General features: G+C 67.9%; 36 protein-coding genes (1 of these 36 running past the window's edge). 22 read left to right on the forward strand and 14 right to left on the reverse strand.

Going from position 1 to position 49,691, the window contains the following annotated elements:
• Positions 1–1,017, forward strand: partial view of a BCCT family transporter gene (locus AC1DR7_RS06355; protein ID WP_478051184.1) — the 3' portion only. 552 nt of this gene lie to the left of the window's left edge; 1,017 of the gene's 1,569 nt are visible here — the last part of the coding sequence; its start codon lies beyond the left edge, outside the window; the stop codon is at positions 1,015–1,017.
• Positions 1,018–1,266: 249 nt separating this feature from the next.
• Here the strand turns inward: AC1DR7_RS06355 and ggt are convergent, their stop codons facing one another.
• The gene (gene ggt, locus AC1DR7_RS06360) at positions 1,267–2,985 is read right to left on the reverse strand and encodes a gamma-glutamyltransferase (protein WP_457318145.1); all 1,719 of its coding nucleotides are present in this window, start codon (positions 2,983–2,985) and stop codon (positions 1,267–1,269) included.
• Positions 2,986–3,630: 645 nt separating this feature from the next.
• On the opposite strand from ggt, the gene ilvC reads away from it, so the two are divergent.
• From ilvC to leuB, 8 genes are all read left to right on the forward strand, one after another.
• The gene (gene ilvC / locus AC1DR7_RS06365; protein WP_457318144.1) at positions 3,631–4,605 is read left to right on the forward strand and encodes a ketol-acid reductoisomerase; all 975 of its coding nucleotides are present in this window, start codon (positions 3,631–3,633) and stop codon (positions 4,603–4,605) included.
• 40 nt (positions 4,606–4,645) lie between these two features.
• Positions 4,646–6,379, forward strand: a complete 1,734-nt coding sequence (gene ilvG / locus AC1DR7_RS06370; RefSeq protein ID WP_457318143.1) for an acetolactate synthase 2 catalytic subunit — start codon at positions 4,646–4,648, stop codon at positions 6,377–6,379.
• Positions 6,363–6,617, forward strand: a complete 255-nt coding sequence (locus tag AC1DR7_RS06375; protein ID WP_312237757.1) for an ACT domain-containing protein — start codon at positions 6,363–6,365, stop codon at positions 6,615–6,617. The genes ilvG and AC1DR7_RS06375 overlap by 17 nt, the downstream gene beginning before the upstream one ends.
• Positions 6,618–6,749: 132 nt before the next feature.
• Positions 6,750–7,847 (forward strand): threonine dehydratase, encoded by a 1,098-nt coding sequence (locus tag AC1DR7_RS06380; protein WP_256776491.1) that lies wholly within the window; start codon positions 6,750–6,752, stop codon positions 7,845–7,847.
• Positions 7,848–7,849: 2 nt separating this feature from the next.
• On the forward strand, positions 7,850–9,397 hold the full coding sequence (locus AC1DR7_RS06385; protein WP_457318141.1) for a 2-isopropylmalate synthase: 1,548 nt from the start codon (positions 7,850–7,852) through the stop codon (positions 9,395–9,397).
• A gap of 41 nt (positions 9,398–9,438) precedes the next feature.
• A complete protein-coding gene (gene leuC, locus AC1DR7_RS06390) occupies positions 9,439–10,860 on the forward strand; it encodes a 3-isopropylmalate dehydratase large subunit (protein ID WP_256776493.1) in 1,422 nt (473 codons plus the stop codon).
• Entirely contained in the window at positions 10,860–11,438 is a 579-nt protein-coding gene (gene leuD, locus AC1DR7_RS06395; protein ID WP_457318139.1) for a 3-isopropylmalate dehydratase small subunit, read from the forward strand. The genes leuC and leuD overlap by 1 nt, the downstream gene beginning before the upstream one ends.
• Positions 11,428–12,492 carry a 3-isopropylmalate dehydrogenase gene (gene leuB, locus AC1DR7_RS06400; protein WP_457318138.1) on the forward strand — a complete coding sequence of 355 codons (1,065 nt, stop codon included), beginning with the start codon at positions 11,428–11,430 and terminating at the stop codon, positions 12,490–12,492. The genes leuD and leuB overlap by 11 nt, the downstream gene beginning before the upstream one ends.
• Before the next feature lie 177 nt (positions 12,493–12,669).
• Here the strand turns inward: leuB and AC1DR7_RS06405 are convergent, their stop codons facing one another.
• Both AC1DR7_RS06405 and AC1DR7_RS06410 read right to left on the reverse strand, forming a co-directional pair.
• Entirely contained in the window at positions 12,670–15,840 is a 3,171-nt protein-coding gene (locus tag AC1DR7_RS06405; protein WP_457317939.1) for an efflux RND transporter permease subunit, read from the reverse strand.
• 3 nt (positions 15,841–15,843) lie between these two features.
• Positions 15,844–16,986, reverse strand: a complete 1,143-nt coding sequence (locus AC1DR7_RS06410; protein ID WP_457317940.1) for an efflux RND transporter periplasmic adaptor subunit — start codon at positions 16,984–16,986, stop codon at positions 15,844–15,846.
• Positions 16,987–17,108: 122 nt separating this feature from the next.
• On the opposite strand from AC1DR7_RS06410, the gene AC1DR7_RS06415 reads away from it, so the two are divergent.
• The 5 genes from AC1DR7_RS06415 to mgtE all read left to right on the forward strand — a co-directional run bounded on the left by AC1DR7_RS06415 (position 17,109) and on the right by mgtE (position 22,802).
• Entirely contained in the window at positions 17,109–17,780 is a 672-nt protein-coding gene (locus AC1DR7_RS06415) for a TetR/AcrR family transcriptional regulator (protein ID WP_256776498.1), read from the forward strand.
• A 137-nt stretch (positions 17,781–17,917) separates the two neighbouring features.
• Positions 17,918–18,565, forward strand: a complete 648-nt coding sequence (locus AC1DR7_RS06420; protein WP_457317941.1) for a protein-L-isoaspartate O-methyltransferase family protein — start codon at positions 17,918–17,920, stop codon at positions 18,563–18,565.
• Positions 18,566–18,581: 16 nt separating this feature from the next.
• A complete protein-coding gene (locus AC1DR7_RS06425) occupies positions 18,582–19,943 on the forward strand; it encodes a TolC family outer membrane protein (protein ID WP_256776500.1) in 1,362 nt (453 codons plus the stop codon).
• Positions 19,944–20,597: 654 nt separating this feature from the next.
• Entirely contained in the window at positions 20,598–21,266 is a 669-nt protein-coding gene (locus AC1DR7_RS06430; RefSeq protein ID WP_478051442.1) for a hypothetical protein, read from the forward strand.
• 150 nt (positions 21,267–21,416) lie between these two features.
• Positions 21,417–22,802 (forward strand): magnesium transporter, encoded by a 1,386-nt coding sequence (mgtE, locus tag AC1DR7_RS06435; RefSeq protein WP_457317943.1) that lies wholly within the window; start codon positions 21,417–21,419, stop codon positions 22,800–22,802.
• A 16-nt stretch (positions 22,803–22,818) separates the two neighbouring features.
• On the opposite strand, the gene waaA is transcribed toward mgtE, so the two are convergent.
• Complete coding sequence (gene waaA / locus AC1DR7_RS06440) at positions 22,819–24,117, reverse strand: lipid IV(A) 3-deoxy-D-manno-octulosonic acid transferase (RefSeq protein ID WP_457317944.1); 1,299 nt, start codon at positions 24,115–24,117, stop codon at positions 22,819–22,821.
• A gap of 86 nt (positions 24,118–24,203) precedes the next feature.
• Between waaA and AC1DR7_RS06445 the strand changes: the two genes are divergently transcribed.
• Entirely contained in the window at positions 24,204–25,124 is a 921-nt protein-coding gene (locus tag AC1DR7_RS06445; RefSeq protein WP_256776504.1) for an LpxL/LpxP family Kdo(2)-lipid IV(A) lauroyl/palmitoleoyl acyltransferase, read from the forward strand.
• Positions 25,125–25,241: 117 nt separating this feature from the next.
• On the opposite strand, the gene AC1DR7_RS06450 is transcribed toward AC1DR7_RS06445, so the two are convergent.
• The 4 genes from AC1DR7_RS06450 to AC1DR7_RS06465 all read right to left on the reverse strand — a co-directional run bounded on the left by AC1DR7_RS06450 (position 25,242) and on the right by AC1DR7_RS06465 (position 28,518).
• The gene (locus AC1DR7_RS06450) at positions 25,242–25,697 is read right to left on the reverse strand and encodes an REP-associated tyrosine transposase (RefSeq protein WP_256776505.1); all 456 of its coding nucleotides are present in this window, start codon (positions 25,695–25,697) and stop codon (positions 25,242–25,244) included.
• A 192-nt stretch (positions 25,698–25,889) separates the two neighbouring features.
• On the reverse strand, positions 25,890–27,230 hold the full coding sequence (locus AC1DR7_RS06455; protein WP_457317945.1) for an O-antigen ligase family protein: 1,341 nt from the start codon (positions 27,228–27,230) through the stop codon (positions 25,890–25,892).
• A complete protein-coding gene (locus AC1DR7_RS06460; protein WP_457317946.1) occupies positions 27,193–28,305 on the reverse strand; it encodes a glycosyltransferase in 1,113 nt (370 codons plus the stop codon). The genes AC1DR7_RS06455 and AC1DR7_RS06460 overlap by 38 nt, the downstream gene beginning before the upstream one ends.
• A 15-nt stretch (positions 28,306–28,320) precedes the next feature.
• A complete protein-coding gene (locus AC1DR7_RS06465; RefSeq protein ID WP_256776508.1) occupies positions 28,321–28,518 on the reverse strand; it encodes a zinc-finger domain-containing protein in 198 nt (65 codons plus the stop codon).
• Positions 28,519–28,904: 386 nt separating this feature from the next.
• Here AC1DR7_RS06465 and AC1DR7_RS06470 point away from each other — a divergent pair, with 386 nt between their 5' ends.
• Together AC1DR7_RS06470 and AC1DR7_RS06475 are read left to right on the forward strand one after the other, a co-directional pair.
• Positions 28,905–32,255, forward strand: a complete 3,351-nt coding sequence (locus AC1DR7_RS06470; protein ID WP_457317947.1) for a GH92 family glycosyl hydrolase — start codon at positions 28,905–28,907, stop codon at positions 32,253–32,255.
• A gap of 44 nt (positions 32,256–32,299) precedes the next feature.
• Entirely contained in the window at positions 32,300–32,992 is a 693-nt protein-coding gene (locus AC1DR7_RS06475) for a basic secretory protein-like protein (protein WP_457317951.1), read from the forward strand.
• A gap of 651 nt (positions 32,993–33,643) precedes the next feature.
• Here AC1DR7_RS06475 and AC1DR7_RS06480 read toward each other — a convergent pair.
• Complete coding sequence (locus AC1DR7_RS06480; RefSeq protein ID WP_457317948.1) at positions 33,644–35,938, reverse strand: NADP-dependent malic enzyme; 2,295 nt, start codon at positions 35,936–35,938, stop codon at positions 33,644–33,646.
• Between the two features lie 247 nt (positions 35,939–36,185).
• Complete coding sequence (locus AC1DR7_RS06485; RefSeq protein ID WP_457317949.1) at positions 36,186–37,535, reverse strand: dicarboxylate/amino acid:cation symporter; 1,350 nt, start codon at positions 37,533–37,535, stop codon at positions 36,186–36,188.
• A 318-nt stretch (positions 37,536–37,853) separates the two neighbouring features.
• Between AC1DR7_RS06485 and AC1DR7_RS06490 the strand changes: the two genes are divergently transcribed.
• Complete coding sequence (locus AC1DR7_RS06490) at positions 37,854–39,020, forward strand: OprO/OprP family phosphate-selective porin (RefSeq protein ID WP_457317950.1); 1,167 nt, start codon at positions 37,854–37,856, stop codon at positions 39,018–39,020.
• Positions 39,021–39,079: 59 nt separating this feature from the next.
• Positions 39,080–41,725 carry a hybrid sensor histidine kinase/response regulator gene (locus AC1DR7_RS06495; RefSeq protein WP_478052730.1) on the forward strand — a complete coding sequence of 882 codons (2,646 nt, stop codon included), beginning with the start codon at positions 39,080–39,082 and terminating at the stop codon, positions 41,723–41,725.
• 257 nt (positions 41,726–41,982) lie between these two features.
• On the opposite strand, the gene AC1DR7_RS06500 is transcribed toward AC1DR7_RS06495, so the two are convergent.
• From AC1DR7_RS06500 to AC1DR7_RS06515, 4 genes are all read right to left on the reverse strand, one after another.
• A complete protein-coding gene (locus AC1DR7_RS06500; RefSeq protein ID WP_457321110.1) occupies positions 41,983–42,639 on the reverse strand; it encodes a LuxR C-terminal-related transcriptional regulator in 657 nt (218 codons plus the stop codon).
• A gap of 234 nt (positions 42,640–42,873) precedes the next feature.
• On the reverse strand, positions 42,874–43,932 hold the full coding sequence (locus tag AC1DR7_RS06505; RefSeq protein ID WP_457320198.1) for an ABC transporter substrate-binding protein: 1,059 nt from the start codon (positions 43,930–43,932) through the stop codon (positions 42,874–42,876).
• Positions 43,929–45,311 carry a sensor histidine kinase N-terminal domain-containing protein gene (locus AC1DR7_RS06510; protein ID WP_457320196.1) on the reverse strand — a complete coding sequence of 461 codons (1,383 nt, stop codon included), beginning with the start codon at positions 45,309–45,311 and terminating at the stop codon, positions 43,929–43,931. Before AC1DR7_RS06510 ends, AC1DR7_RS06505 begins: the two co-directional genes overlap by 4 nt.
• Positions 45,301–45,999 carry a response regulator gene (locus AC1DR7_RS06515; RefSeq protein WP_457320194.1) on the reverse strand — a complete coding sequence of 233 codons (699 nt, stop codon included), beginning with the start codon at positions 45,997–45,999 and terminating at the stop codon, positions 45,301–45,303. Before AC1DR7_RS06515 ends, AC1DR7_RS06510 begins: the two co-directional genes overlap by 11 nt.
• 236 nt (positions 46,000–46,235) lie before the next feature.
• On the opposite strand from AC1DR7_RS06515, the gene AC1DR7_RS06520 reads away from it, so the two are divergent.
• Genes AC1DR7_RS06520 through phbB form a run of 3 tightly spaced genes read left to right on the forward strand, consistent with a single transcriptional unit; the run spans position 46,236 to position 49,519 of the window.
• Positions 46,236–47,369, forward strand: a complete 1,134-nt coding sequence (locus AC1DR7_RS06520; RefSeq protein WP_457320200.1) for an OprO/OprP family phosphate-selective porin — start codon at positions 46,236–46,238, stop codon at positions 47,367–47,369.
• A gap of 40 nt (positions 47,370–47,409) precedes the next feature.
• A complete protein-coding gene (locus tag AC1DR7_RS06525) occupies positions 47,410–48,738 on the forward strand; it encodes a CitMHS family transporter (RefSeq protein ID WP_256776530.1) in 1,329 nt (442 codons plus the stop codon).
• Positions 48,739–48,778: 40 nt separating this feature from the next.
• The gene (gene phbB / locus AC1DR7_RS06530; RefSeq protein WP_256776519.1) at positions 48,779–49,519 is read left to right on the forward strand and encodes an acetoacetyl-CoA reductase; all 741 of its coding nucleotides are present in this window, start codon (positions 48,779–48,781) and stop codon (positions 49,517–49,519) included.
• Positions 49,520–49,691 lie beyond the last annotated feature (172 nt).

Here is a 49,691-nt window from a genome sequence, read left to right on the forward strand (position 1 = left end):
GTGGTGGCCACCGCAATCGGGGTGGCCACCACGTTGGGCTTCGGCACGATCCAGATCGCGGCGGGCCTGCACCGGGTATTCGGCATCCAGGATTCGATTCCGGTGCAGTTGACCATCATCGCCGTGGCGTTCGTGCTGTACATGGTCTCCACCACCAGCGGGGTGAATCGCGGCATCAAGTGGTTGTCCAACTTCAACCTGGGCCTGGCCGCTGTGCTGCTGGCGCTGGTGCTGGTGCTGGGGCCGACCGGTTTCATCTTCGATACGTTCACCACCACGATCGGGTCGTACCTCAACTCGCTGGTGACGATGAGCCTGCGCATGTCGCCGTTCTCGGGCAGCACCTGGGTGGCGGACTGGACGATCTTCTACTGGGCGTGGTGGATTGCCTGGGCCCCGTTCGTGGGCTCGTTCATCGCGCGCGTCTCGCGTGGGCGCAGCATCCGCGAGTTCGTGCTGGGCGTGGTGATCGCGCCGAGCGTGCTGGGCTTCCTGTGGTTCTCGGTGTTTGGCGGGACGGCATTGTGGTCGCAGATCTTCGGCCATGTGGATCTGGCGCAGGCGCTGGGCAATGGCTATGAGACGGTGCTGTTCACGATGTTCGACAGCCTGCCGATGCCGATGGTGTTGTCGGTGATCGCGCTGGTGCTGCTGATGATCTTCTTCGTGACCTCGGCCGATTCGGCGGTACTGGTGCTGGCCACGATGTCCACCGAGGAAGCCGGCGATCCGCCGCTGGCGCGGCGCATGGTGTGGGGCGTGGCGATCGCGCTGATCGCCGGGGCGCTGTTGCTGGCCGGCGGCCTGAACGCGCTGCAGGGCATGATCACGATCGCGGCACTTCCGTTTGCGTTGCTGATGTTGGCGGTGATGTGGTCGCTGTACCGGGTGCTGGACATGGAGTACGCGCTGCAGCGGCGCCGCGCGCAGCGGGCGCGCCGGATGATGGATGCGTGGATCGAGCGTGAGATCGCCGCACAGGAAGAAACGCGGGATGAGGCCGCGCGGGCGCCGTAGCCTTGTGTTGCGCGTGGGTCGGTGGTTTGGGGAGAGCAGCCGAGCGTGGCTCGGCTCTACCTTGGGTGGGTCGCGAGTGTTGAAGGCGTCGTTTGCATCGGTAGTGCCGAGCCATGCTCGGCAGCAACATTCCCCAGCCATCAGCCCCCATGACAATGATCGCGGCAGCGCAGCCACGCATGGCGCGGCTCTACCGCGGAGATCATCAGCTGCGCGTTACCGGGCAGCCGACCAACGGTCGGCTCTACCTCAATACCCGGCGGCCTGCCCATCCTTGCGGCTTTCCGATGCGCCGTAATACACGCCGGTGTCCGGATCGCGCAGGATCGCCTGATAGCCACCGTAGGGGCCATCGGCAAACACTACCCGGTGGCCCTTGCGCATCAGCGCGCGCACCGTCTCGTACGGGAAGCCGGTTTCCAGGTTCACCTCGCCCCCATCGCTCATCGCCGTAGCCTGGCCGGTCGGCTCGGTCGAGCCTTCGTGCTGGATGCGGGGTGCGTCGCCGGCCTCCTGCAGGTTCATCCCGAAGTCGACCATGTTCATCACGATCTGCGCGTGACCCTGCGGCTGCATTGCCCCGCCCATGACCCCGAAGCTCATCCACGGCTTGCCGTCCTTGGTGACAAAGCCCGGGATGATGGTCTGGAACGGACGCTTGCCCGGCGCATAGCCGTTGGGATGGTCCTTGCGCAGTACGAACATCTCGCCGCGATCCTGCAGGATGAAGCCCAATCCCGGGGGCGCCATGCCGCTGCCCATGCCGCGGTAGTTGGACTGGATCAGCGACACCATCATCCCGTCCGCATCGGCGACGGTCATGTAAATCGTGTCGCCTTCTTCCAGCTGCTTCGGCGTGCCCGGCTGCACCTCGTTCAGGGCCTTGTCCATCGAGATCAGCGTGCGACGCTCGGCGGCATATGCCTTGGACACCAGCTTCGCCACCGGCGCCGGCTGGAATGCCGGGTCGGTGTAGAACCGCGCGCGATCGGCGAAGGCCAGCTTTTTGGCCTCCACGAACAGATGGACATGCTCGGGTGAGCCGAAGGCGATCTTCGAGAAATCGTAGCCTTCCAGCACGTTGAGGATCTGCAGCGCGGCGATGCCCTGGCTGTTGGGCGGCAGTTCCCACACGTCGTAGCCGCGGTAGTTGCTGCTTACCGGCTCGACCCACTCGCCGTGGTGGCTGGCCATGTCCTCATAGCTCAGGTAGCCGCCATTGGCCTTGAAGTAGCTGCCGATGGTCTGCGCGATATCGCCCTTGTAGAACGCATCGCGGCCACCGCGCGCGATCTGCTCCAGGGTGTTGGCCAGGTTCGGGTTCTTCCAGAGCTCGCCCTTGCGAGGGGCATGTCCATTGACGGTGAACTGCTCGGTGAAGCCGGGGTACCGGGACAGCTTGGGCACCGAGCGGTCCCAGTAATAGGCGATCACTTCGGCCACCGGGTGGCCCTCACGCGCGTAGCGGATCGCCGGGGCCAGGTTGTCGGCCATCGGTTTGCGGCCGAAGCGCTCGTGCAGCGCGAACCAGCCATCCACCGCGCCCGGTACCGACACCGGCAGCGGGCCGGTGGCCGGGATCTCCTTCAGCCCGCGTCGCTGGAACTCGGCCAGGGTCAGCGACTTCGGCGAGCGGCCCGAGCCGTTGTATCCGTAAAGCTTCTGGGTCTTTGGGTCCCACACGATCGCGAACAGATCGCCGCCGACGCCATTGCCGGTCGGCTCCATCAGGCCGAGCGCGGCATTGGCCGCGATCGCCGCATCCACCGCCGAGCCGCCGCCCTTCATCACATCCAGCGCGATCTGGGTGGCCAACGGCTGCGAGGTGGCGGCCATCGCGTGCGGGGCGATCACCTCCGAGCGGGTGGCGAAGGTGTGGCCGGTGATCCTGTCGGCGGCCATCGAGACAACCGGGAGAGCACACAGGACGGCAGCGGCCAGCAGGCCGCGGGCAAGACGTGAGGACACGGGGTGGTTCCTGAAGGTGGTAGCCCCGCGATAGTGGCGGCGAAATGCCCGCGACGACATCCCACAATGGTCATGGGCGGCCTCCGATCGACGCCGGATTCCGCGCAGAACCCACCTGCAAAATAGTGAATTCGGGTTCACCGGATCGATTTCAGCGGAAACCATCGTTGCGTGGCGGGCCTCTACGCTGGATGCAGGCGAAACCGTTGGAAATGTGCGCGCAAAGGTTGACAGCATCAAAACCGCTGTGGTTTTCTCGATCTCATGTTGCAGCGCACAGCCATCCGCGAATCCATCGAACACGCCGACACCGGCGGGGCGTCGATCCGTTCGCTTCTTGTCCTCGTACTTATTACCCAACCAACAGGTGCGGGACGGACCGGCGTGTAAGCAAGACTGCCAGGTATCCATCGAAACCCGCACCCACCCAGGTGCGGGTTTTTTCGTTTCAGAGCCCCTCGATTCCGCCTCCCCCTTTCCGAGTTGCCTTCCGCCATGACCCGCCAGCCCGCCCCCGCCGCCACACCCACCGCCCCCACGGCGGCGTGCGGCCGTGGCGCTGCGCACGCCACCCCTTCCCCTGACTGGCCGACGCGTCGCTGAGACCGTCGGCCTTTTTTTTCTTTTCGCCAAAGGACTTCCCCCATGAGCACCAACGACCTGCCCCAGATCAAGATCGCTGTTGTCGGCTACGGCAGCCAGGGCCGCGCGCACGCGCTGAATCTGCGTGAATCCGGTTTCGATGTCGTCGTCGGGCTGCGCCCGGGCGGTCCCACCGAGGTGAAGGCACAGGCCGACGGCTTCACCGTCAAGGCACCGGCCGAGGCGGTCAAGGACGCCGACCTGGTCGCCGTGCTGACCCCGGACATGGTGCAGAAGAAGCTCTACGAAGACGTACTTGCCCCCAACATGAAACAGGGCGCGGTGCTGTTGTTCGCGCACGGTTTGAACGTGCACTTCGACATGATCACCCCGCGCGACGACCTGGACGTGGTGCTGGTCGCGCCGAAGGGCCCGGGTGCGCTGGTGCGCCGTGAGTACGAGATCGGCCGGGGCGTGCCGTGCATCTGGGCGGTCTACCAGGACAGGAGCGGCAAGGCGGCCGAGTACGCGCTGGCCTACGCCGCCGGCCTGGGCGGCGCACGCGCCAACCTGATCCAGACCACCTTCAAGGAAGAGACCGAGACCGATCTGTTCGGCGAGCAGGCGGTGCTGTGCGGTGGTGCGTCGGCGCTGGTGCAGGCCGGTTTCGAAACGCTGGTGGAAGCCGGGTACCAGCCGGAAATCGCCTACTACGAAGTGCTGCACGAACTGAAGCTGATCGTGGACCTGTTCTACGAAGGCGGCATCACCCGCATGCTGGAATTCATCTCCGAAACCGCGCAGTACGGCGACTACGTCAGCGGCCCGCGGGTGATCGATGCCGGCACCAAGGCGCGCATGAAAGACGTGCTGACCGACATCCAGAACGGCACCTTCACCAAGAACTGGGTGGCCGAGTACGAAGCGGGCCTGCCGAACTACAACAAGTTCAAGCAGGCCGACCTGGAGCATCCGATCGAAAAGGTAGGCAAGGAACTGCGCGCCAAGATGGTCTGGTTGCAAATTCAAGCCGCGTAACCCGCGCGGCTCCCCCACCCGCTTTCGTAAAGGTCACCGCATGAACACCTCCGCACACAGCACCGCGCCCTGCAACGGCGCCCGCTGGTTGACGCAGGCCCTGGAAGCCGAGGGCGTGCATACGCTGTTCGGCTACCCCGGCGGCACCATCATGCCGTTCTACGACGCCCTGGTGGATTCGGGGCTGAAGCACATCCTGGTGCGCCACGAACAGGGCGCGGCGCTGGCCGCCAATGGCTATGCCCGCGCCAGCGGCCAGGTTGGCGTCTGTGTCGCCACCTCCGGCCCGGGGGCATCCAACCTGGTTACCGGCATCGCCGATGCGATGCTCGATTCGGTGCCGATGGTCTGCATCACCGGCCAGGTCGCCACCCCACTGCTGGGCACCGACGCGTTCCAGGAACTGGACGTGTTCGGGCTGACCATGCCGATCGTCAAGCACAGCTGGCTGGTGCGCAGCGTCGATGACCTGCCGCGCGTGGTCCGCGAGGCCTTCCGCATTGCGCGCGAAGGTCGTCCCGGGCCGGTGCTGATCGACCTGCCCAAGGACGTGCAGATCGCCGATGCCTCGCACCTGCCCGTGCATGTGCCGGCAGCGGTCAATCCCCCGTCCGCGCCGCAGGACGACGCGATCGCACAGGCCATTGCGGCGATTGCCACCGCTGAAAAGCCGGTGATCTACGCCGGTGGTGGTGTTGCCCTGGGCGATGCGGTCGAAGATTTCCGCGCCTTCGTCGAGGCCAGTGCCATCCCCACCGTGCTGACCCTGCGCGGCCTGGGCGCGCTGCCGCCGCAGCATGCGCACTACCTGGGCATGCTGGGCATGCACGGCACCCGCGCGGCCAACATGGCCGTGCAGGAGAGCGACCTGCTGGTGGTGATCGGCGCGCGTTTCGACGACCGCGCCACCGGCAAGTTGAACGAGTTCGCCCCGTTCGCGCGGGTCATCCACATCGATGCCGATGCGTATGAGATCTCCAAGCTGCGCAGTGCCGACATCGCCGTGCCCGGCAACGTCGGCAGCGCCCTGCGCGCCCTGACCGCCGCGGCGTCCATCCCGGCCAGCCAGGACGCGTGGCGCAAGCGCTGCGCCGGCCATCGCGAACGTTTCGCCGCGCGCTACGACGCGCCCGGCACGCACATCTACGCCCCGGCGCTGCTGAAGCGACTGAGCGAGCTTGCCCCGCGCGATGCGATCATCGCCTGTGACGTGGGCCAGCATCAGATGTGGGTGGCCCAGCACTGCCGCTTCAACCACCCGCGCAACCACCTGACCAGCGGCGCGCTGGGCACCATGGGCTTCGGCCTGCCGGCGGCGATGGGCGCGCAGTTCGCCTGCCCCGACCGCACCGTGGTGCTGGTCTCCGGCGATGGCAGTTTCATGATGAACGTGCAGGAGCTGGCAACCATCGCGCGGTGCCGCCTGCCGGTGAAGATCGTGCTGCTGGACAACAGTTCGCTGGGCATGGTGCGCCAGTGGCAGGAGCTGTTCTTCGCCGAGCGTTACAGCGAGATCGACCTGTCCGACAACCCGGATTTCGCCGCACTGGCGCAGGTGTTCGGCATTCCCGCTACCCGCATCGAGGCGCGTGATGACGTTGAAGGCGGCCTGGCCGCGCTGCTGGCCCAGCCGGGTCCGGCGCTGCTGCACGTGGCCATCGATGCACGGGCCAACGTGTGGCCGCTGGTGCCCCCCAACAATGCCAACAGCACCATGCTGGACGCCAACCCTGCCCATCAGCCCCAGGAGTTCCCCAATGCAATACCGGCTTGACCTGGTGCTGGTCCCCGCCGAGGGCGCGCTGCTGCGCGTGATCGGCATGGCCGAACGCCGCGGCTTCGCGCCGCGCGCGATCGCCGGCGCGCCCAATGCCGCCGACAACGGCCGCTGGCACCTGCAGATGGTGGTGGACAGCACCCGTCCGCCGGAAACGCTGTGCCGGCAGATCGAGAAAATCTACGACTGTGTGTCGGTGCGCATCAGCGCGCTGGAACCTGGAGTATCGGCATGAACGCCCGCACCGTTGCATCGGTGCCGGTACGGAGGTGCCTTCTTGGGCGTGCAGGGCGCACGAGGTGGCACCATCAAGGGACGCCGCCGCAGCGCGCACCGCACTGCGACGATCACCCTGGCCGGGTGCGCGATGCCGGCTAGCCGTACCCCGCAGGAACCGGAGGTAGGCGACGTAAGCGTCGCCGACGTGCTGGCCGCGCAGGCGCGGTTGCGTCGCTTCCTGCCGCCCACGCCCCTGCATTACGCCGAGCGGTTCGGGGTGTGGCTGAAACTGGAAAACCTGCAGCGCACCGGTTCCTACAAGGTGCGCGGCGCACTGAACGCGCTGCTGGCCGGGCGCGAACGCGGCGATGACCGGCCGGTGATCTGTGCCTCGGCCGGCAACCACGCCCAGGGCGTGGCATGGGCCGCCTACCGGTTGAACATCCCGGCGATCACGGTGATGCCGCATGGCGCACCCGCCACCAAGATCGCCGGCGTCGCCCACTGGGGCGCCACCGTGCGCCAGCACGGCAGCAGCTACGACGAGGCCTACGCGTTCGCCCGCGCCCTGGCCGACCAGCACGGCTATCGCTTCCTGTCGGCATTCGACGATCCGGACGTGATCGCCGGGCAAGGTACCCTGGGCATCGAACTGGCCCCGCACGCACCGGACGTGGTGATCGTGCCGATCGGCGGCGGCGGCCTGGCATCGGGCGTCGCGCTGGCGCTGAAATCGCAGGGCGTGCGTATCGTCGGCGCACAGGTCGAAGGTGTCGATTCGATGGCACGCGCGATCCGCGGCGATCTGCGCGAGATTACGCCGGTGGCGACCCTGGCTGACGGCGTGAAGGTCAAGATTCCCGGCTTCCTGACCCGCAAGCTGTGCAGCGCACTGCTGGACGATGTGGTGATCGTGCGCGAAGCCGAGCTGCGCGAGACCCTGGTGCGACTGGCACTGGAAGAACACGTCATCGCCGAAGGCGCCGGCGCATTGGCCCTGGCCGCCGGTCGTCGCGTCGCCGGCAAGCGCAAGTGCGCGGTGGTGTCCGGCGGCAACATCGACGCGATGGTGCTGGCCCAGCTGCTGGCCGACATCCGCCCGCGCCCCCCGCGCAAACCCCGCCGCCGCGCCAGCGAGCGCATGCGACCACCGCTACCGACCGTGCTCGCGACCCTCCCGAATACCGCTCCGAATCCTACCTCCGCCATCCCATCCGACATTGCCGTCGAGGAGACCTCCTGGTGACCATGCCCAACTCCCCCCGAATCAGAATTTTCGACACCACCCTGCGCGACGGCGAGCAATCGCCCGGCTGCAGCATGACCCCGCCGCAGAAGCTGGTGATGGCCCGTGCGCTGGCCGAGCTGGGCGTGGACATCATCGAGACCGGCTTCCCGGCCAGCTCGCAGTCCGACCGCGAAGCGATGACGCTGATCGGCCGCGAGCTGCGCCAGACCACCCTGGCGGTGCTGTCGCGCTGCCTGACCACCGATATCGAGACCTCGGCCAAGGCGCTGGAGGCGGCCGCCAACCCGCGCCTGCACCTGTTCCTGTCCACCAGTCCGTTGCATCGCGAACACAAACTGCGGATGAGCCGCGAGCAGGTGCTGGAATCGGTGCACAAGCACGTGAGCCTGGCACGGGGCTACGTGGATGACGTGGAATTCTCCGCCGAAGACGCCACGCGTACCGAAGAAGACTTCCTGATCGAGGTCGCCCGCGTGGCCGTGGCCGCCGGTGCCACCACCATCAACCTGCCCGACACCGTGGGCTTCACCACGCCCGAGGAAATCCGCGGCATGTTCCAGCGCGTGATCGCCGGGGTTCCCGACAGCGACCGCATCGTCTTCAGCGCGCACTGCCACAACGACCTGGGCCTGGCCGTGGCCAACTCGCTGGCGGCCATCGAAGGCGGTGCGCGGCAGGTGGAGTGCACCATCAACGGCATCGGCGAGCGTGCCGGCAACTGCTCGCTGGAAGAGATCGCGATGGTGCTGAAGGTCCGCAATGCCTTCTACGAGGAAGACACCCGCATCAACACCCCGCGCATCGTCGCCACCTCGCAGCTGCTGCAGCGCCTGGTCGGCATGCCTGTCCAGCGCAACAAGGCGATCGTCGGCGCCAACGCGTTCGCGCATGAGTCGGGCATCCACCAGCACGGCATGCTGCGCCACCGCGGTACCTACGAAATCATGCGCCCCGAAGACGTGGGCTGGGAGTCCTCGCAGATGGTGCTGGGCCGCCACAGCGGCCGCGCGGCAGTCGAACAGCGCCTGCGTGCGCTGGGTTTCTGCCTGTACGAAGAAGAACTGAAGCATGTCTTTGAACAGTTCAAGGCGCTGTGCGAACAGCAACGCGTGGTCACCGACGCCGATCTGCAGACCCTGATGCAGGGCAGCGCCACCCAGAACGGCTACCGCCTGGCCTCGATGACGATCAGCGACGTCGGCAGCCGCGCCAATGCGCTGGTGGAGCTGTCCGATCCGGACGGCAACCGCGTGGCCGAAACCGCGCAGGGCGATGGCCCCGTGGATGCGCTGTTCGGTGCGTTGTCGGCCGCCACCGGCGTACAGCTGATGCTGGACAGCTATCACGTGCACAGCGTGGGCATCGGCGCCGATGCGCGCGGCGAGGCCAACCTGAGCGTGCGCCACGACGGCGTGGAGTACGAAGGCACCGGTACCAGCCGCGACATCATCGAAGCCTCCGCACTGGCCTGGCTGGACGTGGCCAACCGACTGCTGCGCCAGCGCAACGCGACGACCGAGCAGCCCGCTGCGACCGCCGCAGCCTGAGCACCCCCATGACGCATCCCGAACCGCAGCAAGGCCAGTCCATGACCCCAGCTCCCCGCACCCTGTACGACAAACTGTGGGATGCCCACGTCGTCGTGCCCGAATCGGACAGCGCGCCCGCCGTGCTGTACATCGACCTGCACCTGATCCACGAAGTGACCTCGCCGCAGGCCTTCACCGAACTGCGCGAGCGCGGCCTGTCGCCGCGACGCCCGGACCGGACCAAGGCCACCATGGACCACTCCACCCCGACCCTGCCGGCCGGCGCCGACGGTAAGCTGCCGTACGCCAGCGCGGCGTCCGAAGCGCAGGTGGACATGCTCGCGCGCAACTGCGCCGCGTACGGCGTGGAACTGTTCGACCTGCAGTCGGCCAGCCGCGGCATCGTGCACGTGATCGCTCCCGAGCAGGGCTTCACCCAGCCGGGCATGACCATCGTCTGCGGCGACAGCCACACCTCCACGCATGGGGCGTTTGGCGCCCTGGCCTTCGGCATCGGCACCAGTGAAGTCGGCCACGTGTTGGCCACCCAGTGCCTGTTGCAGCGCAAGGCCAAGACGATGGCGATCACCGTCGACGGCGCCCTGCCGCTGGGCGTGGGCGCCAAGGACGTGGTGCTGCACATCATCGGCGTGATCGGCGTCAACGGCGGCACCGGCCACGTGCTGGAGTTCCGCGGCAGCGCGATCGAGGCGATGGACATGGAGCAGCGCATGACCTTGTGCAACATGTCCATCGAGGCCGGTGCGCGCGCCGGCATGGTCGCCCCCGACCAGACCACCTACGACTGGGTGGCCAACACCCCGCGCGGGCCGAAGGGCGCCGACTTCGATGCCGCTGTCGCCGCGTGGTCGCAGCTGCGCAGCGATGCCGGTGCGCGTTTCGACGTGGAAGTGCACATCGAGGCGGCCGACATCCGCCCCACGCTCACCTGGGGCACCCACCCCGGCACGGCCATCGCCGTGGATCAGCCGATCCCGGCCGCCAACGATGCTGCCGCGCAGAAGGGCCTGGATTACATGCACTTCCACGCCGGGCAGACCCTGGCCGGCACACCGGTGGACGTCGTGTTCGTCGGCTCGTGCACCAACGGCCGCCTGAGCGACATGCGCGAAGTGGCGCAGGTGCTGCAGGGCCGGCGCGTCGCCGACGGCGTGCGCATGCTGGTGGTGCCGGGCTCGGAGATCGTCAAGCGGCAGGCCGAGGCCGAAGGCATCCACGCCATCGTGCGTGCGGCGGGCGCGGAGTGGCGCGAGCCGGGCTGCTCGATGTGCATCGCCATGAACGGTGACCTGGTCGCCCCCGGGCAACTGGCGGTGAGCACCAGCAACCGCAACTTCGAAGGCCGCCAAGGCCCCGGCTCGCGCACGCTGCTGGCCTCGCCGATGACGGCGGCGTGGGCGGCGGTGAACGGCCGCGTGGCCGATCCACGTGAACTGTATGCCGCCCGGGAGGTGGCCTGATGAGCGGCTTCCGCACCCTGACCTCCACCAGCGTTGTGCTGGCCGAGACCAATATCGACACCGACCAGATCATTCCGGCGCGGTTCCTGTCCACCACCGAACGCGCCGGGCTGGGCAAGCACGCCTTCAACGACTGGCGCTGGCAGGCCGACGGCACGCCCAATCCGGGCTTTGCCTTCAACCAGCCGCACAACGCCGGGCGCAGCATCCTGCTGGCGGGCCGCAACTTCGGCTGCGGTTCCTCGCGCGAACACGCGCCGTGGGCGCTGACCGACCTGGGCCTGCGCGCCATCGTCAGCAGCGAGATCGCCGATATCTTCCGCGGCAATTCGCTGAAGAACGGCCTGCTGCCGATCGTGCTGGACGAAGCCGACGTGCAGACCCTCATGCAGCGGCCGAACGACGTACTGACCATCGACGTGGCCGCGCGCGAACTGCGCACGCCCGACGGGCGCGTCTACGCCTTCCCGCTGGACGGTTTCTCGCAGACCTGCCTGCTGGAAGGCGTAGACCAATTGGGGTATCTGTTGGGCCGTACCCCTGACATCGAACGTTACGAGAGTGAACATGCACGCTGAAATTGTGGTCTTGCCTGGTGATGGGATTGGTCCGGAAGTCGCCGCAGCGGCCGTGGCGGTGCTGGACGTGGTGGCCGAGCGCTTTGGCCACACCTTCGGTTTCCAGGAGCACGACATCGGGGGCATCGCCATCGACCGCCACGGCGAACCGTTGCCGGCCAGCACCCTGGACGCCTGCCGCAAGGCCGACGCGATCCTGCTCGGCGCAGTGGGCGGGCCGAAGTGGTCCGACCCCAACGCCAAGGTGCGCCCCGAACAGGGCCTGCTGGCGATCCGCAAGGCGCTCGGCCTGTACGCCAACCTGCGCCCGGTGCGTACCCACCCGGCCGCGCTGGGCGCCTCGCCGATCAAGGCCGAGCTGCTGGAAGGCGTGGACTTCGTGGTGGTGCGCGAACTGACCGGCGGCATCTACTTCGGCGTAAAGACCCGCACCGCCGACACCGCCAGCGATCTGTGCAGCTACAGCGTGGGCGAGATCGAGCGCGTGCTGCGCACCGCCTTCCGCCTGGCGCAGACCCGGCGCGGCAAGGTCACCTCGGTGGACAAGGCCAACGTGCTGGAGACCTCGCGCCTGTGGCGTGACGTGGCCGCGCGGATCGGCCGCGAGGAGTTCCCGGAGATCGCGCTGGAACACCAGCTGGTCGATTCGATGGCGATGCATCTGCTGGCCAAGCCGCGCGAGTATGACGTGATCGTCACCGAGAACATGTTCGGCGACATCCTCACCGACGAGGCCTCGATGCTGGCAGGCTCCTTGGGCCTGTTGCCGTCGGCGTCGCTGGGCGAACCCGGCGCGGTGGGTATCTACGAGCCCATCCACGGCTCGGCCCCGGACATCGCCGGCAAGGGCATCGCCAATCCCTACGCCACGATCTTCAGCGCGGCGATGCTGCTGCGGCATTCGCTGAGGTTGGAGGAAGAAGCCGCTGCGGTGGAAGCGGCCGTGCATGCGGCGCTGGATGCCGGTGTGTTCACTGCAGACCTGGCGGCCAAGGGTGCGGCGGTAAGCACCACCCAGGCCACCGACGCGGTGCTGGCGCGCCTGCGCGGCTGAAGACCAGCAACGCATGTAGAGCCGACCGTTGGTCGGCTGCCCGATGCGTCCCGTAGAGCCGACCGTTGGTCGGCTGCCCCGATGAATCCCGTAGAGCCGACCGTTGGTCCCGACCAACGGTCGGCTCTACGGGATGCATCGGGGTAGCCGACCAACGGTCGGCTACCCCGCCATTGGTCACCCCTCGGCGGTCTTCCCCTCATCCGGCTTCACCCGGAACCACGCCGCGTACAGCGCCGGCAGGAACACCAGGGTCAGCACGGTGCCGACGATCAAGCCGCCCATGATCGAGATCGCCATCGAACCGTAGAACGCACTGCGCGACAGCGGGATCATCGCCAGCACCGCCGCCAGCGCGGTCAGCACGATCGGACGGAAGCGGCGTACGGTCGCATCGATGATGGCGTGCCAGCGATCATGCCCGGCGTCGATGTCCTGCTGGATCTGGTCGATCAGGATCACCGAGTTACGCATGATCATGCCGGCCAGCGCGATGGTGCCCAACAGCGCCACGAAACCGAACGGCGCGCGGAACAGCAGCAGGAACAGGGTCGCACCGATGATGCCCAGCGGTGCGGTGACCAACACCATCGCCGCACGCGAGAAGCTGCGCAGCTGCAGCATCAGCAGCGTGGCCACCACGATCAGGAACAGCGGCATGCCGGCCTTGATCGAGTTCTGACCGCGCGCCGAATCCTCGACGGTGCCGCCGGTCTCCAACAGGTAGCCCGACGGCAGTTGCGCGCGGATGCCGTCCAGGGTGGGCAGGATCTGCTGCACCACGTCCAGCGGCTGCATGCCATCGCCGATGTCGGCGCGCACGGTCACCGTGGGCAGGCGGTTGCGGTGCCAAATGATGCCGTCTTCGAAGGCGTATTCGAGCCGGGCCACCTGCGACAGCGTCACCGACGTACCGCTGGCGGTGGGGATGGCCAGGCTGCCGAGCAGGCCCAGTTGCGCGCGCTCGTTGTCCGGCCCGCGCAGCAGCATCTCGATCTGGCGGTTGCCTTCGCGATAGGTGCTCACGCTCATGCCCGACAGCGAGCTGCTCAGGAACTGGCTGACCTGTGCGCTGCTTACGCCCAGCGCGCGTGCGCGGTCCTGGTCGATCACCAGCCGCACCACCTTGCTCGGCTCGCTCCAGTCCAGGTTGACGTTGATCACGTGCGGGTTCTCGCGGACCTTGGCTTCCACCTGGCGCGCGATGGCCTGCACCTGCGCCACGTGCTCGCCGGAGATGCGCATCTGCACCGGGTAGCCCACCGGCGGCCCGTTCTCCAGCCGGGTCACGCGCATCTGCACGTCCGGGAACTGCTTGATCACGTCCTTGATCAACCAGTCGCGCGTGGCTTCACGTGCCTCGGCATCGGCGGTAAGCACCACGAACTGCGAGAAGTTGGTGGCCGGCAGCTGCTGGTCCAACGGCAGGTAGAAACGCGGCGAGCCGGTGCCGACGTAGGCCACGTAATTGCTGATGCCCTCGCGGCCCTTCAGCAGCGTCTCCAGCTTGCTGGCCTGGGCCTGGGTGGCCGCCAGCGACGCGCCTTCGGCCAGTTCGATGTCCACCATCAGTTCGGGCCGGGTCGAATCGGGGAAGAACTGCTGCGGCACGAAGCGGAAGATCACCAGCGAGAACACGAACAGCGCCGCGGTCGCGCCGATCACCCACCAGCGATGGCGCAGGCAGGTATCCAGGAAGCCACGGAAACGGGTGTAGAACGGGCGCTGGTAGGGATCGTGGTCGTGCGCATGTTCCTTCGGCGCGATCCAGCGCGCGAACGCCGGATGACGGTCGGCCCACTGCAGGCGCGTGGCGTGCCAGCGCCCGGCCAGGCTGGTCGGCTTGGGCGGCTGCCGGTTGAACAGATCCGGCAGCATCTTGTCGCCCAGGTACGGGATGAACAGCACCGCGGCGATCCAGGACACCACCAGCGCGATGGTCACCACCTGGAACAGCGAGCGGGTGTACTCACCGGTACTGGAGGCGGCCGTGGCGATGGGCAGGAAGCCGGCGGCGGTGATCAGCGTACCGGTCAGCATCGGGAAGGCGGTGGATTCCCAAGCGAAGCTGGCCGCGCGCAGGCGGTCGTAGCCCTGCTCCATCTTGGTGGCCATCATCTCCACCGCAATGATCGCATCGTCTACCAGCAGGCCCAGCGCCAGTACCAGCGCGCCGAGCGAAATCTTGTGCAGGCCGATCCCGAAGTAATGCATGACGAAGAACGTCATCGCCAGCACCAGCGGAATGGTCACGCCCACCACCAGTCCGGTGCGCAGGCCCAACGAGAAGAAGCTGACCAGCAGCACGATCACCACCGCCTCGGTCAGCACCTGCACGAACTCGCCCACCGACTCCTCCACCGCGTGCGGCTGGTCGGACACCTTGCGCAGCTGCATGCCGGCCGGCAGAGTCTTCTGCAGGCGTTCGAACTCGGCATCCAGGGTCGCGCCGAGCTTGAGGATGTCACCGCCATCCTTCATCGCCACGGCCAGGCCAATGGCGTCCTCGCCCATGAACCGCATCTTCGGCGAGGCCGGGTCGGCGAAACCGCGCTTGACCTCGGCGATGTCGCCCAGGTGCACGGTGCGCTCGCCGGCCTGGATCGGGAACTTGCGGATGTCCTCGACCGAATCGAACTGGCCGGTGACGCGCAGCTGCACGCGGTCGCTCGGGGTTTCGAAGAAGCTGGTGGCGGTCACCGCGTTCTGGTCGGCGAGTGCCTGCTGCACCTGCTGCAGCGACACGCCCAGCGTGGCCAGCTTGGTGTTGGACAGCTCGATCCAGACCTTTTCGTCCTGCAGCCCGACCAGATCGATCTTGCCCACATCGGGCACGCGCTGCAGTTCCAGCTGGATGCGGTCGGCGTAGTCACGCATCACCGCGTAATCGAAGCCCTTGCCGGTCAACGCGTAGATATTGCCGAAGGTGTCGCCGAACTCATCGTTGTAGAACGGCCCGACGATCTCACGCGGCAGCGTGGCGCGGATGTCGCCCACGCGCTTGCGTACCTGGTACCACAGGTCCGGGATCTGCTTGGAGCGCAAGCTGTCGCGCGCCATGAAGATCACCTGCGATTCGCCCGGGCGCGAGTAGGAGCGGATGAACTCGTACTCGCCGGTGTTCATCAGCGCTTTTTCGATCGGCTCGGTGACCTGGCGCGAGACCTGCTCGGCAGTGGCACCGGGCCACATCGTGCGCACCACCATCGCCTTGAAGGTGAACGGCGGATCCTCGGACTGGCCCAGGTGCTTGTAGGACCACGCGCCGATGACCGCGAAGGCAAGCATCGCAAACAGCACCAGCGGCCGGTTGCCCAGCGCCCATTCGGAGAGATTGAAGCGGCGCACGGATCAGTGCCCCTTGCCGACGGCGGCCGGCGCAGTCGCCGGCGTTACGGCGGGAGCGAGCACCGGACGGTTCTGCCGATCCACCGGCGTCACCACCTGGCCGTCGCGCAGCAGATGCCCACCGGCGGCGACCACCCAGTCGCCAGCGGTCACCCCAGACAACACCGGCACGGCCTCGGCGCCGTAGGCACCGACCGTCACCGGGGTGGCCTTGAGCGCACCGTTGGCCGGGTTCACCACCCACACGCTGGCCTTGCCATCGGCGCCACGCAACACCGCCGCCAGCGGCAGCTGCAAAGTGCCGCTGCGCCCGGCCGCGGCGAACACGCGCGCACTCTGGCCCAGTTCCACCTCGTCCACCGCTTCGGGCGCCAGGCTGACGCGGGTGGCATAGGTACGCGCCTGCGCATCGGCGGCGGGGGCGATCTCGCGGATCGTGCCCGGCAGCAGCTGGCCTGGCCGGTTCCACAGCTCGATCTGCACCGGCTGGCCCACCTGGTAATCGCGGATGTTGCTTTCCGGCAGCGCGATCAGCACCTCGCGGCCACCATCGGCGGCCAGGGTGAACACGGTCTGCCCGGCGCTGACCACCTGCCCGGCCTCGGCCTGGCGGCTGGCGATCACGCCATCGGCCGGCGCGCGCAGCTGCGCATACTCGGCCTGGTTGCGGGCCACGGCCAGGTTGGCGCGGGCGGCATTGGCCTGGCCCTGGGCGGCCTTGAACGCAGCGGTCTGCTGGTCCAGCGCCGAGCGACTCACCAGCTGGCCTTCGGCGAGCGTGGCGTAGCGCTTCTGGTCATCACGGGCACGCACCAGATCGGCTTCGGCCGCGGCCAGCTGCGCCTGCGAGGCGGCGGCCTGGGAGGCGTAGTCGGCGGCGTCCAGTTCGGCCAGCAGCTGGCCCTTGGTCACGCGCTGGCCGGCATCGACGTGGCGCTTGACCATATTGCCGCCCACGCGGAAGGACAGCGGGCTTTCCTGGCGGGCGTGCACCTCACCCGGATAGGCGGCCGCTTCCTGTCCGGTCACGGTGCCCGGATGCACCACCAGCACCGGGATCGCCGCCGCCGGCTCGGCGCCCTGCTTGCCACACGCCGCCAGCATCACCAGCAGCGCAGCGCCGCCCACCCATCGCATGTTTTTCATGAGGTACAGGACCTGAAAAGAAATCCGGAAGAACGCACGGGCAACATACTGTTGCAGCACGGCCAATAGTGAACCAGCCGGTATAGTATAAATATCGAACCGATTGGTCTAGTATTGTTTGGATGACTGATTCGACCTCTTCCGTTGCGCCCGCCAAGCCGGCCGCCAAGGCTTCCGGGCCGGGCCGTCCGAAGGACCTGGGCAAGCGCGCCGCGATCCTGGAGGCGGCCAAGTCGCTGTTCGTGGAGCAAGGCTACAACGGCGTCAGCATGGACAGCATCGCCGCCCAGGCGGGTGTGTCGAAGCTGACCGTTTACAGCCATTTTGGCGACAAAGAGACCCTTTTCACCGAAGCTGTGAAGTCGACCTGTGTTGCCATGCTGCCCGATGCGCTGTTCGTCACCGACGCCGAAGGGCCGTTGCGTGACCAGCTGCAGGGCATCAGCCACGCGTTCTTCAGCATGATCACCTCGGCCGAGGCGGTCGCCGTGCAGCGGGTGATGATGGCCCCGGAAACCGACGACCGCCTGCGCGAGATGTTCTGGGTAGCCGGTCCGCAGCGCACCACCGATGCCCTGGCCGAGTTCCTGCGTGCCCGGGTGGCCCGTGGCGAACTGGAGATCGAGGACTGCCAGACCGCCGCGCTGCAGCTGATGACGCTGCTCAAAGGCGAGCTGCATACGCATATGATGTGCGGGCTGCGACCGACCCCGGCCGACTGCGATGCGAACGCCCACGTGAGCGCCAGCGTCGACTTCTTCCTGAGGGCGTACGCGCCGCGCCCACCGGCGTGACATCAAGATGAATGGACCGGAGGTCGCGGTGACTTCCGGCACTGCGACCCCGGCGCGACGGCAGCGATGCTCTCAGCGCGCCGCCGGCTCCCGGCACCGGTAAAATGGCCGGCCCACTGCGCTGGAACTAGAACCTCATGACGATCGATTACTCCCACGCCCGCGAACTGATGGTCGAACAACAGATCCGTCCCTGGGACGTGCTGGAGATCCGCGTGCTCGATGTACTGGCACGCCTGCCGCGCGAGGCGTTCGTCGCTGAATCGCACAAGGCCTTGGCTTACGCCGACATCGAACTGCCGCTGGGCTTCGGGCAGAAGATGATGAAGCCGGTCATCGAAGGCCGCACCCTGCAGGCGCTGGATCTGCAGCCGGGCGAGGAAGTGCTGGAAATCGGCACCGGCAGCGGCTACCTGAGCGCCTGCATGGGCGAGCTGGCCCGCGAAGTGCTGAGTTTGGAAATCCAGCCGGAACTGGCTGCCGGCGCGCGTGCGCGCCTGGATGCCGCCGGCCTGGGCAACAACGTGCGGATCGAAACCGCCGATGCACTGCACTGGGAAACCGAGCGCCGCTTCGACGCGATCTGCGTGACCGCTGCCGTGGACACCATTCCGTCACGTTTCACCCAGTGGCTGCGTCCCGGTGGCCGTCTGTTCGTGATCCGCGGCCAGTCGCCGGTCATGGAAGCGGTGCTGGTCACGGCCGACGGCACCAACGAGTCGCTGTTTGAAACCGATATCGACTACCTGCGCGGTGCCGCTCCGGCGCCCCAGTTCCAACTCTGAGTCCAAGGAAGCCGCAATGATCCGCCGATCCCTCGCTATTGCGCTGGCCGCCGCCCTGCTGCCGATGACCGCCTCCGCCGCCGACCTGCTGCAGGTCTACGAAATGGCGCGCAATGGCGATCCGCAGCTGTCCGCCGCCGAATCGACCCGTCTGTACGACAAGGAAGGCGCCGTGCAGGCGCGTGCCGCGTTGCTGCCGCAGCTCAATGGTGAGGCGTCGCTCAACCGCACCCGCACCAACCCGAACCACGACCTGAGTTCCAGCTCGATCACCACCAAGAGCCGCAACTACACGGTCAACGGCAGCCAGACGCTGTTCAACTTCACCCAGTTCGCCAACCTGCGTTCGCAGCGCGATCTGAGCAAGGCGGCGGACTTCACCCTGGATTCGGCCAACGACGACCTGATCGTGCGCACCTCGGCGGCGTACTTCAACGTGCTGGTGGCGATCGAATCGCTGACCGCCGCGCAGACCAACGAAGCGGCGGCCAAGAAGCAGTTCGACTTCGCCGACAAGCGCCTGGAAGTGGGCCTGGCCCCGATCACCGACGTGCACGAAGCGCGCGCCCAGTACGACCAGGCCCGCGCCAACACCATCGTCGCGCAGAACACCCTGGCCGATGCCTACCAGGCACTGACCGAACTGACTGGCCAGCCGGTGGCCGACCTGCGCGCCCTGCCGGTCGACTTCCGCCCGGAACTGCCTGCCAAGTACGCCAGCATCGACCAGCTGGTCAACGAAGCGGTTGCCCAGAACCCGGCGCTGAAGGCGCAGGAATTGAAGGTCAGCGCCGCCGAAACCGGCGTGTCGGCCGCGCGCGGCGGTCACTACCCGACCCTGTCGCTCGGCGCTACCGCCGGCAAGTCGGCCAGCTGGGGCGATGTGGTCGGCGCCGGTGACAGCTTCAGCCCGGACCGCCGCAGCAACAGCGTCGGCCTGACCCTGAGCGTGCCGATCTTCTCCGGCGGCGCCACCCAGTCCGGCGTGCGCCAGGCCCTGGCCCAGCGCGACATCGCCCAGGACGGCTACGAGCAGCAGAAGCGCGCCCTGGACCGCAACACCCGCAATGCCTACCAGACCCTGGTCGCCGGCATCAGCGAAGTGGAAGCGCGTCGCCTGGCGGTGGTCTCGGCACAGAGCGCCTACGACGCTTCGCAGGTCGGTCTGGAAGTGGGTACCCGCACCGTGCTGGATGTCATCCAGAACCAGCGCATCCTGTTCTCGGCGCAGCTGGACTACGCCAACGCGCGCTACACCTTCCTGCAGAACCGCCTGCAGCTGGGCCAGGCCGTGGGCACGCTGGACATCGCCGAACTGCAGGACATCAACCGCCTGCTGACCCAGGCCGCGGCGACGCCAAGCACCCAGGTCAACTGAGTCCGGCAGCCTCGCTGGAACAAAAAAACCACCCGCACGCGGGTGGTTTTTTTTTGCGCGCCCCTCATCGGCAGGGCCTCGCGCGCGCCGCCCGCCCCACCCCGCGTGCACCCTTCCGCGCGCCATCCCCATCCCAACGCGGGTCTTCCTGCGCGCCTCTCCGGGGGTAGAGCCACCCCATGGGTGGCTGCACACGCCGCCCGATCGAAGACAGCCACGCATGGCGTGGCTCTACCGGGTTGGCAACATTTTCCCGCGCTGCGTCGGTCGTTCGCGACATTGCGCCGTGTCTGCGCGCGCGTTCGATGTCCCCGACAGATACACGCGTCCACGGTTTCAGGGCAGGCGCGGGCATACGGTTTCTATACGTTGGTATTTCGCCGCAAAAACCGCTTGACCACGCCATCTGCGCTGTCTACCTTGCGCCCCGCACCACCTCTTCCCTCCCCCAGAGACCCCCTCCTTGGACAGTCATAGTCGATCGCGCTGCTGTTCCTGAGCCGACGGATCCACTGACCCCAAGGTCGGTTCCGTCCGCACAGGACGGGGCCTTCCGGCGCATGCCACATGCGCCTGCCTCGCTTCATCCGCATCGCTGTTCCACCGACCCCGACGAGGGTGCCGCTGGCGTTTCCGTTCGCCTGGAGATTGCCCATGCACGCTTTCCGCGTACTCGCCCCGCTGCTGTTGAGCGTGGCCCTGCTTCCGTTCAACACCCGCGCCGCCGCCAGCCTGCTGGTCGACGATGCCGGCATCACCGATGCCGGGCACTGCCAGTTGGAAAGCTGGGTGCGACACACCGATGCCGGCCAGGAATGGACCACCGTGCCCGCCTGCACGTTGGCCAACATCGAATGGTCGCTCGGGCTGACGCGGGCACCCGGCGATGCCCGCCGCCAGTACGCGTTCGGTGCCAAGCGCGTCCTGGTCGAGGGTGCGGCGCGACACTGGGGTCTGGCACTCGGCGCCAGCGTCGGTGGCAACACGCAGCGTCCGCGCGCCGATGACTGGGCGCTCAACGTACCGCTGACGATTGCACCGGGTGTGCAGGAGCGCGTGCAGGTGCACCTCAACCTGGGCTGGGCGGCACAGGGCGCCGCACGCGGTCGCACCGACGGCATCGGCATGGAAATCGGACTGACGCGCGACTGGTCGCTGCTGGCCGAGACCGCACACGATGCTGCCCGCGAGCGCGGCAGCCAACTGGGTCTGCGACGCGTGCTGTGGCCCGGCGCCAGCCTCGACCTGCTCGCCGGACGCATGCATCACCCACGCGACAGCCGCTGGATCACGCTCGGCTTCAACCTCGCGGCACTGCCCTGAGCGTCGCGCGCCCGCTTCGCCCCCCCCCGTACCGCGCTCTTCAACACCCCCTGCGGCTGCTCGCCGCAGCCACGCACCGCGATCGATCCCCCGCCCATGTGCCTGCCTGGACCGTGGCGGTCACCCCCTTTCTACCGACTGGAGCCCCCCATGAACCGCGACGACCTCGTGCTCTCCCTCCGTACCCTGTCCCGTTCCTGCGATGCGGCCGGGTTCGCCGGCATCACCGCCACCACGCACGCCTCGGATCTGGTGGATGCGCTCGGCATGCTCGACACCGATGCGTGCCTGGGTCTGCTGATGCTGCTCGACCCACCGGCACGCGCCGGCCTGTTCGCACACGTTGCGATGCCCACCCAGGACCTGCTGCTGGCTGCGATGTCACCGGCGGCCAAGGTGCAGCTGTTCGAGCACATGCCGTCCGACGATCGCGCCGACCTCTTCAACCGTCTCGGCGACGATGCCAGGCAGGCTTTGCTGCCTGCATTGACCAGGGTCGAGCGCGACGACATCCTGAAGATGGCTGCCTATCCGGAAGATACCGTCGGTTCGGCGACCACCTCGGACTACGCCTGGGTAGCGCCACAGATGACCGTCGCCGAGGCGATGGCGCACCTGCGCGCCACCGCGCTGGACAAGGAAACCGTCAACATCGTCTTCGTGCTGGACGGCACCTTGCGGCTGCGTGGCAGCGTCTCGCTGCGCGATCTGGTGCTGGCCGATGCGGACACCTTGATCAGCACGATCATGCACGCCGACCCGGTATTCGCCCAGGCGCACTGGCCGCGCCTGCAGGCCGCCGAACTGATCCGCCGCTACGACCTGCTGGCGCTGCCGGTGATCCACGACGGCGGGCGCATGATCGGCATCGTCACCGTCGATGATGCGATGGACATCGAGAAAGAGCAGGACGCCTCGCAGCTGGCGCGCTTCGGCGGCACGGTGAGTGCGCATGGCACCGACCTGGACGTGCGCAACACGCCGCTGAAGCAGATGTTCCGCGTCCGCGTGTTCTGGCTGGCGATCCTGACCTGCTTCGGCATCGCCACCAGTACCTTCGTGGCTGCGCAGGAAGAACTATTGACCCAGGTCATCGTGCTGGCCGCCTTCATCGCCCCGATCGTGGACATGGGCGGCAACACCGGCAGCCAGTCGGCCACGCTGGTGATCCGCAGCATGGCACTGGGCGATCTGAAACTGAGCTGGGCCGATGTGTGGTTCGTGATCAAACGCGAACTGCCGGTGGCGGCCGCGCTGGGCGTCACCATCGCGTTGCTCGAAGCGATCCTGGCGTACTTCAGCAAGGGCGTGGGCATGGATGTGCTGCTGGTGGTGGGCTCCAGCATGCTGGTGTGCACCGCGCTCGGCGGCGTCATCGGCGCGCTGCTGCCCTTCGCCGCACGTCGCATCGGCACCGACCCGGCCACGCTGTCCTCGCCGATGATCACCTCGATCATGGACCTGATCGGAGTGCTCATCTACTTCGGCTTCGCTTACCTGTTCCTGGGGGATCTGCTGGTTGCAGGGGCGGCGTGAACCGGCGATCGGCCGTTCATTCCACCGCCGGCGGCAGGTGCGGGGCGATCAGGGCCACGGTGCGTTCCAGCGCGCCGCGGCCATTGCTCACCAGCATGCAGCCGGCGCGCGCCATGTCTTCGCGCGCCTGCGGATCGCGCAGCAGGCTCAGCAGTGCATCGCCCACGCCCTGCGCATCCTCGGCGATCACCACCGCGCCGGCTTCGCGCATGCGCCGGGAGATCTCGGCGAAGTTGTGCAGGTGCGGCCCGGTGACTGCCGCGGTGCCCATCGCCGCCGGCTCCAGCAGGTTGTGCCCGCCGATGGCCTGCAGGCTGCCACCGACGAAGGCGACCTGCGCGCAGCCGTAGAAGGACATCAGCTCACCCAGCGTATCGATCACGAACACATCGGTGTCGGCCTGCGGCCACTGCTGCTGGCGACGCGTGGCGACCTTCCAGCCCTGTTCGCGGGCCAGCGCTTCCACGCGGGGGAAACGCTCGGGGTGGCGTGGCGCCCACAACAGCAGCAGACCCGGCAGCGCCTCGCGCAGGCGCCGGTGCAGATCGAGGGTGGCCTGCTCTTCGCCTTCGTGGGTGCTGGCGGCGATCCACACCGGGCGGTCGGCCGGCACCAGCCGATGGAACTGCGCCACGAAGTCCTGCACGTTGGGCGCGGCGATATCGAACTTGAGGTTGCCCAGCGCCTGCACCTGTTCGGGCAACGCACCCAGGTGGATGAAGCGTTCGGCATCGTCCTGCGACTGCGCGGCCACGCAAGTCACCGTGCGCAGTGCGCGGCCGATCAACGCGCTCAGCAGCCGGTAGCCACGCAACGAACGTGCCGACAAACGCGCATTGAGGATGTACACGGGGATGCCCCGGTCGCGGCACCCGAACAGCAGGTTCGGCCACAACTCGGTTTCCAGGATGAGCGCCAGGCTCGGCTTGAAGTGGCCGAGGAAGCGGCCGACGCTGCCCGGTACGTCATAGGGCAGGTAGACATGGTCCAGCGCATCGCCCCACAACGCGCGCACGCGCTCGGAGCCGGTCGGGGTGATGGTGGTGATGACCCAGCGGATGTCCGGGCGCAGCGTGCGCAGCGCGTTGACCAGCGGCGCCGCCGCGTTGACCTCGCCCACCGACACCGCGTGCAGCCACACCCGCGGCTGCCCGCTGGGATGCGGATAGGAGGCGTAACGCTCGTCCCAGCGGCGGAAGTACTCACGCACCCGGAACCCGCGCCAGACCAGGTGGTACACGGTGATCGGCAGCAACAGGTACAGCACGGCCGAGTACAGGCCGCGCAGGATCCATTCGACAGGGCTTTTGCGCATGCGCAGAGGATACGGGAGCGGCGCGGGGAAGGCATCCCGTGCCGCCGTGATGGGCCTGCCGGGATGCATCCATTAGAATCGAGGGCATGTCAGATAACGCTTCCACCGCTACCCGCCCGTCCCTGCGCGATCCGCGCAACTGGCCGATGTTCGCCGTCATGTTCGCGGCCTTCGGCATCGCCCGGCTGCCGTGGATGCTGCAGCGCGCATTGGGCCGCGGCGTGGGCACCGTCGCCTACCGCCTGGCCGGCAGCCGCCGGCGCGCGGCCGAGGTCAACCTGCGGCTGTGCTTCCCGGAAAAGGACGAGGCCTGGCGCCAGCGCCTGCTGCGCGACAGCTTCGACGCGCTGGGCGTGGGCATCTTCGAGTTCGCCCGTGCCTGGTGGGGCAGCATCGACAGCATCCGCCCGCACGTGCAGGTTGAGGGCCTGGAACACCTGCAGCGCATGCAGGCCGAAGGCCGCGGCGTGCTGCTGGTCTCGGGCCACTTCATGACCCTGGAGATGTGCGGGCGTCTGCTGTGCGACCACGTCGACCTGTCGGGCATGTACCGCAAGCACCGCAACCCGGTGTACGAGTGGGCGGTGAAGTTCGGCCGGCTGCGCTATGCCAAGGCAATGTACGCCAACGAGGACATCCGCGCGACCGTGCGCCACCTCAAGAAGGGCGGTTTCCTGTGGTATGCGCCGGACCAGGACATGCGCGGCAAGGACACCGTATTCGTGCCGTTCTTCGGCCATACCGCCGCCACCATCACCGCCACCCATCAGCTGGCGCGGATGACCGGCTGCGCGGTGGTGCCGTATTTCCACCGTCGCGAAGGCGGCAGGTATTTCCTGAAGATCGGCGCGCCGCTGGAGAACTTCCCCAGCGAAGATGTGGAAGCCGACACCGCCCGCGTCAACCAGGCCATCGAAGCGATGGTGCGCGAAGCCCCAGACCAGTACCTGTGGATCCACCGCCGCTTCAAGCGCCAGCCGGGCGGCCGCAGCGATTATTACCGGTAACCCGGACGCCTCCGTCAGAGCCACCCCACGGGTGCCTGCGCAAGGCCCCAGGTAGAGCCACCCCATGGGTGGCTGCGCGTGACACGGGATCGGAGATCAGCCACCCATGGGGTGGCTCTACCCCTGCACCGCCCAGCGCGACCAAGCGTAGGGATAGTCACCCAGCGCTTCGGCCAGGCCCGCGCGGAGCGGATTGGCAAGGATGTAGAGCGCCTGCCTGCGCAGGGATTCCTCGGTCCTTACGGCGTGATCGAAGTACCCGTGCTGCCAGACCTTTCCCTTTCGCCCCAGACGTTGATTCAACAACCGGCTGCTGCGTGATTTGAACATCACCATGCAACTGGCCAGCGTGCCTCGTCGCAGCTGGATCAACCAATGCAGGTGGTCCGGCATGATCACCCAGGCCAGCGTGCGGGTGATCCCGCACCGTTCCATATAGCGCAGCGAGTCGATGATCACCTCGGCATTTGCGGCATCCTCAAACCACCTGCACCGGTTGTGCGTTGTAGTGGTAAGCGCGTAGCAGTAGCCAGGATGCGAGTAGCGACCGCGCTGGAGGCGTGGACTGGACATCGCATGAGGGTGCGTCGGGCCAGGCGTGGCGGCTATAGGTGGATGGCTGCGCCTTTCGTCAGCATGTTCCGATGCACGGTCTGCGAACAGCCACCCATGGGGTGGCTCTACCGGCGGTGTGCTGCGGTAGAGCCACCCCACGGGTGGCTGCACGCGATGCCGGATCGAAGCACAGCCACGCAGGGCGTGGCGCTACCCCGCGTCTTTGGCCAGCAGGCTGCCCGCATACAACGCGGCCAGCAGCAGGGTCAGTCCACCCCAGAAAGTGGAATAGAACGCCAGGTGGGTGTTGAGCGGGAACACGGTCACCGCCAGCGCCAGCATCGCCGGGCGTGCGCGTTCGCGCGCCGCCAGCGGGGCGAAGCGCCAGGCGCGCCACGCCTGGGCGACGGCGGCCAGCCACAGCAGCAGGCCAAGCACGCCGGTTTCGGCGAGGATTTCCAGCACGATCTGGTGCGCGTGCAGCGCCGGGCCGTCGCCCCACACTTCCTGCGCCTGCGGCGCCGGATTGCAGGCCGGATAGGCGTCGCGGAAGCCGCGCGCGCCCACACCGTTGATCGGGTGTGCGCTGATCATGCAGCCGGCCGCTTCCCATATCTGCGCGCGCCCGGACAGCGCCTGGTTGACACCGTCACCGTCGCCCTCCCACGCCATCGCCGTGCGTGCCACGCGCTCGCGAACCTGCGCAGAGCCAAACCCGACCGCAACGGCAGCAACCAGACCGACAGCGAGGCAGACCATCAACGCACGTGCGCCGAGCAGGCGCCACCCGGAGTACACCACCACCAGGGCATAGGTCAGCCACGCTGCGCGCGAGCCGGCCAGCACCAGCACCACGCCCACTGCCGCGGTGGCCAGGCCCCAGCCCCACAGCCCGCCACGCCGCGCCGCAGCGAACAGCAGGAACGGCGAGAGACTGGCCAGCACCTGGCCGAACTTGAGATTGCACGGGCCAAGCACGCCGCTGAGCCGGTCGGCCGCCGCCACTTCCTGCGCGCTGCACAGGCCATGGCCGCTGACCACCCATTTGAGCTGGTCCATCGACCAGAACAACGGGCTGGTACCGAACGCCGCCTGCGCCAGTGCGTCCAGTGTCCATATCGCGGCGATCAGCGCGATGCCGCCAAGCGTCAGTCCGCGCCGCTGCGGCGTGGCCACGGCGATCGCCACCAGCCACATGAAGGGCAGATAGCGCAGCCCGGCGGCGGTCTTGCGCCATGCGGTGGCCGGGTCGATGGCATCGAAGGCGGAAAATGCCTGTGGCAGCCAGTAGCCCAGGAACAGGATGCTGGTCAGCGCCCACGCCGGTGCGCTCAACAGGCGCTGTTTGCCCTGCATGCGCAGCTGCACCATGCGCACGGCCGCATACAGGGCTCCCAACACCAGCACGGTCTCGGCGATGCCCGGCAATGGCCACAGCGCCACGAAGGCGAGCACCCACCACGGCGCCCAGCGGCCCGCACGGGAGCCGGGTGAGTCAGGCGCGAGGGCCGGTTCAGCCGGCGAGCGAGGTGTAGAGCTGGAGCGTGTCACGCTGCATCGCCTGCAAAGTGAAAGGAATCCGCGTGGGCAGGCTGGGCGGTTGCTGCAGCAGCTGCTGCGCGCGCGCCAGCAGGGCGGCACTGTCGTGCAAGGCTACCGCACCGGACGGTTGCAGCTGCGTCAACAACTCACCGACGCCGCCGTGGTTCCAGCCCAGCACCGGGCGGCCCACCGACAGCGCTTCGAGCACGGTGCGGCCGAAGGCTTCGGCCTTGTCCGACACCTGCAGCACCAGATCGCTGGCCGCATACGCCTGGGCAATGCGCGTGGTGGGCGCGGTCATCAGCACTGCATCGGCAATGCCGAGGGTGCGCGCCTGCGCCTCCAGCTCGGCCACGTACGCCTCACGGCCAGGCTCGCGGGTGCCGGGCATCCACAGCCTGGCCGGCACGCCCGCCGCATGCAGGCCGGCGACCACCTGCAACGCGTGCCGGTGGCCCTTCAGGCGGGTTCCGCGACCAGGCAACAGCAGCAGCGGCGCATCGGTGCCCAGCAGTGGGTGCTGTTCGGCCACGGCCAGGCGCGCGCGGCGGTCGTTGCGTGCCACGCGTGGGAACTGGGCCACGTCCACGCCGCGCGGAATCACCTGCAGGCGCTCGGCCGGTACGCTTGGATAGTGGGTCTGGACGAACTCGCGCACGCTGTTGGACACGCAGACGACGCGCTCGCCGCTGGTCATCACCGCGCTGTAGCGGCCCGGCGAGTTCAGCCCGTGCACGGTGGTGACCCAGTGCGGGCGCTGCCCCGGCGGCAGGTTGCGCAGCGCGTACAGGCCCAGCCAGGCCGGCAGCCGCGAGCGCGCATGCACGATGTCCGCGCCGACCTCGGCGAACAGCCGGCGCAGGCTCAGCACGTGGCGCAGGGTGAGCAGTGATTTGCGGCCGATGTCCAGGGTGAGGTGTTCGGCGCCGCTGGCCAGCAGCGGTTCGACCAGCCGCCCACCGGCAGACACGACGATGGCCCGGTGGCCGGCGGCAACCAGGGCGGAGGCGATTTCAAGGGTGGAGCGTTCAACCCCGCCGGAGTGCAGCGCCGGCAGCAGCTGCACCACGGTCAGTCGGCGCACGGACGCAGCCGTGGCTCAGTCGGCCAGCACGAACACGGCGCCGCAGTACGGGCACTTGGCCTCGCAGTTGGGCTCGTCTTCGATCGGCAGGTACACGCGCGGGTGGGAGTTCCACAGCGCCATTTCCGGAGTCGGGCAGCTCAGCGGCAGGTCGACGCGGTGCACGGTGTAGCGCTTCTCGGCGTTGGCGGGCGCAGTGGCGGTATGGCTCATGGCGTGGACACACAAAGGAATTGCGAAGGTGTCGATTCTAGCACCCGGCGCTGCGGCATCGCCGCTGCGGCCGACGGCGGCATGCCGGGGCGATGCGTATTGCCGGGAGACAACACCGTTCTTTTTAAATCGATCCAAACACACTGTCAACCACGTCAGGATCGGGTGGTTTTTCAGTGTTTGGATCGAACTAAATGGCACTTGCCAGCGTCCCCATGCCTGTTGCAGCATCGGACCGGTTCGATTCCTGCCCCGATCGCATGGCCCGTCCCCCCGCCGGACCTGCATCGCCCTCCTGTCCGCCGCTGGCGGCCGGGGTGATGCGGTCTGCCGTGGTCGCCGATGCGGGCTCTGCCTGCCGCCTGCCCTACCCGGGAGTTCCCTGCATGTCCCTGCCCGCTCCGCGCCCCGCCCGCCACGCCCTGCTGCCGCTTGCCCTCGCCATGGCCTGCGCCTCACTCGCCCTGCCCGCGTTCGGCCAGGGCCTGCAGACCTCCTTCGAGCCGGGCCAGCCGTCCCCCTCGGTCGGCAAGCAGGCGCTGCAGGTCGAGATCGGCAACGGTCCGCGCGCGCCGTATGCGGCCAAGGCCGGCGTCGGCTACACCGGCCTGCGCGCGCTGCACTACGCCAGCACCGGCGGCCCCCTGCAGCGGCGCCTGTTCGATACCGACGTGCGCATCGAGGCCGACACCGCGCTGAGCTGGCTGGTACTGCCGGAGATCGTCGGCAAGGACACCGTGGCGTCCACCTACGTCTCGCTGGACCTGGTGCTGGACGACGGCAGCCGGGTCTCGGCCAGCGACGCGCGCGACCAGCACGGCGTGGCGCTGGGCGCGACCGCGCAGGGCGATTCGAAAACGCTGTACCCCCAGCAGTGGGCCCGCAAATCGGTGCGCCTGGGCGACGTCGCCGCGCTGCGTGGGCGCCGCGTGGTGGGCGTCGAACTGCAGGTGGCCAGCGCCGCCGGCGCGCCGGTGTCGGGCTGGATCGACGACGTGCGCCTGGACGCGCAGCCGCGCAGCGCACCACAGCGGCCGTCGGACTGGGTGCTGACCACGCGCGGCACGCAGGCCAACGGCACGTTCTCGCGCGGCAACAATTTCCCGGCCACGGCGGTGCCGCACGGGTTCAACTTCTGGACCCCGGTCACCGATGCCGGCGCGCTGAACTGGCTGTACCGCTGGAACGAACAGAACGATGCCAGCAACCGTCCACGCCTGCAGGCGCTGGCGCTCAGCCACCAGCCCAGCCCGTGGATGGGCGACCGCCAGACCTTCCAGGTGATGCCCTCGGCCAGCCGTGGCGTGCCCGAGGCCGACCGCGGCAAGCGTGCGCTGGCCTTCTCGCACGACAATGAACGTGCGCGTCCCTACCGTTACGACGTGCGCTTCGACAATGGCATCGCCGCAGCAATCGCCCCGACCGACCACGCCGCGTTGTTCCGCTTCGAGTTCCCGGAAAAAGGCGACGCCAACCTGCTGTTCGACAACGTCGATGCGCGCGGCGGGCTGACCCTGGACGCGGCCACGCAGACCTTGTCCGGCTACACCGATACCCGCAGCGGCCTGTCCAACGGTGCCACCCGCATGTACGTGGTGGCCAGCTTCGACACACCCTGGCGCAGCAGCGGGCAGATCGACACCGGCCGTGCCACCGGCTACATCAAGTTCGATGCCGGCAGCGACCGCCGGGTGAACATGCGCATCGCCACGTCGCTGATCTCCCTCGAGCAGGCGCGCCACAACCTGGCACTGGAACTGGCCGCCACCGACGACCTTGAGCGCGTGGCCGCACGCGCGCAGGACGCCTGGGATGCGCGCCTGGCGCCGTTCGACATCGGCGATGCCAGCGACGACCAGAAGACGACGCTGTATTCCAGCCTGTACCGGCTGTATCTGTACCCCAACTCCGGCCATGAAAACGCCGGCACCGCCGCCGCGCCCGACTGGCGTTACGCCAGCCAGGCCAGTGCCGCCGACGACAACACCGACGGCAGCGCCACGCGCAGCTTCGCCCCGATCCGCGACGGCAAGGTGTACGTCAACAACGGCTTCTGGGATACCTTCCGCACCACGTGGCCGGCGTATGCGTTGTTCACCAAGGACGACGCCGGCGCGCTGGTGCAGGGCTTCCTGGAGCAGTACCGCGCCGGTGGCTGGGTCGCGCGCTGGTCCTCGCCGGGCTATGCCGACCTGATGGTGGGCACCAGTTCGGATGTGGCCTTCGCCGACGCATGGCTGAAGGGCATCGGCGGCTTCGATCCAGAGGAGGCCTATGCGGCGGCGCTGAAGAACGCCACCGTGGTGCCGCCGGATCGCCACGTCGGGCGCAAGGGCATGGACCGTTCCACCTTCCGCGGCTATGCCAGCGCCGAGGTGCATGAAGGGATGTCGTGGACGATGGAAGGGGCGCTCAACGACTTCGGCATCGCCAACATGGCCCAGGCGCTGGCCAAACGCGCAACCACGGCTGCCGCGCGCGAGCGCTATACCACCGAGGCCGACTACTTCAGCCACCGAGCGGGCACCTACGCCACGCTGTTCGATCCGGCGGCCGGCTTCTTCCAGGGCCGCACTGCCGACGGCCAATGGCGGCTGGCCGCCAAGGACTACGACCCGCGCGTGTGGGGCCATGACTACACCGAATCCAACGGCTGGACGTTCGCCTTCACTGCCGCGCACGACGGCGAAGGCCTGGCCGGGCTGTACGGCGGCCGCGACAAACTTGCGGCCAAGCTGGACGAATTCTTCGCCACCCCGGAAACCGCCGACCCGGCGTTTGCCGGCTCCTATGGCGGCACCATCCATGAGATGACCGAAGCGCGCGATGTGCGCATGGGCATGTACGCGCACAGCAACCAGCCGGCGCACCACATCCCGTGGATGTACCTGTATGCCGGGCAGCCATGGAAGACCCAGCAGCATGTGCGCGAGATCCTGTCGCGGCTGTACGTGGGCAGCGAGATCGGCCAGGGCTACCCCGGCGATGAGGACAACGGCGAAACGTCGGCGTGGTACGTGCTGGCCTCGCTGGGCCTGTATCCGCTGCGCATGGGCTCGCCCGAGTACGCGATCGGCTCGCCGGCGTTCCGCCACGCCCGGGTCGAACTGCAGGGCGGCGCGGTGCTGACCGTCAATGCGCCGGACAACTCGCGCGAGAACGTGTACGTGCAGTCGTTGAAAATCAACGGCAAGCCGTGGAGCAAGACCTGGGTACCGCACGAGGTGATCGCCAAGGGCGCCACGCTGGATTTCGTGATGGGGCCCAAGCCCTCCCCGTGGGGCAGCGGCCCGGACGATGCGCCGCGCTCGCTCACCGCGCGCGGCCAACGCCCTTCCCTGCTGCATGACCTGCTCGGCGGCGGTGCGCGTGCGCAGGGTGCCGATGGACGGGCGCTGCAGGCGCTGGTCGATGACGATGCCGGCACCGTGGTGCCGCTGGGTGCCGGCACGGTGTCATTCACCGGGGTCAGCGACGGCGTGCCATCGATGTACACGCTGACCAGTGGCAACGCCCCGATCCGCGGCGGCGAGTGGACGCTGGAAGCGCGCCGCAGCGGTGGCCGCTGGATCACGCTGGACCAGCGCCGTGGCGAGGACTTCGCCTGGGCGCAGCAGACCCGTCCGTTCGGCATCGCCACGCCGGGCCGTTACGCCGAGTACCGGTTGCGCATCGCCGGGCCTGGGCGGATGCAGCTGGCCGAGGTGGAATTGCTGGCGCCGGTTGGGGAACGTTGAGGATGGGCGCGATGGCGTTCTGCAGGTCGATGGCCGATGGGGTCATGGGGAGCCGGCCAGCGGCCGGCACTACCGGGGTGCTGATGCTGGCGTTGGTGGCGTTCGATGCCGCGGCGTTCGAGGGCAGCCAGCAGCGCGAGGGGGTGACGCTGACCTACCGCGATCCGGGCGATGCGCTGGATGCGACGCTGCGCGGCCGGATCATCGAGACGTTCTTCGCGGCCTATCTGCGCGAACGCGCCGATTTCCATCCGGGCGCACCGGCGCAGGCGCGCATCGTGATCGACCCGGCGTACGACGGCGTCGCCTTTGTCGGCGAAGGCGACGGGGCCGCCACCATCACCATCAACCCGGGCTGGTTGGCCACACATCCAGACGACGTGGACCTGGTGACCCATGAGGCGATGCACATCGTGCAGGGCTACCCCGAGTACGCCAACGAACGCGTGCCCGGCTGGCTGGTGGAAGGCATCGCCGATTACGCACGCGACCGCTATGGTCGGCACAACGCGGCGGCCGGCTGGGCGCTGCCGACGGCGGTGAAGGACGGGCAGCGTTTCGATACCGGTTACCGGGTCACCGGTGCGTTTCTGAAGTGGAGCGAGGACCAGCATCCCGGGCTGGTAAAGGCGCTGGATGCGGCGTTGCGCGAGGGGCGCTATGCGCCGGCCTTGTGGACGCAGCGCACCGGGATGGCGTTGCCGGCGCTTTGGGCGGCATACGTGAAGGCGCGTTGATGTGGTGCTGGGCACCTATCGTAGAGGGGTGCTTGTCTTGCCGATCGCGCATTTGGAGGAGCCGGCCAGCGGCCGGCACTACCGGGGCTCAGCGCCGTAGCCGGCCAGCGGGCGGCACTGATGGGACTCAGCGCGCGCCGACCAGGCCGGCGTACAGCGCGAACAGCTGCTGGAAATAGCGTTTCGTCGTTCGACTGCGCATGGGACTACTCCGGGCTGGCCATTGGGGGTCTGGTCGGGCCCAGGGCGGCGGGAGCCGGTGGCCCTCCGCCGCGGCCGGGCCGCGTGGGGGTATTGGGCCTTGCGGAGGTTGCAGGGCGGTGACGGCCGGGCTACGGGACTATTGATCGGCAACGTCGCCGTCGGGGTAGCCATCGGCATATCGATCGGGGACGTAGCCATCGGCGTAGATTCACGCCATGGGTGGATACCGCGCGCAGCGCGGTCCAGGTGTCCAGGTGTCCAGGCCCGCAGCATCCACGCGTGGGGGTTCTGGCCGGCGTTGAACGCACGCCGAAGCCGCCTGGTGACGCGCAGGATGCGGGGCGAAGTGCATCCACGCATGGCGTGGCGCTACCTGTTTCGCTTCGCGAAACCAAAACGCGCCCCGAAGGGCGCGCTTTGAAAGCTGGAGCCTAAAAGAGCGGCGCGTTACGCCCCGTTCTTTTCGGCCTCCAGCTGCTTGCGGATCTGCGCATCGACTGCGGCGATCGCGGTCATGTTGAGCACGCGGCGCGAGGTGGCGCTGGTGGTCAGGATGTGCACCGGCTTGGCCACGCCCATCAGAATCGGGCCGATCGCCACGCCATCGGTGAACACGCGCACCAGGTTGTAGGCGATGTTGGCCGCTTCCAGGTTGGGCAGCACGAACAGGTTGGCGCGGCCCTTCAGCGTGCTGTTGGGCAGCAGCTTCTGGCGCAGCGCTTCGTCCCATGCGGTGTCGCCCTGCATTTCGCCGTCCACGTTCAAGCGCGGGTTGCGCTTGAGCAGCAGGCCACGCACGGCGCGCATCTTCAACGCGTCCTTGGAATCGTGGCTGCCGAAGTTGGAGTGCGACAGCAACGCCACCTTCGGCTCGATCCCGAACAGCTTCATGCGGTAGGCCGCCTGCAGCGTCGCTTCGCAGATCTGCTCGGCGGTCGGGTCTTCCTGCACGTGGGTGTCCACGAAGAAGAACACGCCGTGCTGGTTGATCACGCCGGTCATGGCCGAGGTGGAGGTCACCTTGGATTCCAGCGGCAGCACGCTGCGTACATAACCCAGTTTCTTGTGGAAGCGGCCGACCACGCCGGTGAGCATCGCATCGGCTTCGCCACGGGCCACCATCACCGCCGCGATCAGTGTCGGGCGCGAGCGCATCAGGTTCTTGGCCGCGGCCACGGTCACGCCGCGACGGCCGGTGAGGTTGTGGTAGTACTGCCAGTACTCGTTGAAACGCGGGTCGTCGTTGATGTTGGTGATGCCGAAATCGACCTCGGCCTTCATCCGCAGACCCAAGCGCTCGATGCGCGATTCGATCACGTCCGGGCGGCCGATCAGGATCGGGAACGCCAGGCCTTCGTCGACCACGTTCTGCACCGCGCGCAGCACCACTTCTTCTTCGCCTTCGGCATACACCACGCGCTGCTTGTCGGCGCGCGCACGGTCGTAGACCGGCTTCATCATCAGGCTGGTGCGGTAGACGAACTGGGCCAGCTTCTCGCGGTAGGCGCCCATGTCGGCGACCGGACGGGTAGCTACGTCCGAATCCATCGCGGCCTGGGCCACGGCGGCCGACAGCTCCACCAGCAGGCGGCGGTCGAACGGACGGGGGATCAGGTAATCGCGGCCGAAGCTCGGGGTTTCATCGCCATAGGCCGAGCCCAAGTCGCTGGCCTCGCGGCGCGCCATCGCGGCAATGGCGTGCACGCAGGCGATCTTCATTTCTTCGTTGATCGCCGTGGCGCCCACGTCCAGCGCCCCGCGGAACAGGTACGGGAAGCACAGCACGTTGTTGATCTGGTTCGGGTAATCCGAACGACCGGTGCCGATGAGCGCATCCGGACGTACCGAACGGGCCACTTCCGGCATGATTTCCGGGGTCGGGTTGGCCAGGGCGAAGATCACCGGATCCTTGGCCATGGTTTTGACCATGTCCGCCGTGAGGATGCCCGGGGCCGACAGGCCGAGGAAGATATCCGCGCCGTCGACGATCTCGGCCAGCGTGCGCTTGTCGGTGTCGCGTGCGTAACGCGCCTTTTCCGGGTCCAGGTCGGTGCGGCCGGTGTGGATCACGCCGTCGCGGTCGAAGGCCAGGATGTTCTCCGGCTTCAGGCCCAGCGAAACCAGCATGTTGACGCAGGAGATGCCCGCCGCGCCCATGCCGGTGGTGGCCAGCTTGATGTCTTCGATCTTCTTGCCGGTCACGACCATGGCGTTGAGCACGGCCGCACCGACGATGATCGCGGTGCCGTGCTGGTCGTCATGGAACACCGGGATGTTCATCCGCTCGCGCAGCTTGCGCTCGACGATGAAGCATTCCGGCGCCTTGATGTCTTCCAGGTTGATGCCGCCGAAGGTCGGCTCCAGCGAGGCGATGATGTCGACCAGCTTGTCCGGGTCGTTCTCGTCGATCTCGATGTCGAACACATCGATGCCGGCGAACTTCTGGAACAGCACGCCCTTGCCTTCCATCACCGGCTTGCCGGCCAGCGGGCCGATGTTGCCCAGGCCCAGCACGGCGGTACCGTTGGAGATGACGGCGACGAGGTTGCCGCGCGCGGTCAGCTCGCTGGCCTGCTGCGGGTCGGCCATGATCGCTTCGCAGGCGTGTGCCACGCCCGGCGAATAGGCCAACGACAGATCGCGCTGGGTCAACATCGGCTTGGTCGCGGTGACCTTGATCTTGCCGGGCGGCGAGAGCCGGTGATAGTCGAGGGCTGCCTGTTTGAAATCTTCGTTGGACATCGCTTTCTGCAGATGAATGGGCGAGAGGAACAGGGGATCATACCCCCGTTGGCGTGGATGGACCTGTCGCTACGCTGTCGCGGCCATGCTGCAACTGCACATATTTCCAGCCGTTCGGCAGCGTATGCAGGCAGCGTGGCGCACGCCGATGACAGGTCGCATCACTGCTGTGGCAGCGATAAAAAAGCAGGGCCCGCCATCCAGGGGGAGTGGGCAGGCCCTGCAACACACACAAACGCAAGCGGGTTCAGTGCGCCGACGCGGTCAGCGGCGACGGCAGGTCGTCGGTGGTCAATGCCGGCAGTTCGGCCTCGCGGCCATCCAGCGCCATCGCCAGGCGATCGCGGTCCAACGCGCCTTCCCAGCGCGACACCACCACGGTGGCCACGGCATTGCCGATGAAGTTGGTCAGCGAGCGACATTCGCTCATGAAGCGGTCCACGCCGAGGATCAGCGCCATGCCGGCCACCGGCACTTCCGGCACCACCGCCAGGGTGGCGGCCAGGGTGATGAAACCGGCACCGGTGACGCCGGCGGCGCCCTTGGAGCTGAGCATCGCCACCAGCAGCAGCGCGATCTGGTGGCCCAGGGTCAGTTCGGTGTTGGTGGCCTGGGCGATGAACAGCGCGGCCAGGGTCATGTAGATGTTGGTGCCATCCAGGTTGAACGAGTAGCCGGTCGGGACCACCAGGCCCACCACCGACTTGGCGCAGCCGGCGCGCTCCATCTTCTCCATCAGCGAGGGCAGCGCCGATTCGGACGAGGAGGTGCCCAGCACCAGCAGCAGCTCGGCCTTGAGGTAGCGGGCCAGCTTGAACACCGAGAACCCGCACAGGCGGCAGACCACGCCCAGGATGACGGCCACGAACAGGAACGCGGTGAGGTAGAACGAGCCCACCAGCCAGGCCAGGTTGATCAGCGACCCCACCCCGTATTTGCCGATGGTGAAGGCGATGGCACCGAAGGCGCCGATCGGGGCGGCCTTCATCAGGATGTGCACCAGGCGGAACACCGGGGCGGTCAGCGCCTCCAGGAAGGTCAGCACCGGGCGGCCCTTCGCACCAGTGAGGGCCAGCGCAATGCCGAACAGCACCGCCACGAACAGCACCTGCAGGATGTTGCCGTCTACGAAGGCGCTGACCAGGGTGGCCGGAATGATGTCCATCGCAAAGCCGGTCAGGGTCAGCTCGTGGGATTTCTCCACGTATCTGTGGACCGCGGTCTGGTCCAGGTCGGCCGGGTTGATGTTCATGCCGGCACCGGGCTGCACCACGTGCGCCACGATCATGCCCACGATCAGGGCCAGGGTGGAGAAGAACAGGAAGTAGGCCATCGACTTGGCGAACACCCGGCCCACGGTGCGCAGGTGGGTCATGCCGGCGATACCGGTGACGATGGTGAGGAAGATCACCGGGGCGATGATCATCTTCACCAGCTTGATGAAGGCATCACCGAGCGGCTTGAGCGATTCGGCGAAGGCCGGCTCGAAGTGGCCGAGGACGGCGCCCAGGACGATCGCCACGACCACCTGGAAATACAGCTGGCGGTAGAAGGGCAGCGGCTTGGCCGACAGCGCGGCGGCGGTGGGTACGTGCATGGCGGACTCCGGGAAAGCGGTGTTGTTGCGTCCGGCCCGCACGGCAGCAGCAGGCCAGTTCCAAGGAAACCCCGTCGCGGCGCCGGAACAGGCAGGGCGGCGGGGGATGGACGCATTTGTACGCGCGAGTCACCGCCACGCAGATAACCTATTGGTACTAGCCCCCCGGTTCAGGCAGCGATGGGTGCCTACACTGCGCCCATCCCGCCCTCCCCCACGGCGGCTGGTGACCGCGCGCAGCCCTGAAGGGCAACAGTTTCCGGCGCTGCGGCCGTTGTTGTCCTGTCCGCTTCAATGAACCCAGAGAGCTGCTCCTCCATGCGCCCGACCCCGACCCTGCTGGCCCTGTGCCTGGCTGCCACCCCCGCCCTGGCCTCGGCGGCCGATTTCGACAACTGGCCGACCAAGGTCGCCTTCAGCGATGGCACCGAACTGGCCGCCACCGCCAACATCGCCTACGACTACAACGATTTTTCCTCGGCCAGCGGCATCGAAGACGATGACGCGGTGCGCCGCAAGGAATTCGGCGCCACCCTGAAGAAGAAGGGGGTGTACGACGCGATGGTGTACTACGACTTCCAGGCCGACACCTGGCTGGACGTGTTCGTGCGCGTTGAAAGCAAGGCCTTCTTCGGCAGCGACATCGGCCGCTTCCGCTTCGGCTACATGAAGACCCCGGTCGGCCTGGACGCCAACACTTCCTCGCGCGCCGGCAGCTTCCTGGAAACCGCGCTGCCCGTGCAGGCCTTCTACGCAGGCCGCCGCACCGGCGTGGAGTGGGTGCTGGAGCGCCCGCAGTACCTGCTGCAGGCCGGCGCCTACGGCGGCAAGGACCTGCAGGGCGACAACCCCGGCACCACGCAGGCCGTGCGTGCGGTGTGGACCCCGATCAAGGCCGCCGGCGACGTGCTGCACCTGGGCCTGGCCTACTCGCAGGAAAACCCGCGCGGCTACCGCGATGGCCGCGACGTGCACCATGAAGCCAGCGCGCGCCTGCGCGCTCGTCCGGAAGCCGGCCTGACCGACATCCGCCTGGTCGACTCCGGCGCACTGGCCACTGCCGACCAGATCCGCCGCACCGGCCTGGAAGGCATCTGGATCCGTGGCCCGTTCTCGCTGCAGGCCGAAGCCCTGCAGACCACCGTCACCCGCCAGGGCAAGCCGGACTACACCGGCGACGGCCAGTACGCCATGGCCAGCTGGGTGCTCACCGGGGAATCGCGTCCGTACAACGCCGGCGCGGTGGCCAACATCAAGCCGGCCCATGACTACGGCGCGGTGGAACTGGTGGCCCGTTACAGCCGCCTGGACCTGGACGACGCCGATGTTTTCGGTGGCCGCCAGCACGACTGGACCTTGGGCGCCAACTGGTACCTCACCAGCCACTTCAAGTTCCAGGCCAACTACGTGAAGGCCGACGCCAGCCGTCGCGGCGTGCATACCCAGCCGGACATCTTCGAACTGCGCGCGCAGATGCACTTCTGATCGGGCCCATCGCGGCGGGTGTGTACATCGCGCCCGCCGCACGACCGTAGACTGCCGCCATGTACTGGCTCGGCCGCCATCGCACCCTGCTGTTGACCCTGCTGCTGATGATCGGCGGCACACTGCTGTGCGCGGCCGCCGCCGGGCACTATGCCTGGCGGCGTGCGCTGGCCACCGAAAGTGCCCAGGTGCAACGCCAGCTGGAACTGTACGGCCAGGGACTGCAGCAGCGTATCGACCGCTTCGGGACCCTGCCGCAGGTGCTGGCACTGGACCCGGACCTGCGCCGCGCCCTGCTCAAGGTGCCCGATGCCGCCGCGCGGCAGCGCCTGAACCTGAAACTGCAGCGCGCCAACCAGGTGACCCGCGCCTCCACCCTGACCCTGGTCGGCCACGACGGCGTGGCCGTGGCCGCCAGCAACTGGGACCAGCCCAGCAGCAACGTCGGCGAGGATTACAGCTACCGCCCCTATTACCGCCAGGCGCTGGCCACCGGCCGGGGTCGTTTCTACGGCATCGGCATGACCACCGGCGTGCCCGGGTATTTCCTGTCCCAGGCGATCGAGGAAGACGGCGTGCGGGTCGGCGTGGTGGTGATCAAGATCGAACTGTCGGCATTGGAACAGGAATGGTTGCCCAGCCCGGACGTGGTGCTGGCCAGCGATGAGCATGACGTGGTGTTCCTGGCCAACCGCGATGTTTGGCGCTACCGCCTGCTGCGCCCGCTGGGGCCGGGCGAGCGCCGCGAGATGCTGGAAGCGCGGCAGTACGCCGACCGCTCGCTGCAACCGCTGCGGGTCCGCACCGAAGATGTGCTTGAGAACGGCGGGCGCATGGTGCGCCTGCTCGATCCGGCGCTGCCCGGACGGATGCTCTGGCAAAGCCTGGCCCTGCCCGAGGAACACTGGAACCTGCACCTGCTGCACGATGCCGGCGCGGCCACCAGCGCCGGGCGCAGCGCGGCCATCGGCGGCGGCGCGGCGTGGTTGGCGTTGGGCTTCCTGGTGCTGTTCGTACAGCAGCGGCGGCGGCTGGATGCGCATCGGCAGCGCAGCCGACGCGAGCTGGAAAGCGTGCTGGCCCAGCATGCCGAGGAGCTGCGTACCGCGCAGGATGGCGTGCTGCAGGCCGCCCAGCAGGCCGACAGCGGGCTCAGCCGCAGCCTGGCGCACCTGCCGCAGGGCGTGGTGGTGATCGACAACGAACAGAACCTGGTGGCATGGAATGCGCGCTACCTGGAGCTGTTCAAATTTCCGCCCGGGCTGATCCGGGTCGGCCGCCCGATCGAGGAGATCTTTCGCTACAACGCGCGCCGTGGCCTGCTCGGTCCCGGCCCAATCGATGAGGCGATCGAGCGCCGCTTGAACCACCTGCGCAGCGGCCGGCCGCACATGCGCGAGAGCGAGAAAGACGACGGCACCGTGCTGGAGATCCGCGGCAATCCGCTGCCCGATGGCGGCTTTGTCACCAGCTATGCCGACATCACCGCCTACAAGAACACCGCGCGTGAACTGCGCTCGCTGGCCGATGCGCTGGAGCACCGCGTGGCCGAGCGCACCCGTGACCTGGACGAGGCGCGCCGCGAGGCCGAGCGGGCCAACCGCTACAAATCGCGTTTCGTCGCCTCGGCCGTGCACGACCTGCTGCAACCGTTGAACGCCGCGCGCATGTTCGTTTCGGTGCTGCGCGGCAAGCTGCACGGTGATGCGCGCGCATTGAGCGAGCACGTGGATGCGGCGCTGGCCGCGCAGGATGCGATCCTGACCAGCCTGCTGGATATATCGCGGCTGGAATCGGGCGCGCTGCAGACCCACGTGCGCGCGTTCGCGCTATCGCCGCTGCTGGAGACACTGGCACGTGAGTTCGGCATCGCCGCCGACAGTCGCGGGCTGCAGCTGCGTTGGGTGGATACGCGGGCGGTGGTGGTCAGCGATGAGGCATTGCTGCGCCGGATCCTGCAGAACTTCCTGTCCAATGCGCTGCGTTATACCCCGCGCGGGCGCGTGTTGCTGGGCTGCCGCCGCGTGGGCGACCAGTTGCGCATCGAGGTGCACGACCAGGGCCCGGGCATTCCGGAGAGCCTGCAGGGCGAGATCTTCGAGGAGTTCCGCCGGCTGGATGATGGCGTCGAACAGGAACGCGGCGCCGGGCTGGGATTGGCCATCGTCGAACGCATCGGCCGCCTGCTGGGGCATGGCATCCATCTGCGCTCCACGCTGGGACGCGGCAGCGTGTTCACGGTGAGCGTGCCGCTCGGCGACGCGGCGGCCATTCCGGCGCCGACGCCGGTGCCGGCCGTAGCGGCTGACGCCGGCGATGACAGCCCGCTGCGGCATTGCCGGGTCTGGAGCATCGATGACGACCCGCGTGTGTGCGCCGCCACCCGCGCGCTGCTGGAGCGCTGGGGCTGCGCGGTGGAGCTGGCCGATGGGCCGCAGGCCGTGCTGGAAATCGCCTCCGCGCTCAACGTGCCGCAGTTGCTGCTGCTGGATGTGCGCATGGGCCAGTGGCACGGCCCGGATCTGTATGAGCAGTTGTGTGGACTGTGGCAGGCGCGGCCACCGGTGATCCTGGTGACCGCCGAGCGCGATGATGTGTTGAAGGCGCAGGCTGCAGAGAACGGGTGGGGGTTCCTGTCCAAGCCGGTGCGGCCGCCGGCGCTGCGCGCGTTGATGACGCAGTTGCTGGTACGGCATCGGGGATGATCGGTGATTCGGAAGCAGCCGAGCATGGCTCGGCTCTACCGGGTGGATTGGGAGCAGCCGAGCGTGGCTCGGCTCTGCCGGGTAGATTGGGGTGTCAGCCGAGCGTGGCTCGGCTCTACCGGGTGGGTTGGGGAGCAGCCGAGCATGGCTCGGCTCTACCGGGTGGGTTGGGGGGCCAGGGTGCCACGCTCTGGTAGAGCCGAGCCATGCTCGGCTGACACCCTCCGGAGGTGACGATGTGTCCCCGCCCCGCGGCCTCAGCCGTCCAGCCCCGCGCCGGCATCGCCTTCCGGCTCCAGCGCCTTCACCAGTACCGCAGCCTGCGTGCGGCTGTGGCATTCCAGCTTTTTCAGGATCGCGGTGACATGCACCTTCACCGTGTTCTCAGCCAGGCCCAGCTCGTAGGCGATTTGCTTGTTGAGCAGGCCGTCGGCCAGGCACAGCAGCACGCGGAACTGCTGCGGGGTGAGCTGGGCGAGGCGTGCGGCGAGCAGCGCGTCGGACTCGGAGCGCTCTGGCGCCATGGCCGGGAACCACACCCCGCCATCGAGCACCGCCGCCACCGCCTGGCCGATAGTCTCGGCGGGGGCGGATTTGGGGATGAAGCCGGCTGCGCCGAACTGCTGCGCGCGGCGGATGACGCGCGGATGGTCGTTGGAGGAGACGATGACCACCGGGATGTCCGGGTGCGCGCCGCGTACGTGCAGCAGCGAGGAGAACCCGCGGGCACCGGGCATGGTCAGGTCCAGCAGCACCAGCTCGATCTCCGGGTGCTGGTCCAGCGCGGCTTCCAGTGCGGAGGCGCTGGCCACTTCGAGCACCTGCGCCTGCGGGAGCGACTGGCGCAGCGAGTGCACCACCGCCGCGCGCAGCAACGGGTGGTCGTCGGCAATCAGGACGGTGAATTCGCTCATGCGGTCCATTGTAATGCGGTTGCCGGGCAGAGCCCGGCGCTACACGGGTGGATCGTTGCAACGAGGTTGACGGCCAGCGGCCGTCACTACCGGGGTGGATCGTTGCAATGAGGTTGACGGCCAGCGGCCGTCACTACCGGGGTGGATCGTCGTGTTGAGGTTGAGGGCCAGCGGCCGTCATTACCGGCTTGGATCGTTGTTACGCGGGTGAAGGTTGACGGCCGGCGGCCGTCGTTACCGGTCGTCGCGCTGCCGCATGCTGCCGCGCCAGGCTTCGAGGAACTGGCGGCGTTTCAGCGCGTCCAGGTACACCAGCAGGCCGGGGCCCAACTGGATGGGCCGGTAGCTGCGCTCAGGCGAGCGGCCACGTTGCTGGCCCTGCGCGGGCAGGATCGGCATCAGCCGCGCCTCGCGCGAGAGCACCTGCTGGCCACGCGGCGAGAGCAGGTAGTCCAGGAAGCGGCGCGACTCCTCCGGGTGCCGGCTGCTGCGCGGGATCACCGCGGTGCGCAGCACCACCAGGGTGTAGTCCTCCGGCTCGACGATGCCCAGCGGCGCGCCGGCGTCGATGCGCGCCTGCGCGTAGGAGCCCAACACGTTGTAGACCAGCGACAGCTGGCCACTGCTGACCCTGTCCAGCAACACGCCGGTGCGTTCTTCCAGCTGCACGCCGTTGTCGCCGAGCGCGCCGAGCAGCGCACCGGCCATGCTGCCGCGCTGGCCGTCCTGGGTGGCCAGCAGGTAGCCCACGCTGCTGCGCTCCACATCGTAGGTGCCCACCCTGCCCTGCAGCGGCGCGTCCGGCGCGCGCAGCAGGTCCAGCAGCTGGCGGCGCGTGCGGGGCACCCGTGCGGCCGGCAGCGTGCGCGTGTTGTAGACCATCGCCACCGGTTCGTAGCTGATTCCGAACGCCTCGTGCCGCCATTGCGCCCACGCCGGCAGCGCGTCGGTCTGCACCGAGCGGTGCGCCAACGCGTGGCCGTCGTTTACCAGCTTGGTCTGCAGGTCCATGCCGCTGCTGATCAGCATGTCCGGCGCGTTCGGCCCGCTGCGGTCGCGCAGGTAGCGCGCATAGATGTCCTGGGTGATCACGTCCTCGTAGAGAATCTCGGTGCCCGGGTGCAGGCGCTGGTAGTCGGCGATGACGGTGGCGAACACCTCGATGTCGGTCGAGCCGTGGATGCGCAGCTGCGCGGTCGGCACGCCTTTGGCGGGAAACCGCTGTACATCGCCGGGTGCCCCCCACGCATTGCCCGCGACGACCAGCAGCAGCACAAGCCATGCAGCTTTCATGGATGCATCCTCGGCAGGCGGATGGTGGCGACCAGTCCCCCGCCCACGCGGTTGCTCAGATCGATCTGGCCCCCATGGCTGTCGATGACGCGCTTGACGATCGCCAGGCCCAGCCCGGCACCGCCGGCAGCCGCGCCCTCGCCGCGCGCGAAGCGCTCGAACACCCGCTCGGCGTCGGCCGCGGCAATGCCCGGGCCGTGGTCGGCAATGGTCAGCACGCACTGCTGTGCTTCTTCGGTCAGCGCCACCTGCAGGCTGCCGTCGCCACCGTATTTGACCGCGTTGTCGATCAGGTTCTTGATCGCCTCGCGCAGCAGCAGCGCATCGCCCTGCACCCAGGCCGCCTGCACGCCAACGGCCAGCTGCACGCGCGGCGCCGGCATCGCCTGTGGCAGGGCTTCATGCAGTGCCTGGTGCAGGATTTCGGCCAGATCGACCGGTGCGAAGCGCTGCAGGTTGGCGCGGTGGATCACGCTGGCGTCGCTGAGCAGCTGGTTGAGCAGGCGGCTCATGTGGGTGGCATTGCGCTCGATGGCGTGCAGGCTGCGGCGCATGTCCTCTGGCTCTTCTTCGTCCAGCGCCAGCTGTGCCTGCGCGCGCAGTGCCGCCAACGGCGTGCGCATCTGGTGCGCGGCCTCAGCCATGAACGCGCGCAGGGTTTCGTTGCTGGCCGACAGCCGGCCCATGAAGTGGTTCAGCGCGCCGACCATCTTGTCCATCTCGCGCGGCACGCTGGCATCCAGCGGTTTCAGATCGGAGGGCTCGCGCCGTGCCAGCTCACGCTCCATCCGCACCAGCGGACGCAGCGCACGGTGCACGCCCAGCCCGACCAGGGCCAGCGACAGGAGCGACAACACCCCGATCGCCAGCAGCGCGCGGGTCACCATGTCCTGGGCCAGCGCCTCGCGCGCCCGGCGGGTCTGCCCGACCTGGACGCGCACTTCGCCCTGCGCCGACGGCGAGGACACCCGCCGTGACACCACCACAAAGCGCACCTGCTCCCCGCTGTAGGGGGCATCGAACAATTGCGGGCGATCGCTGGGCGGGTGCGGTGGCGCGGGCAGGTCCGGGTAGCCGGTCACGGTGGCATCGCGCGCATCGGAGACCCGATAGAACACGCGGTCTTCCGGCGCCATCGCCAACAGGTCCAGCGCGGCATACGGCAGATCGACCTGCCACTGGGCCTCCACCAGCGCCACCGAATCGATGATCGACAATGCCGAGGACACCAGCAGGTGGTCGTAGGAGCGATTGGCCGCGCGCTGGCCGTAGTCGCGTGCGCCGAACAACAGGACGATGGCGAACAGCGCCAGGAACGCGCCCAGGTACAGCCACAAGGTGTGCCGGATCGAGCCGGAGGTGCGCGGGTCAGTCGCCATCGGCGGCCGCGCCCGCAGCGTCGTCGATGGCCTCAAGCAGATAACCACTACCACGCACGGTCACGATCCGCAGCGGCGCGTCGGCCAGCTTGCGGCGCAGGCGGCCCACGTAGAGTTCGATCGCATTGGGGCCGGCCTCGTCATCGAAGCCGAACAGGCCGTTGCCGATCTCGTCCTTGCCCACCACCTGGCCCAGTCGCCCCATCAGGATTTCCAGCAGCCGGTATTCGCGGTTGGGCAGCTCGATCGGCTGGCCGTCCAGGCTGACCCGGTGCGAGGCGTTGTCGAACTGGAACGCGCCGATCTGCACCACTTCGCTGGCCTGGCCACGGGTGCGCCGCAGCAGCACCCGGCAGCGTGCTTCGAACTCGCGGAAGTCGAACGGTTTGCCCAGGTAATCATCGGCGCCGACATCCAGCGCCTGCACGCGGTCTTCGATGCCATCGCGCGCGGTCAGCATCAGCACCGGGGTGCTGTCGCCGCGCTCGCGCATGCCGGCCAGCACGCGCAGGCCGTCCAGCTTGGGCAGGCCGATATCCAGCACCACCAGGTCGAAGCTCTGGTAGCGCAGCACGCTGGCCGCGGCCAGCCCGTCGCGCTGCCAGTCCACCGCGTGGCCACTGCGGCGCATGCGGCGGACGATGGCATCGGCCAGGTCCGGGTTGTCTTCCACCAGCAGCAGGCGCATCGGTCGGGAAATCTCTCAGGAGCACGAATCCTAGCGCGAGCGGCCACTCCCGTGGGCTTCGCTGCAACGCACAAACCCCTGACAGGTGGATGACAGCTTCCCGGCTCTAGGCTGCGCCATCGCATCGCACACCGTGCCGATGCCATTGGCGACACACCTGCACGAACGAGTACCTGGGAGGGTCCGTGGAACTGAACACACTGCGCTGGCGCACGCCGGCCGCCTGTACCCTGCTGATGCTGGCCGCGCCGCTCTGGGCTGCCGAAGCCAGCGAGGAAGACCGCCCGGTCACCGCCACGCTCGGCGGCCGCCTGCATCTGGATTTCGCCGATTTCGACAATGACGGCCGTGGCACCCCGAACAAGGACGACACGGAGATCCGCCGCGCCTGGGTGGACGTGTCGGGCAGGTTCTTCGTGGTCGACTACAAGCTGGAAGCCGATTTTTCGGGCGACCGGGTCGAGGCCAAGGATGTGTTCGTCAGCCGCAGCTTCGGCGACGCAGGCAAGCTCACCGTCGGCCAGTTCAAGCAGTTCTTCTCGCTCGATGACCGCACCAGTTCCAACTACGGTACCTTCCTGGAGCGCGGCAACGCCGGCACCACGCTGGCGCCGTTGTACCGCCTCGGCGCCTCCTGGCAGGCCGCCCGTGGCGACATGACCTGGGCCGCCAGCGCCTACAGCCTGGAAAGCATCGACGCGTGGCAAGTGAAGGGCCGTGCCGCCGGTGGCCGCGCGACCTGGGCGCCGGGCGCCACCGCCGGCGATGTGCTGCACCTGGGCCTGTCGCTGGCCCACGAGCGCTATGACACTCCCGGCGCCAACGGTGTGCCCGGGCTGAAGATCCGCCCGCGCCCGGCTGGCCACCTCTCCGACAACAGCCGGCTGACCCTGGTCGATTTCTCGGCCGGGCGCGACACCGACGTCAACAAGTGGTCGCTGGAATACGCGCAGGTGCGCGGCCCGCTGTCCTGGCAGGGCGAATTCAGCGGTGCCACCTTCGACGACGGCAGCCAGCGCGGCAAGGTGCTGGCCGGCTACGGGCTGGTGAGCTGGTTCGTCACCGGCGAGTCGCGGGTGTACGACCGCAAGACCGGCCGCTTCGGGCGGGTCAAGGATTTCCAGCACACCGCCGGCGCGTTCGAGCTGGCACTGCGCTACGACCAGATGCGCGGCGACCAGCACCTGATCGGCCAGCCGGACCTGCGCGATGCACAGACCGAGGCATGGACGCTGGGCGGCAACTGGTACATGCGCGAAAACCTGCGCTTCATGCTCAACCTGATCGAAAGCCGCAACCGCGACCGCCTGGCCAGCGCCACGTTGGACCGCACCCGCGCGGTGACCGGCCGTCTGCAGTTCGATTTCTGACCCTCTTCTTCCGCCCTACCCCTCCTGGAGTCTGCAGATGATGCTGAGCATCCTCGGCTTTGGCATGGTCATTACATTCATGTACTTGATCATGAGCAAGCGGCTGTCGCCGCTGGTCGCCCTCATCACCATCCCGATCGTCTTCGCGCTGATCGGCGGCTTCGGCGCCGGCATCGACGAGATGATGCTGGAGGGCATCAAGAAGATCGCGCCCACCGGCGTGATGCTGATGTTCGCCATCCTCTACTTCGGGGTGATGATCGATGCGGGGCTGTTCGATCCGCTGGTGCGGATCATCCTGCGCTTCGTCAAGGGCGACCCGATGAAGATCGTGCTTGGCACCGCGATCCTGGCGATGCTGATCTCGCTCGATGGCGACGGTTCGACCACCTACATGATCACCGTGTCGGCGATGCTGCCGCTGTACCAACGGCTTGGCATGAACGCGCTCAACATGACCTGCGTAACCATCCTCGCCGGTGGCGTGATGAATCTGACCCCGTGGGGTGGGCCGACCGCGCGCGCGGCCACCGCGCTGCACGTGGACCCGGCCGATGTCTTCGTGCCGCTGATCCCCTCGATGGTGATCGCCTGCGCCGGCGTGCTGCTGCTGGCCTGGTATCTGGGCCTGAAGGAGCGCCGCCGCCTGGGCGTGGTGAGCCTGCCGCAGGGTGGCAGCTGGATGGACAACAGCGTGTCCGACGATGGCAATGCGCTGCCGACCGTCGAAGACGCCGAAGACGTCAAGCGCCCCAAGCTGCTGTGGGTGAACCTGGCGCTGACCATCGCGCTGATGACGGCGTTGATCCTGGGCGTGCTGCCGATGCCGGTGCTGTTCATGGTGGGCTTTGCGATCGCGCTGGTGATCAACTACCCCAACTTGGCCGAGCAGCGCCGCCGCGTGGTCAACCATGCCGGCAACGTGCTGTCGGTGGTGGCGCTGATCTTCGCCGCAGGTATTTTCACCGGCATCCTCAACAACACCGGCATGGTCGAGGCGATGTCGCACAGCTTCCTGGCGATCATCCCCGACAGCTGGGGCCCGTATCTTGCGGTGATCACCGCGATCGCATCCATGCCGTTCACCTTCTTCATGTCCAACGACGCCTTCTACTTCGGCGTGCTGCCAATCCTGTCCGAGGCTGCCGGCACCTACGGCATCACCCCGGTGGAGATGGCGCGTGCGTCGCTGGCCGGGCAGCCAGTGCACCTGCTCAGCCCGCTGGTGCCCTCGACTTACCTGCTGGTGGGCCTGGCCAAAGTGGAGTTTGCCGACCACCAGAAATTCACCCTGAAGTGGGCGATCGCCATCTCGCTGCTGTTGATGGTCGGTGGCCTGCTGTTCGGTCTGTATCCCATCGCGGCCTGATGGGCCGCGCCCTGATCCGGTTACCAAGGAGTCTTCAGCAATGACGCTTCGCATCGCTTACGTCACCAGCGGCATGGGCAGTGTTGGCACGGCCATCTGCCAGAAACTGGCGCGCAACGGCCACACGGTGGTCGCCGGTTGCGCACCGAACTCGCCACGCAAGGCCGGCTGGCTGCGCGAGCAGCGCGAGCTGGGCTTCGACTTCATTGCTTCGGAGGGCAATGCCGCGGACTGGTCGTCGACGGTGGCGGCGTTTGCCAAGGTCAAGGCGGAGGTCGGTGAGATCGACGTGCTGGTCAACAATGCCGGCGGCAGCCGCGACGTGCTGTTCCGGCAGATGAGTCCGGACGACTGGAACGCGGTGATGGGCTCGAATCTGCATGCGTTGTTCAACATCACCAAACAGGTGATCGACGGGATGACCGCGCGTGGCTGGGGCCGGATCGTGAACATCGGTTCGGTGAGCGCGCACAAGGGCCAGATCGGGCAGGTCAATTTCGCTACGGCCAAGGCGGCCATGCATGGCTTCAGCCGTGCGCTGGCCAATGAGGTGGCCGCACGCGGGGTGACGGTGAATACGATTTCGCCGGGGTATATCGCCAGCCAGTCGATCAGCAGTTTTCCGCCGGACGTGCTGGACCGGCTGGCCGGGTCGGTGCCGATCCGCCGGCTGGGCAAGCCGGAGGAAGTGGCGAGCCTGTGCGCGTGGCTGGCGTCGGATGATGCGGCCTACGTGACCGGTGCCGATTACGCGGTGAACGGTGGGTTGCACATGTTTTGACCTCGGCGCGTCCGGTTGGACGCGTTGCCTCCCCCGCGAGGTGAGCCGCGGCGCTGAGAGGCGTCGCGGCTTTTTTTTGTGTCAGTGTAGAGCGAATGCCTGCGAGTGACTGGGCCTGGGCGGGGGTGTGCAGCGTCGCGGGACCGTCGTGTGCCATGGATGGCACACGCGA

This window comes from Stenotrophomonas sp. P5_A9 (assembly GCF_056400525.1).

Coding starts and splice junctions, on each gene's coding strand:
- AC1DR7_RS06525 (WP_256776530.1), top strand. CDS start 47,410: ATGCTGAGCATCCTCGGCTTTGGCATGGTCATTACATTCATGTACTTG.
- AC1DR7_RS06450 (WP_256776505.1), bottom strand. CDS start 25,697: ATGTCCAGTCCACGCCTCCAGCGCGGTCGCTACTCGCATCCTGGCTAC.
- AC1DR7_RS06505 (WP_457320198.1), bottom strand. CDS start 43,932: ATGAAAGCTGCATGGCTTGTGCTGCTGCTGGTCGTCGCGGGCAATGCG.
- phbB (WP_256776519.1), top strand. CDS start 48,779: ATGACGCTTCGCATCGCTTACGTCACCAGCGGCATGGGCAGTGTTGGC.
- AC1DR7_RS06470 (WP_457317947.1), top strand. CDS start 28,905: ATGTCCCTGCCCGCTCCGCGCCCCGCCCGCCACGCCCTGCTGCCGCTT.
- AC1DR7_RS06465 (WP_256776508.1), bottom strand. CDS start 28,518: ATGAGCCATACCGCCACTGCGCCCGCCAACGCCGAGAAGCGCTACACC.
- AC1DR7_RS06500 (WP_457321110.1), bottom strand. CDS start 42,639: ATGAGCGAATTCACCGTCCTGATTGCCGACGACCACCCGTTGCTGCGC.
- AC1DR7_RS06495 (WP_478052730.1), top strand. CDS start 39,080: ATGTACTGGCTCGGCCGCCATCGCACCCTGCTGTTGACCCTGCTGCTG.
- AC1DR7_RS06430 (WP_478051442.1), top strand. CDS start 20,598: ATGCACGCTTTCCGCGTACTCGCCCCGCTGCTGTTGAGCGTGGCCCTG.
- ilvC (WP_457318144.1), top strand. CDS start 3,631: ATGAGCACCAACGACCTGCCCCAGATCAAGATCGCTGTTGTCGGCTAC.
- AC1DR7_RS06385 (WP_457318141.1), top strand. CDS start 7,850: ATGCCCAACTCCCCCCGAATCAGAATTTTCGACACCACCCTGCGCGAC.
- AC1DR7_RS06515 (WP_457320194.1), bottom strand. CDS start 45,999: ATGCGCCTGCTGCTGGTGGAAGACAACCCGGACCTGGCCGATGCCATC.
- AC1DR7_RS06415 (WP_256776498.1), top strand. CDS start 17,109: ATGACTGATTCGACCTCTTCCGTTGCGCCCGCCAAGCCGGCCGCCAAG.
- ilvG (WP_457318143.1), top strand. CDS start 4,646: ATGAACACCTCCGCACACAGCACCGCGCCCTGCAACGGCGCCCGCTGG.
- leuD (WP_457318139.1), top strand. CDS start 10,860: ATGAGCGGCTTCCGCACCCTGACCTCCACCAGCGTTGTGCTGGCCGAG.
- AC1DR7_RS06375 (WP_312237757.1), top strand. CDS start 6,363: ATGCAATACCGGCTTGACCTGGTGCTGGTCCCCGCCGAGGGCGCGCTG.
- leuC (WP_256776493.1), top strand. CDS start 9,439: ATGACCCCAGCTCCCCGCACCCTGTACGACAAACTGTGGGATGCCCAC.
- AC1DR7_RS06520 (WP_457320200.1), top strand. CDS start 46,236: ATGCTGGCCGCGCCGCTCTGGGCTGCCGAAGCCAGCGAGGAAGACCGC.
- AC1DR7_RS06445 (WP_256776504.1), top strand. CDS start 24,204: ATGTCAGATAACGCTTCCACCGCTACCCGCCCGTCCCTGCGCGATCCG.
- waaA (WP_457317944.1), bottom strand. CDS start 24,117: ATGCGCAAAAGCCCTGTCGAATGGATCCTGCGCGGCCTGTACTCGGCC.
- AC1DR7_RS06480 (WP_457317948.1), bottom strand. CDS start 35,938: ATGTCCAACGAAGATTTCAAACAGGCAGCCCTCGACTATCACCGGCTC.
- AC1DR7_RS06485 (WP_457317949.1), bottom strand. CDS start 37,535: ATGCACGTACCCACCGCCGCCGCGCTGTCGGCCAAGCCGCTGCCCTTC.
- AC1DR7_RS06420 (WP_457317941.1), top strand. CDS start 17,918: ATGACGATCGATTACTCCCACGCCCGCGAACTGATGGTCGAACAACAG.
- AC1DR7_RS06380 (WP_256776491.1), top strand. CDS start 6,750: ATGCCGGCTAGCCGTACCCCGCAGGAACCGGAGGTAGGCGACGTAAGC.
- AC1DR7_RS06410 (WP_457317940.1), bottom strand. CDS start 16,986: ATGAAAAACATGCGATGGGTGGGCGGCGCTGCGCTGCTGGTGATGCTG.
- AC1DR7_RS06510 (WP_457320196.1), bottom strand. CDS start 45,311: ATGGCGACTGACCCGCGCACCTCCGGCTCGATCCGGCACACCTTGTGG.
- mgtE (WP_457317943.1), top strand. CDS start 21,417: ATGAACCGCGACGACCTCGTGCTCTCCCTCCGTACCCTGTCCCGTTCC.
- AC1DR7_RS06475 (WP_457317951.1), top strand. CDS start 32,300: ATGGGGAGCCGGCCAGCGGCCGGCACTACCGGGGTGCTGATGCTGGCG.
- AC1DR7_RS06425 (WP_256776500.1), top strand. CDS start 18,582: ATGATCCGCCGATCCCTCGCTATTGCGCTGGCCGCCGCCCTGCTGCCG.
- AC1DR7_RS06490 (WP_457317950.1), top strand. CDS start 37,854: ATGCGCCCGACCCCGACCCTGCTGGCCCTGTGCCTGGCTGCCACCCCC.
- leuB (WP_457318138.1), top strand. CDS start 11,428: ATGCACGCTGAAATTGTGGTCTTGCCTGGTGATGGGATTGGTCCGGAA.